Here is a 57,671-nt window from a genome sequence, read left to right as displayed (position 1 = left end):
CCTTGATCGAAGCCGGCACAAATTGCTGAAAAGACAGACGGGCCCCGGAGAATCAATATGGTTAAAACCGAGTTCGGCCCGGTGCTGCGCTCCGAGGAAGAGTGCTGCTGCCAAAGGTATGTCTGAGGCTTTAAGCTTATTGATCGCAGGGGCAGGATGCTCTTTGGCAAACTCCACGGAGGAGATCACCAACCAAGGGAGCTAAATCTAAAACATCAAGTCATCCATGCCGTTGTCCTTAGCCAGCTCCTGCTGCCGCATGGCCTCGGCCTGATCCCAGTCAGATTTCTCTCTAGGCGCACTCGGCAAACGTGCCCCTCCCCCCGTAATGGTGCCAAAAATACGAATCATATCCATGCGGTTCAAGGCCATGGACCAGCTAAACCCACTCAGAGTCTTTGACCAAGCAACACCCAAAGAGCCGCCTGGCACCTTCCCACCGTTGCTGAGGATATAACCATAAACATCCTGCATGCCACTATCGTCCAAGTCGTGACCGGCGTTTTTCGCTAGCTTGCCAATAAGTCCTCTAAATACTGGGTAGGCTTCCCAGGCCTCGGCCGTTTCCAACAGGCCATTCCCATCTGTGTCGAATCGGGTCATGATGGTTTCCACATAGTGGAGAATCACCGCCATGGTGCCAATTTCACCTGACTCCACCCAAGGGCAATAGTTCTTAGAGACTTCCTTATCTGTCACCCAATCACAATCGACAGGGCTCATTCCCTTTTCGCGCAACTCTTCCATCATCTTTACCAACAGAGGGATGCGTTTACGATTATTTTCCAGACACTCCATATACTTGCGCTTGGCTTCTTTACGGAAGCCCATAAAGTAGGGTGCCTCGCAGTGCTTAACCGGCGTGGTGCCATCTAGCAGTTTTTCCGTTTCCCGGTATTCGACTTCATCCTGGATCGGGCGAACGGCGATGTTTTCCAAAATTCCAAAGGCTTCGGCTTTGCCTTCAAGGCTCAAGCCGTCCCAAAAGGCCTTCATCTTGGGTAAATGGGCCATATAGCCGCTCAACTCAGCCACAGCTTTCTCTCTAAAGCAGCCGCGATCCACCTTCGGGCGACCAAAGACATCTATCGAACCCGTAGGACAGGTCTCCAGACCCAAAATATAGAGATCGTCGTTGAGGTTTCCACCGGAATAGACCAAACTCACCAACTCAAGTCCTTCTTCAAACACCAACAAATGGCGTTGGGGATCGCTCGCGTCCGGCTTTTGAATGCCGTTGCCAATAAACGTAAAGACATTGCCTTCCATAAAGGACCGATGACCAAGAACGGGAATATTTCTTGGGTCCATAAAGTGAAGGTCTCTTCCCAGATCCTTCATGTCTTTAAAGAAAAAATCCATTTCATCATCGGTTAAGCCCACCATATCAAGAGCCCGGGGCAGATCCTCGGCATATCCACGAACCAAAAGTCGAACCAAACCGCGCACAATGTTCATTACCGACAGATTGTAGAAGCCGTGGTAGACATCGTGTTCAACCAACTCCTCGCGAGGAGCCAGGAGGGCCTTGTTGGCACCCTGCCTAAAAAACGGCCTCACACTCGTGCGAATTCGGTCGAGCTCCTTAAGAACCATGGTGCCCGTCACCTGCTGCTGTGATTGAACCTTAAAGTCCAGTTGATGGCCACTACCCTTTTGTGCTCCCACCAGAGGAAAACCAAACACCTGATTGGAAAGATCCACCGTTTGGGGCCTCAAGGCCGGAGTGAATTTGCGATCAAGAAAAAATTGAATCTCCGACCAACGGTAAAACTCAACCGCGCCCTGAGCCAAGGCGTATTGGGTCAAACCCTTACTCTTACGTTTCTTTGGTTTGGTTTCCACATCACCGAGAATACGATCGAACAGAGGTCGCAGAGTTTGCGTCACACCAAATGCACTGAATTTTCCCGGCATCAGGTCCAAGGCTTTCATGCGATAGACCAATTGTTCCAGGTCATCATAGGTGAGGACCTTTTGATCCTGCCGATTCAAAGAAAGCTGGGCCAAATGAAGACCTCGGCCAATGTTGTCGACAAAGTCCTCCAGGCCTGATCCATAGAGCAGGCTGCCACCAGTGGATTGGTAGTTGTAGCGGAGGTAAACGACATACCAACCAAAGCCCGACTGCAGAAAGGAACCCCAGTCCTGAGGCTCGATGGTTGCCCGCTCACCACCTGATGCCAAATGCTTGAACTCACCAAACATATCTGCCCATTTTCTTGAACGCAAAACGGAATCGGACTCATCTCCATAAAGAAAGCGGGTCAGCTCCACCAAAAAACCTTGGGCATGCTGCAAAGGATAATTCTGTGCCTTTTCGCCCAAGTCACGGCCTACAAACTGGGCCACGCGCATAGCCGCTTCGCCGGCCTCACGTGCGTGTACCAACCTTTCCTTGTAATCAGTGAAGACCTTCATCCCCACATCAGGGTTGATCACTCTCATATAGGGCTGCATTTGCACTGAGGCACTTTTTAAGGTGTCAAGAACCCCATTGAGTTTTTTAAACTCATCGCGGGTGATCTTTTTTGTGTCCCCACCCAGCAAGGCCACCTTAAGATTCATCGCTTCAGTCATCAGCCCAGCACCAATGGTTCTTGGCTTTAAAAAATTGGTCTCAATAAACCTTTGCAGTTCCTCGGGGGTATAGGACTCGCGATCGGCGCCGCGAGTGTACTTTTGGAACTGCTCAAAAGAGGTTTTCAAACAGTCGTAAAAATCGCCGGTCTGTTTGGCCGAAAGCTCGGCTCCAAAGTATGCTTCCAAGTTCTCGCGAATGTGGGTCATGCAGTGAAAGCCACTGCCATCCAGCTTTACAGAACCCGTACCCTGTTTTTCATCACCCAGGTTCAGTCCACAACCCAACAGCGCCCCGAGACCCAGTGCTGCCAGAAGAGCCACAAGTGCTCTGCCTGATTTAAAACACATAAGTCATTCCCCCTACGATTCGGTCATTCTGATGATAGCGACTATAAGCACTGAGCTCATCAATCTTGCCATCAGGACCTGGATCAACCCCCAACACATCCACCCCAACATGCCAACTCAACCTCGGTGAGAATCCCCATTTGACGGTCGCTGAAAACCAACTGGCCTGATCGGGATAAGAGTAAATGTACTGCGCCGTCCATCCCAGCCGCCGACGAAGCGTGTTCCACAGCTGAGCATCCCAACGAAACCCCATCCCCTGCTGGAGAGGGAACCTCTGCATGGAGTTTTTCATTTCGTCGCCCACCAGGCCCGGTTCAGTCTCAGCCCGCTGTATCCTTTGCTCATCGGTCTTGATGTAATTCCAGGACAGCCGACTATTGGGTAGCCCCGGCAAGGGTAAGGCGTGGCCCAGATGGGCCCCATAGACGCGGGTCAAAAACAAGGGCGATTGGTCCCACTCTTTGGGCATTTCAGATTCAGCCGGCCTCTCCTCTGAAGCCGACAGCCAGACCCGTGCACGATCCCAGGATTGCCCAGCTTCCAGAGTATTAATCCGATGATGGACCACTTCTGTATGAATGACCGCCATGGTGTTACCCACAGTGGGTGTCAGCGCCAGGCTATGATAACCCTCAAGGCCCAACTGCAACTGATTCATGGGTTTATTGGTTGTTGACCACTGAAGCCAAAACCCGCTTTCAGGGCTTCCCTTACGCACGCGAAATGCCCAGGAACTTTGAAAGATCACGTCTTCCACCCGAGGCTTGTCGAGCTGGTAGTAAATCGCCGACGAGTTCTTAAAAACCTCAATTTGGTTTTGCGGAGGCAGGAACCAGCGGTTGCCAGATTCAAAATTGCCATCAGTCAGGGTGAACTGAGGCCCCTGATCAGGTAGAAACAAGGGCGAGGCAAATCCCACCACTTCCCAGTCGTTAATTTCAGAACGCAGAAACACGCCAATCAGGCCTTGCTCCTGAGGTCTCAGGTAGTCCCATTTAAACAAGGGCTGCCAAAGTCCTAATTTCCATTCCTGATCGGCAAAACTCCAATTGACCCGCCTTCGTCCCAAACCAAAATGAAATTCCTCCCGATTAGTGCTCCAGCCCACATAGGCTTCAGGCACGGTGATGTGAACTTCCCTTGAATCATCCAGGGCCTGCTGCCCCCACGCGTGGAAAAGAACTTCCTTGCCATCTGTATCTGCAATGATTTGGTAATTGAGGCCAAGAGTCGAATAGGTGCTGACATGATCAGGAGACGGGCCATCGGTCAAATAGCGGTCACCAAACAGACTGAGCGAAAAAGACTCTTTGCGAAAGTCTGTTTCACCAAGCCCTGAAAGGCTATAGTCAACCTGTGAGAAATCACTTTCTCCTAAAGCCAACTGCGCAAAGCAGACCAAGGCGACACACAGGCCGCGCCCCAATTGCTGTATGTTTAAACTCCCGATGCGCCTAAACCCCAAAAGGCACCTCGCTCCTTTTTAGTTGAGCTCTCCAGAACCCTTCCCTCCTCTGAACAGCCCAGTTCTACCTAATGTGCACAAAAGCACACAACCTAAGGAGCAAGAACTGTACTCATTTCAACAAGATGTGAAGAACTTGGACAGTCTGTAAGGATTACCCGCTCAATGGTTTCACATGGAATAAAACAGGTAACCAAGATGACACTTGGCCGACGGACAGTGGGGACGGCCGCAAAGGGCACCTCCCTCGGTAAACATTACCAAAACCAAAGCTTAAAAATCGTCCCTCTCTCTAGAGAAAATGACATTTTTGGGCGACTATAGAGACTTGGAAAGTTCAGACAATATCCGCACCAATCGCACCCGATCCGCCTGGAAAGACCATTCAGATTTCTTGGCTTTCCATTCCTGAAGCTCCTTCAGGCCATCAATATCCTGATTTGGTGGCCGACCGTTTTTCATCATGTAGGTAAACAGGGCTTCCCTGTCGCTACGATCAGCAAAGCCCAAAAGATTCATAAGCGGCAGATCAAAGGTGGGAAAGGCCACCAAGGCTTCTTCAACGTCAATATACCAAGGCTTGTCGTCCTGATTGTAGCGAGCAAAGAAAGTCTCAATGTACTGAAGCATAATGAATATCTCGCGAACATCAGAGGTCTTAATCGGATCGTCCGAATAGCCATCCTCACCGCGAGTGGCTGTCTCCAGGTATTCCTGAATGTTGTTCCACTGATCTCCACTTAAAGTGTCCACGTAGGCATTAAAGACAGGCAAATGATTAAGATACTTCGCTCGCCCTTGGGAAAAGGCCTCGCGAAAGCAAGCTGTAGTCACGCTTTCATCGGCTGCGTCAGCCACTTTGCAATCCTCGGGCAGGTCTTTCAATAAGAGTCCACCGGCCTCAATCCCACCAAGAACAAAAGTCAGGTACTCAATGCCTTCAGCCAAATCGACCAGTTCATTACCATTGGCCCTAGGCATAAAGAGGTCGGCCTCAATGTGGATACGTTCCGCAAGTCCAGTATCACCCTCTTTGAATATCCCTAAATCCACTCCTATATCGGAAATGTCTGAGGCCAAATAATCCAATTCATCAAGGGTCAATCCCGTCACACCTTGAATGCGTTCCTCCTCTTCGGCATAGCCCAGCACCAAAAGTCGAAGAAGTGTGCGCGACCAATTGAGCTGGGTCAGACTCTTCTGCGTCCACCGCATGTCCTTCGGTGTCTCAAACAACAGCCGACCTAAAGAATCATGGACCATCGGCCAAGGGGATTGAGTGACCACCTGGTTGATTTCCATAAGATGAGAATCTTCTCCCGGATCAGGGCTGCCCCCTTGAGCGATGGCATTAACAAATTCCTGGGCCCTTTTCCAACCACTCCACTGTTCCTTGATATAGCTAATGGTCTTAAAATCAATTCCCTCCACCTGCTCACCTGACATCCGATCATCGGGCGAACGCAGGATACGACTCAAAAAGGCCGGGAGTGAGGACTCAATGGAACTGCCGCGAATTCCCAGGGGCCAAAGCTTAGCCGCGTCCACTGCCGCGATGATGTCACTAAGGTCGGCATAGGTAATGGTCTTATTTGGCTTGCGATCCACGGCCTGATACAAAAACTGACTGGCCAACAAGACCGTTGCGTCCATCTGTTCAAGACCTAAACCCCGACTCCAGTCGTTGGGAGCCACCAAGTGGGAATAGCGCATAGCCATTTCACCCAATTGCCCCACCGTCACCATAAAGGCCGGCCAATCCTGAGGCTCTACCTTTTCCTTTGAACCACCAACCAAATGGAACTTCAGCTCACTCACAAGAGGAAGGTAGGTCAGGTAGTTCTTCAAACTTCGATCTTTGCCATGAGTCTTTATGACCTGGTCAAGCTCTTGAACCAGATTATCAACGGTCTCCCAATCCAAGCTTTGGTCCGTTTGACCAAAAATCTCACCCAACCTCTTGGCTGACTTTTGCATATGAGCAAAGGCCTGATTCATCATCTGCGGATTCTCCGTCCAGCCCTTGTGCGTGGTGAAATGCATATAACGCATCCACAGACCAAAACTCTCAGCGAAAATCGTACCTGTGCGCACCCATTGGCGAGGCTCAATTCGATCCGCGGGCGCACCCACAAGCTGGAACTTCACTCGGCTCAACCAGGACATCATATCCCGAAGTAGGGCAGAGCGTGAATGACCACTGCCATTGACCAATTTGCCAATTTCTCCCAATAGCCTTTCAAAGCGGACAAACTCATAGGCCTGACCTCGGGCCTCAATAATCTTGCCAAAACCGATGAGCACTCCCGAGACTGCCTCCAATGAAGTATTGAGCTCGTCGACTGTATAACCCCTTTGCCGGCGGTAAAATTCCCCCCGCACCACTTGAATGTGGGGATTCAGGTCAAGAGTCAGCTGGCGAAAGTCTTCAATGATTTTTTGCGTGAGCTGCAGCTCGTTGCGGGTGACAAACTCGCGGCTTCCCGAGAGAAACACCCGTTTGACTTCCATCAACTCTTCAAGAAGCACATCATTAATGCGAAGATCGCCCATAAAGAAGTTTTGCAGAAAGTTGCGCAATTCACCTGATGAGTAAATCCCAACCTGTCGCCCTTGGGTGAAACGCAAAAAGATGTCCAATGCCCTCTGCGTACAGTCCCAAAAACCGTTGATATCCGCAGTGCTGAGACGACCATCCATGTAGTCACCCACCACCTGGTCGGCATTATCCAAACACTGGGATTGGCTCATTTTCACCACTGGAGGCGTCTGATAAGGCTTATCTTCACCACTACAGGCAATAAGTAGGGGAGGAATGACAGTAAGAATCAATAAGCTGCGCACAACTTTAGAATACATAGCTCACCCCCAAAGACACCCGATCGTTGGATCGGTACTCACCCACAAATCCATCGGCAAACTCGGCCTGATCTTCGTCAAAAACTCCGATAAGATCGACCATACCGTAGATTTCCCACTGCGGCCCCCAACTCCAGCGAGCATCGGCCATAAAGGCACCACCCTGCTGGACAAAATCAAATAGAGCCCGTGCTCCCCATGAGAATTTGTTCTGGTTTAATAGCCAATATCCATTCTTAAGTCCCAACTCCACCGTCTCGTAAAACTGGTAGCGGCGTTCAAAGAGGGTTTCCCGGGCGGTAAACTCACCGGCGTCCGGCTGGTCCCCTCCACTGACACGGGAGTAGGACAGATAAGCATGGGTGCGCTCGTTGGGACCAGCTGACAAATCGTGACCAATGTAGGTGGTGACAATTCCGCTCCGACCCGTGTCCTGGTAGGTCCACTCTTTGGGGATGTCATCCTGTTCGGGCCGCTCGTAAGTAAAGCTCATCCATGTTGTTAAACCGCCCGATTCACTGTACCCACCCTCAACCGATGACAGGTGATGGTACTGAACGCGTGGATAAACGTTGACGCGAATGTCCTGTGACCCAACTTCAGTGTGTTGAAACAAAAACTGGCCACCCAAAAGAAGCTGACTCATGGGCTTATAGGCATAGCTGCCACGAACAAACCAGGAACCCCAGTTTTGTTCCAAACGCGCGGCAAAGCTCTCGTTTAGAACCACATCACTCTCAGCCGGATTGATCACCTTGTACTTCATCGGGGTGTTCACACCGAGGAACTCTAAACTAGATGAGGGGGGCCTAAAGTAGGGATTGGGGGAGTAAAAGTCGCCATTGATGATTTCGTGATCCGGACCAAATTCAGGCACAAACATGGGGGATGCAAACACCAGCAGCGACCCTTGCCGCCAATGATTTTCCAGAAAAAATCCAGTCAACCCATGACTGTCTTTACGGAGCTTGTCGTTCATGAATCGGCCCTGGTACAAACCGCGCTGGAGAAGCTCATCGGCTTCATTCCATTTGTACCACTTGCGGCCCATCCAAAATTCCCAGCCTTTGCCTTTCCAGCCAGCGTAGAGATTTTTGGGCATGAAGTAATTGGCCTCTTCTTCAACAGCCAAACGGTTCTTGAATTCAATAGCACCATCAAAGACACCGTGCCATTCATATTCCATGTCCAAGACGAGATCAGAAATTTGCGATTTGGTTCCACGCTTTTGAAAGAAAGCTGTGTCTTCACGAAAGTAACTGGTGGTACCAAACTTTAGGCCCACATTAAGGTGATCTTCGGCTTCGGGATGGCTCCATCCCTCACCTCGTGGCAAACGCACTTTGATCGCTTCACCACTTTGATCCTGGGCATTGGCCGATGACCAACCCAACACAACCGCAAGCAAAAGTCCCCACAAGCCCATGTGACTCACAAGCCTCATCGCGATCCTCCCGAATGCCCAAACACCAATGAACCTCTGATCGAAGCCGCCACGCCCATTCCATCCTGGAGAATACCCACCTAGGACCTGCGGCTTGAATTGGTGTGTCATGAAAACTGTTTACAGGCAAAAGGGCAAGAATTTTCTTTCGACTAAAGCCTTTACAGGGAGCTTCGCAAAATTTTTTAGATTCTTAAAACCCGTTCTGATTCCGCCACTTACGTATCTCACTGAATATCCAAGGGGCGTCATCTAAAGGTAAATCATGCCCAGCCCAAGGATGCCGGGCGATCTCCCAGCCATAGTGGCGATGGAGAGCCTCGGTGCAGTCCGGATGGACGAGACGATCTCCCTGCCCCACCATCAACAGGGTCGGCACACTTGGCATTTGTCGAGGCAGACGGAAACGGCTGGCTGCCAACAGTTGGCGGGCGACACTTCGGCGATTGACCGGCCGTTCCTGCCCCAGGCGGTACCATTGCTCTGCCGTTTGATCGTGAACTTCTCGACGGTTGGAAATCAAATCCACAATCTTTCGTTCTCGCAAGTGAGGGTCGCGCACAAAGGCACTGGATAAAAAGCGCGGGGCGGCTGAAAGCCGCAATCGACGATAAAATGGATTCAAGCCTGCGGCCGAAGTGTTCATGATCACGACAAAATGAAGTTCATGGGGGTGTCGCCGCATCCATTCCAGAGTCACCATTCCCCCAAGGGAGATGGACAAGAGATTAATTGGGCGCTCGCCGCCCGCGGCTTGGTGCACTTGATGGCGAACAAAATCCGTCATGGAAGCCAGACTGGTGGGAGGAGGTACGTCTCGGGCGTCGCCGGCTCCAGGAAGGTCCACACAAAGAACTTCCTCTCCGGGAAAACTGGCTTGAAACTCATCAACAAAATTTCCCCAATGACCCTTTTCCCGTCCCAGGCCGCGAAGAAAGACCCACAAGGCTGGTTTATCTTTTGTCATACCAAAGCTCCTTGGCCCGGGTTTCATATTCCTGTCGGCGGGACTGGCCTTCGAGCAGCCAGGAATCCGGCGAAATCAAACTGCGGTGAATAAAATCAAACAAAAGCATATGACGGCGAAGAATGCGCTTCACTCGGTGGGGTTTTAAAGGGTGATGAAAGCGCAAGGGATGAAGGATCTGTAGAGGACTCTTGCGCAGCCAGGCCCAACTCCCGAGCTCCAGGGTCCACGGCAGGAAAATCGACTCCTGAATCCGGTTGGATTCATGGTGCTCGGCAAACAAATAATCCCATAGGTCACCGTGAATGACGTAGTGAGTGGCGCTGGGTTCGATATCATAAACATGGTAAGGGTACGAGCGATCCAGCAAATCCCTAAAAGCCATCACCTCAGAGATCAAAGGAAACATCTCAAGATTCTTGGCCCAGGGAAACCAAAAACGGTCCCGGGATCCAAAACCGGAATGAACATCAAGAACAAAACTTAAATGTGAGGGAAATACTTTTTCGCGAACCACCTGACAGAGGACTTGAGCCTCTTTTTCCATGGTACCAGCCTCCCCACGGTAACAGGGAAGCTTGGGCGAAATGCGGTGGCCACTAAAAAACTGGGAGGAACTCCCCTCCCCCTCCACTGGGGCATTGCGCATCAGATCCACACCATTGGCGTTGGAGCGACGAAAGTGAAACATCCCAACTGGGTTCACTATGGGCATAAAGACAAAACGGGATTCCTCAAGACGTCTTTGTAAGGTTTTGTCCCACTGCAGTGACTGAAGCAGGTGGCGCAAATAGACCAAAACCACATGGGTGCCGATTCGTTCCAGGCCATGGACCCCGCCGAACAAAGCAAAGACTGAAGCCTTTGGATCTTTCGACCCCAATTCAACGGTCGTAAGTGGGAATCTTTTACCCCTGTGCTCCACCTCGTCAATTTGGTCCACACGTAGGAGATGCTGATACTCCTTGATCAGGCTTTCTAAATCTTCCATTTCTGGAAGGTGACCCTTACGCAGACTAAAAATACCAGCCATGAACACACACCCCGGTTCGAAGCCCCATTCATACCACCCCGTCTGGCCAGCCGCAATATGGAGGTTTTTTAGTAAAGACTTGGTCAGACCTCGACGGCCTGACGCGTGAAGTGTTGACCCTACCCACCTCTTGGGCAAACTCGTGCTTTAGCCATAAGCACCCAGAAAAAGGGGGATTTCATGCACCATTCTGATGATCGAATTCCGCTGAAGCCCGAGTGGGAGAAAAACGCTCACGTCAACCAGGCCAAATACAAGGACCTGTACCAGCAAAGTATTCAGGACCCCGAGGGATTCTGGGCCAAACAGGCTGAGCGGATTACCTGGACAAAAAAATGGGACAAGGTGAAAGACACGAGCTTCATAAAGCCCGTTCACGTCAAATGGTATGAGGGTGGAAAGCTCAATGCCAGCTACAACTGCATTGATCGCCACTTGGAAAAGCACGCCGACCGTGTGGCCTTTTACTGGGAGCCGGATAGTACCACTGAAGAAACCATCACCATCACCTACAGACAACTTCACGAAAAAGTTTGCCGTTTGGCCAATGTGCTTAAAGCCAATGGAGTCAAAAAGGGCGACCGGGTCACAATCTACATGCCCATGATCCCAGAGGCAGTGTATTCCATGCTGGCCTGTGCCCGCATCGGCGCCATTCATTCGGTGGTCTTTGGTGGCTTTTCACCCGACTCCCTAGCAACCCGCATTCAGGATTGTGACAGTGGGTTTTTGATTACCGCCGACGAAGGCTACCGCGGCGGCAAGACCGTACCTCTCAAGGTGAACGCAGATGAGGCGGCAAAGAAGTGTCCTGGCCTCAGGAAAATGCTGGTCGTGCAAAGAACCAAAGCCAAAGTGGACTGGGATGCCAGTCGCGACATTTGGTACCACGAGGCCGTCACTCAGGTGAGCGATCAATGCGAACCGGAAGTGATGGACGCGGAAGATCCACTTTACATACTTTACACTTCTGGCTCGACCGGAAAACCCAAGGGTGTCATGCACACCACGGGCGGCTATATGGTCTACACCGCTCTCACCCATGAAGTGGTCTTTGATTACAAGCCTGAAGATGTGTATTGGTGTGCGGCCGATGTGGGCTGGGTGACCGGCCATAGCTATATCGTCTATGGCCCCCTAGCCAACTGTGCCACTTCGGTTTTGTTTGAAGGGGTTCCCACCTGGCCCACGGCCTCGCGGATATGGGAAGTCATTGATGAATACAAAGTGAACATCCTTTACACGGCTCCCACTTTGATCCGCACCCTGATGCGCGAAGGGGAAGAATTCGTAAAGAAGACCTCGCGTAAAAGCCTGCGACTTCTAGGTTCCGTCGGCGAGCCAATTAACCCAGAAGCTTGGAAGTGGTATTTTGAAGTCGCCGGCGACAGTCGCTCGCCCATTGTTGATACCTGGTGGCAAACGGAAACAGGTGGCATCATGATCACTCCCCTTCCTGGAGTCACCGATCTGAAACCGGGCTCAGCCTCAATTCCCTTTTTCGGCGTTCAACCCTTGATTGTCGACGACTCGGGCAAGGAACTCATGGGGGCCTGCGAAGGCAACCTGTGCATCAAGGATTCCTGGCCGGGGCAAATGCGCACTGTCTATAAGAATCATCAGCGGTTTGAAGAGACTTACTTCAGCCAGTTCCCTGGCCTCTATATGGCGGGCGACGGCTGCCACCGGGACAAGGATGGCTACTACTGGATCATTGGTCGCGTCGACGATGTGATTAATGTTTCCGGTCATCGCATGGGCACAGCCGAGGTGGAAAGCTCCCTGGTGGCGCACAACAAAGTGGCTGAATCAGCGGTTGTCGGCTTTCCCCATGAGATCAAAGGCCAGGGTATTTATGCCTTTGTGACTTTGATGGCGGGGGTGGAGCCCACAGAGGAATTGCGCAAAGAACTCACTGATTGGGTACGCAAAGATATTGGCCCCATTGCCAAGCCGGACGTCATCCAGTTTGCACCTGCTCTACCTAAAACCCGCAGCGGCAAAATCATGCGGCGGATTTTGCGCAAGTTGGCTTGCAAGCAAGAAGACCAGATTGGTGACACTTCTACTCTTGCAGACCCCAGTGTGGTGACAGCACTTATTCAAGACCGAAATGGATTGAATTGATCAATCTATTCGGCGCTGAATTCACAAAAACTCGGCGCCAGTTCTTTTAATAGCGAAATGTGACGGTGATGGTCGGTAGGTACAGCTGGCCATAGGTGTCCTTCATGAACTTGTCCAGCTCCGCCACCAAAGCCTGTTCGATAGCCCCACCATTGAGCCAGGGGATATCCATGCTCGTAGATGATGAGATGGGGTGAAGAATCGCCAAACCAAAATCCCAATGGAACTTCTGCCTCCATGGCAAGGAGTAACCCATTCCCAGTTTCACCGCCGTGACTTCCCCTTCGACAGGAATTTGGTTGGTCCCACCAGCTCCGGGAAGGCTACGACCTAAAATGGCTTCAAGCAGTTGTTTGCCCGTGGATTGGCTCTGGCCGCGTAGGAATCCGGCCCCCATTTCCATAAACCATCGCTTTTTGGAGCCCACGTAAATGCGACCACCGAGCTCCAGATAGGTAGCCCCGGGCAGCAGATCCGTCACCAAATCACCAGTCTCCTTTCCGTAGGCTCCCATCCCCTGGGCCACTGAATTGGCACCACTGACAAACGTCTCGGGCACCACTCCACCTTGGAGGTAAAACATCAAGCGTGAACCAAGCTGCAGACCACCCTGAATCCCTAGAGCCATGGGGAATTCACTCACCGCCCCGACATAAAGGCTAAGCGGCTTTTTTTCAGGTGACGAGGCATTTGGGTCTTCCAGAGTCTCAACAAAAGACTCCTCTTCCACGACCTCCTTTGGCTTGGTTTTCCTTTTTGCCTTTTTGGTTCGAGGTTTCTTAGCTTGTGCGATTGATTCATATGTTTGAGCCTCGACTTCTACTGGATTTTGAAGACCTAGGCTACTTGCAAGGAGAAGAAAAGAGATTAAGAAACACCCTCTCAGGTCTTCCCTCCTGCTATGCTCTCTCCATCTCCACTCAAAAGTCCACCCAACTTAGGGTTTTCAGTCCTAATGGCCACAAACAGAAAGCCTGCAGCAAAAAGAATAAATCCCACACTCAGCCACTGCCCGCGAGTCAAACCCAACCATTGAAAACCAATATGGGCATCGGGCATTCGATATTGCTCGCCAATGATTCGTGCGATGGAATAGCCAAAGCCAAAAACACTGGCCACCACACCCGCCTTGCGGGGTTTAAGCCACACAACAGTCATCACCAGCCAAACGAGAAAGCCTTCGAGTAGTGACTGATAGAGCTGACTGGGATAGCGGGGATTCAATACCGTCTGCATGGCTTCAATGACTTGGGTCTGTCCATTCTGTGTGGCCCAAATCACCTTCTCAATGACTGAATTGATATTGTCATGGGCTATAGAGTCTAATCGATAGCGATTCACCCATTCGGTCCAATTCTCTGGGGTCAGTATGAGTTCCTCCCCTCGGGAATTTTTCACCGCCCCTAGAGAATCCAAAGCAGGGATCAAGCGCTTAAGTTCCTGCACCTGATAGTTGGCCCAGTAATAGAGCTCAGTGGGGAATTTGACTGCCCACTTGAAAGTCTCGGGTGCAATTCGCCCGTAGAGTTCACCGTTAATAAAATTGGCGATGCGACCAAAAGTAAAACCGATGGTACAACCATAAGCCGTCAAATCAATCAGATGAAGTTTGGAGTACCCCCCTCTGCGGGCAAACCACAGGCAAACCAAAAGGACACCGATTATACCACCATGACTGGCCATCCCCCCTTTGTGGACCTCCAATACCCCCCAGTAAGGGATTTGAGATGAAAACTGCCAAAACAAATCAGGCGAATAGAACAAACAGTATCCTAAACGGCCGCCGGCCAGGGTGCCAATCGCCACCCAGGTGATAAAATCTCCGGCCTTCTCCGCAGGCAGCTGAATGCGACCCCGTTTTGCTAGCCACACAAATATCAAATAGCTGCCCACAAAACCGGCAAGGTAGGCCAGTCCATACCAGCGAATTCCCATGGTCTCGGTAAATTGAATAGCAAAAGGGTCAAGTTGGTGAACGTAATGGGTCACTCGATGCACTCCCTAGGTGATTGCTGCACGCTATTTTAGGTTGAGCCTTTCCCTAGGATTCTATATCAATGAAGGATCAATTTTCACGGAGTTTGCAGAAGATATGACACAGAGTGCAGAACACCCGCCGATCATCCTTGCCAGTGCCTCTCCCTATCGCAAAAAGCAACTGGAGGCCTGGGGACTTCCTTTCACTGTGTTGCCCCCCGAAAGTGACGAGGCTACCCTCAAACGTGAATTGAAAGGACCTCCCAGAGAGATCTGCCAAAAGTTGGCTCAAGCCAAAGCCCACTCCATCGCCGTCAACAACCCCAAGGCCCTAGTTATTGGCTCAGACCAGATCGCTGTCACTCATGAAGGGGAAATTCTCAGCAAACCCGGAAACTCTGAGAATGCCGTTCACCAGCTGATGAAGATGTCGGGCCACACTCACTCTCTCCTCACCGGGCTGGCGGTGATTTACCAAGGACAGGGAATCTTGCAGGTGGAGCGAGTGGACATCACCTTCCGTGACTTAGTTGAAGATGAGATCCGCGCTTACGTAAAACAGGACGACCCTTGGGACTGTGCCGGAGCCTATAAGCTGGAAAGGTTTGGAATTTGCCTGGTACGAGAAATCAAGGGTCGAGACCCCTCTTCGATTCAAGGATTACCGATGATCGCATTGACTGAGGCCATTCGTGAACTGGTGGGCCATATGCCCTTTGAACTGAATCCAACTGTCCTTCAGTTGGCACCTGGAGCACCCCATGCCTGACACATCGTCCACGCTGTGGATTCCCAATCGTCCTCGTCGCAATCGTCGCAGTGACTCTCTGAGAAGAATGAATCAGGAAACCTGGCTAAGGCCTGACAACTTTGTATACCCTCTGTTTGTCATGGACGGCGAAAACAACAGTGAACCCATTGGCGCCATGCCGGGCCAGTTTCGCTGGACTCCGGATCTGCTCATTCGTCAGGCCCGGGAGGCTTTCGATTTGGGTGTTCCCGCGGTCGCTCTCTTTCCCAAAATTGAAGAAAGAAAAAAGGACTCCCTCGCCAAAGAGTCTGCTAATCGCGAAGGCCTGTTGCCACGAACGGTAACAGCACTTAAAGAGGCCCTGCCAGGGCTGACGGTCATTACCGACGTCGCCATGGACCCCTATTCCAGCGATGGGCACGATGGCATTGTCCAGGATGGTGAGATCCTCAACGATGAAACCCTTGAGGTCCTGGGCGAAATGGCCTTGGTGCAAGCCGAAGCGGGAGCTGATTTTGTTGCACCCTCAGATATGATGGATGGTCGAGTGGAGTACATTCGGGCTGTTCTTGACGAGTGTGGATTCACGGATGTGGGTATTATCAGCTACGCAGCTAAATATGCTTCATGCTTTTATGGCCCGTTTCGTGACGCCCTGGATTCAGCTCCCAAAGAGGGAGACAAGAAGACATATCAAATGAATCCGGCCAACCAGCTTGAAGCTTTGCGCGAGTTACGCATGGACCAGGAAGAGGGGGCCGACATGGTTATGGTCAAGCCTGCTCTCAGCTATTTGGATGTGATCAGCTTGGCAAAGGCCAACTGTGAAGTCCCAGTGGCAGCCTACAATGTCAGCGGCGAGTACTCCATGATTAAGGCAGCTGCTGAAAAGGGTTGGCTGGATGAAAGGGCCGCAGCACTCGAAAGTCTGTTGTCCATCAAACGGGCCGGTGCTGATGTGATCTTCACCTATTGGGCTCTGATGGCGGCTAAATGGCTCCAATAGAATCCTGACACCACCAATTCTGAATGCGAACTGGTCCAAGAGCTAGCCTTGCCTGCAATTTTCGCGGAATCCTTTTTTTGCACCGCCAATCGGGTAAACTATAAGGAGAAACCGGGATGAGGAGCAGGCCATGGGATTGGATTTCAAGTCAATTAAGATTGTTCGTTATCTTTTGAGCTTAAGTATGGCACTGACGCCCACCTGGGGAGCCATGGCGAAGAGCAAGGCCACTCAAGACGAGGTCTCCATTCTTCTTGCCCAGGCGACCATCATGTTCAAAAAACACAAAACCTATGAATCCCTGATTGACGAGGTCTTTGGTGGACCTGAAGTCAAAAAAGAAGACCTAAATTGGCTGAAGTCCCACTACAAGGAACTTCTCCCCAAGCCTGTGCCCGCCATGGCCGTCGACCAGTATAAGGTCACGCTGACGAGCCCTGACGGCAAGGAAACCTTGGTGGTTGAAATGGTGGACCCCTTTAAGGGCGTCTACAAGATTGGCGATTACGAGGCCCAAATTGATTTCGAAAACAAAGGTGTTAAGGGCAGCATCCAATACATGGAAAGGATCTTGCGCAAAATTGAGTCGCAAAAGAAATCCGCGGCCCATGAGATGATGAATCTTCTCATTCCTGAAGCCCATGGCTTGGGACTTTATTTGGCTGCATTTGCGGTCGGCGTGGCCGCTCTATTTTACTTTGTCGATAAAGGTGTCAATGGCGCCTATGATGACGTGAAAGATGCTTTTGGAGACCACGATGTCACCGAAGCGCAGATTCGCTGTAGCAATCCCGGAGGCCCTGCTCGCGAGGCTTGCCAGGCAGACGCGGTTCTTATCCCTCGCCCCTATGAGCTGATTTTGGTCCGCAACAAAAAAACCGAACGGTATTATCTTTGTCCAACATCCACTAGTGCCTCAGAAATGCGCGGAACCATGTACCGCTTTGCCGATGACGATGGTGATGGGAAGGGTGAAAAAATTCACTTCTCTGACTCGGCCAACATGACAGCGGATTCGGAACACCAACTGAGTGGTGATGAAATCAAGTCCATCAAGGCCGTCACTGCTGCTGTTGCTGCCTGTTGTGAGCGCAAAGGCCAGGACTGCGCCACCAAGCTCAATAGCAAATTCAAATTGCGCGGCGATACTCGCCAGAGATCCGACAACCTTTCAAAATCGGCGCAATAACAAAAAACGCCTGGTGACCTCACCAGGCGCGGAGGACAAGTAAACTGCTCAGAGTTTACGCTGTCATATAATTCCAAAATTAAGGCTGTTGTCCCGGATCTTGCCCAGGGTCTTGCCCAGGATCTTGTCCAGGATCTTGCCCCGGATCTTGCCCCGGGTCTTGCCCAGGATCTTGTCCCGGATCTTGTCCAGGATCTTGTCCCGGATCTTGTCCCGGGTCTTGCCCCGGATCTTGCCCCGGATCTTGTCCCGGGTCTTGCCCAGGATCTTGCCCAGGATCTTGCCCAGGGTCTTGTCCCGGGTCTTGTCCCGGGTCTTGCCCAGGATCTTGCCCAGGGTCTTGTCCCGGATCCTCAGGATCGACGGGTGCTTCAGGTTCGCCGAGGTCATCCTCTGTCACGCAGTAAAAAACAATACCATCTCTTTCCACATACCAAACCCGATCGGCGATGTGATCGAATTCACCATTGTAATCTCTTTCTGAGATACAAATCATCTCCACGTCCTCCGCCTGAGCCTGCGCTGTCGTCGTCGCCGACAGGGTCCAGACTAGAGTGGCCGCGGCCAAAACAAAAACCTTCTTCATGGATGCCTCCTTATAGATTGATGCCTTAAGTTGTCTTTATTCAAAGATAAACCTAGGGTGTCGATGGCTCACCCCAGTACCAAACACCCTTGATCTTCAATGGCGAAGTGGCTTCGTTAGCCTCTTCATGTCTATTATGAATGATCAGCGCATCCATATTGGTGATTGCAAAGTCTCTCTCTATCGGAGAATTTCGCACTCTCTCTCTGTTGCTCACGGCCGGAGAGGCATCGCGGATAAGGGGATACTGACTGGCCTCACCTCGTGCCCGGATGGCAAGAGAATTTGTGTACCCCGACCCGTCAAACTCAACGCGAAAACCTAAACCCTTGAGAGTCACAGGCAGTGGCAGAGTCACTTTGCTTCCCGCAGCCATGCTGTCAGAAAACTCCAGATTGAGAGGGACATACTTCCACTCTGCCTGGGGCAGAGATGCCAACCACCGCTCAAGATAGTCGGGATCGATATATGGGTTCTCTCGGCCGCAATTCTTTTGCGCCAAGGGTACCCAGAGAAAATCAGGGTGCTCTTCGGGATCGACCCATTCCCCAGACAGGATGTTGCCTCTTTCGTCCATCTGCAGACGGTAGGAGTAAGTGTTCTCGTACATTTTCGCCCGCTGTACATCCTCGTGCCGCCCACCGTATTCGTGCATCTGCAAACGCGTGACCACGTCATACCACCCAGGGCGATCGGCAATGGCCGTAAAGCTGGAGTGGTAGCCAGTGATCACGTTATTGTCCACACTCTCACCGACAACGTAGTCGGTGGCGATGGGTTTTTGTTGGTACTTCAGGTAGTAGCGCAACACCTTGTGAAACTTGTCAGGATAAATATCGGCAATGTCGCCACCACTACGATAGCGTTGACCATAGAATGCCCATTGCACACAAAAGCTGGCCTCAGCCCGAATACCGTCCACGTCCGAGGGCTGAATCACAGTTTCCGTCTCGGGGTCCCAAAGGCGCGTGGCCCATTTTTCATAAAGAACTGAGCTCGCCGCCCAACCATTGCAGTGTCCGCCCCAGTCGACATGTTCCAGCGAATGAACGCGCTTTTCCCAATCGACTGCCCCAGGATTTCGGCCCGTGCGTGCTTGCACAGCCCGGTCATATTTTCCCAAGGGCGAATGATCTCCCGCTGCGAGTGGTACATCTCGATGAGGCCACCAATAGGCATCGTAGGGGTGAAGGCGCTCAGGGAGCCTTTCCTCTTCAGTGAAATTCATCACACCTAAATTCCGACTTGTTTTAAGCCGAGTACGGCGAAAGGATTCGATGACCTGATTGATTTGCTTTTGGTGGTAGGCGCCAAATCCCATCATGGCGACAGCTCGTCCTGAACTTTGTGCTTCCAGTTCATCAAGAGGCACATTAAAAGGAGAAAATCCGGGGTCTTCAGTTTTTACCTGCTTTAGTTGGCCGCGAATGCGTACTCCTGAAGTAAATGTCGTCTCTTCGGAATGTGGACCTTGTTGAATCAGGAGAGCCAACTCTGGACGAATCTCAGGCTCATCATTATTAAATAGAAAGGTCTCACCTTCCCCCGACTCCAGGTAACACCACACCTGGCTATCAAAGAAGGATTCACTCTCGGCGATGGTGCGAACAAAGCTCTCTGAGATTCTTTGCGGATTCTCCTCCGACCTGAATTCGAAACACATTGGGGTCACTTCGTTCGCTCCGGCCATAGGGCTAGCCGACACTGCCATGATTGGAAGTAAAAGATACTGGATGAAAGACAAGGCCGAGGTGAATCGCTTCATGGTGCTCTCCGATTGTGATGACCACCACTTCGGAACACCTAGGTGACTCTCAAGTTTTTTTGTCAGCCATAACCGTATCTAATTGCGAATAAAAAAAATTGGTCAAAGGACGCGGATAAGAACAGGACATCCTGTAGAAGGTGTAAACGGAATTAGAAAACTTCCGTATCGGAGAGAAACAAAAAGCGGAATTTCTCAAGAAGAGAAATCCCGCTCTGTTGTTGAACAATAGGTTATAAGCCGCTTCCCGCGCTTATTTGGGCAGACCGTCGTTTTCGATTTCCAGTGCGGTCACTGTTTCACCGGCCTCATTGCGCTCCACACATTCGTTAAAAATCTTCATATTGCGGTGATAACACTTCGGCCATTTTCGAACAGTCGCCCGATCCGGCTCTTTCTGTTTACCTGCACACCCTACAACAGTCATCATCGACGCCGCCATTGCAACCAAAATCCATTTCATCAGAGATCCTCCTGAAGGCAATTAACCTAAAGCAAAATCATAGGTCCCTTTGCCCTTCGTCGCAATCAAAAGGTTTTCCCGGTACCGCGGTCCAGTGTATCAATTCGGATATCTGATATCTGATATCGGACATCTGATATCGGAACCAAAAAAACGCAGGAGACGGGCCATTTTCACCCTATTTTGCTCTATGCCCCTGATGAAAAGGGTGTAGATCCAAGCGTGATCCTGGCGGCCGGTCAAAATGGTTCGGATCCAAGGCAAACGACTTTGACCGAGCAGAATCGTACTAGTTGGTACGTTGGAGCGAGGGAAAAGTCGTTTAACGCCGGAGACGGGCCATTTTCACCCTATATGGATTAATGCCCCTGATGAAAAGGGTGTAGATCCAAGGCGGAGGGGCCTCATCGAACGGAGGCGTACTTACTGGTACGTTGGAGTGAGATGAGGGCCCGACAACGCAGGAGATGCGCCCTTTTCATCAGGGGCAAAAACAAACCGCGCTACTTCTTGTAGCGCGGTCCCCCCTATCGAACCCCCGCCGTACGGAGGTCCTGCGTCCTGTCTTCCCGTCAAGCCGCCTTTAGAATATGGTGCACAACAACATCCTCGTCCTCTTTTTCCTCGTGGAAATAGGGCAAGGCTTCAAGGAATACTTTGACCAAATTGGCATCGAATTGACTTCCACTATAGTCGATCAGCTCTTTGATGACTTTGTCTTCAGGGAGAGCTTCGCGATAAGGACGCTTATTTGTCATCGCATCGTAAGTGTCCACGACCGCAATGACCCTTGCTGGAAGAGGAATTCGGTCGCCCACCAAATTGAATGGATAGCCGGTGCCATCGATTTTTTCGTGGTGGTAGCGAATTCCTGGTAACAGAAATCTAAAAAATGGAATGTGACTCAAGGGCTCCAGAATCTCTGCACTCTTGATCGGATGAGCCTTCATCACTTCGACTTCATCCGCCGTGAGGCGACCGGGCTTGAGGAGAATGCTGTCAGGCACTCCCACTTTACCCACGTCATGAAACAAGCCAGAGAATTCAAGCACAGCTTGCTCGAAATCATTGAGTCCCATGGCTTTGGCTAGTTTACGAGATCCACGGCCGACACGGCAGCAATGGTAAAAAGTGAATGGATCTTTCTTCTTCACTGTTTGTAAAATCGAGTTGGCCACATCATTGGCCCAACTCGGGATATCATCCCAAGACATACTCCCACACCTCGTCGTAGACGTTCCGATAAATAGTAGAGAGTGATGCCTCTTTATTTCACAAACGTCCCGCGAAAAGAGCACCAATCAATAACCTATCGGCGACCCCCCGTAATCCTAGAGGGAGTGCCTAACAAAAGTCCTGTCTTATTGTGGGAAAATGAGGCGAATCAATAATTTAACCACTTTCTGCCAGTTCTTTTTTTGGCTGCATTTTGGCAACAGTCAGAGATTTTTGACCCATCTGATGATCACAAAAACTGCCCCGTCACACTGCGAGGGGATCGGGCCACCTCTTCCGGAGTCCCGGCAGCGACGATTTCGCCTCCACCCACTCCCCCTTCGGGGCCCAGGTCGACCAGGTAATCGCAGTTTCTAATCACGTCCATTTGGTGCTCGATGACCAGGACGGTGTTGCCCTGATCGACCAACTCCTGAAGAAGCTCAATGAGCTTTTTAACATCGTCAAAGTGGAGCCCAGTGGTGGGCTCATCAAGGATATATAGGGTTTTCCCAGTGCCCCGCTTGGAGAGTTCCTTGCTGAGCTTAACTCTTTGAGCCTCTCCCCCACTCAGAGTGGTCGAACTCTGCCCCAGGGTCATGTAATCCAGCCCCACGCGTTTCAGAGTCTCCAGCTTTCTTGCCACCGGTGGGTGGTGCTGAAAAAACTCGGCGGCCTCTTCCACGGACATCTGCAGAACGTCGGCGATGGACTTCTCGCGGAACTTCATGTTGAGAGTCTCGCGGGTGTAGCGATTCCCCAAACAGGCATCACAGGTCACATAGACATTGCTTAAAAAGTGCATCTCCACTTTAACCTGACCACCGCCGCCACAGACCTCACAACGACCGCCTTTGACGTTAAAGCTAAAATGTCCGGGCCGGTAGCCACGAATCTTGGCCTCAGGGAGCTCGGCAAACAACTGGCGCACCACCGGAAATAGTCCCACATAGGTAGCCGGAATGGATCTAGGTGTGCGACCAATGGGCTTTTGGTTGATTTCAATCACCTTGTCCAGATGTTCAATGCCCTTAATGTTCTTGTACGGCGAGGGTTCAGCCAGGCTGCCATAAAAATGCCTAGCCAATACTCGATACAAGGTATCCACGACGAGGGTGCTTTTGCCACTTCCCGAAACTCCCGTGATACCAATGAGACACCCCAGAGGAAGTTCCAATTTGTCACCGCGAAGATTGTTGCCCGTGGCCCCTTCAAGAATCAGTTTTTCCCCCGACCCTTTGCGACGGCTCGAAGGGACAGGAATTTTTTCTTTGCCGGAAAGATAGCGGCCGGTCAGGCTCTTCGCCTCACGACTCACCTCTTCGGGAGTTCCCTCAGCCATGAGCTCGCCGCCATGAAGGCCCGCACGTGGTCCAAGGTCGATCAAATGATCAGCGGCCCGAATTGTTTCTTCGTCATGCTCTACGAGGAGAACAGTATTGCCCCGTTCGCGCATTTCTTCGAGGATCTCAAGTAGCCGGCGATGATCCCGTGGGTGAAGGCCAATACTCGGTTCATCTAACACATATAAAACACCCACCAGAGCCGAACCGACCTGGGAAGCCAGGCGAATCCGTTGGGCCTCTCCACCAGACAAGGTCCTGGTCTTGCGATCCAAACTCAAATAACCGGTACCCACTCGTTCAAGATAATCAAGACGACCTAGAATCTGCCGCAAAATCTTTTCTGCAATCAAAGACTCCCGATCGGCCAGTTTCAAGTTGGAATGGAGGTATTCTTTGAGCTCAATCACTGGCAGGTTTGAAAGTTCAGCAATGTCTTTACCCGCAAGTTGCACGTTCAATGCCTCTTGATTTAGGCGTTTCCCATCACAGTCGGGACAGGTTTGTGCTTCAAAGGCCTCTTCGCTGGCTTCATCGTCGTCTCGATCCTCGACCTCGTCCTCATCCGCCAACACACCAAGGCCGTGACAAGTTTCACAGGCTCCCCGAGGATTATTAAAACTAAACAGGCGGGGCTCGATCTCAGGAAAGCTGTAGCCACAGACCGGACAAGCTCGATGAATGGAAAACATTCGCTTTTGTCCGCCCACGGGCTCAATGGCTACCATGCCATCGGCCATACTCAATGCAAGGTTCACGCTCTCTTTGAGACGCGGCAGGTACTTTTCATCGACAATCAAACGATCAATGAGCAAATCAATGTCATGGGATTTGCGCTTGGCCAATTTCTTTGCCTTAGCGAGCTCAATCCATTCGCCGTCGACGCGGGCACGAGTAAATCCTTTGCTTGCCCATTTGCGAAACTCAGCCAAAAACTCGCCCTTTTTCCCCTGAGCCACTGGAGCGAGGAGAAAAAACTTAGTGCCAGCTTTTTGTCTCATGATCTCGTCGACAATCTGCTGAGGCGACTGGCTGTCGACCGGCACCCGGTGTTCGGGGCAACGAGGCACTCCCACCCGAGCGTAGAGCAGCCGCAAATAGTCGTAGACCTCAGTCACCGTCCCAACGGTGGAGCGCGGATTGGGATTGATGGACTTTTGATCAATGGCAATCGCCGGGCTTAATCCAACTATGGCTTCCACGTCGGGCTTTTTCATCTGTTCAAGAAAGTTGCGTGAATAGGCCGACAAGCTTTCAACGTATCTACGCTGGCCCTCGGCATAGATGGTGTCGAATGCCAAAGAGGATTTGCCGCTGCCACTCAATCCGGTAATAACGGTGATTTTATTCCTGGGAATAAAGACGTTTATGCCCTTAAGATTGTGCTCAGAGGCACGGCGGACCCAAATCCCCTCTTCTGGCGGCAGGGAATGGGCGTCAATCCTTGGAGTGTCGATTTCCAAACAGGACCCTTCCTTATTGGCAATTGGAACAAAAACCGTAGAGTTCCAGCACGTGGTGAGTGAGCTTAAAACCGTGCTGATCAGCCACTTGCTTTTGCAGAGCCTCGATCTGCGAGTTCTCAAACTCAACGATCTTACCACACTTCTCGCAAGTCAAATGGTCATGATGACGACGCGGGGTTAACTCATAGCGGGCTGGGAGACCTCCCATACGCACCTCGGTAACGAAACTCTTCTCCGTCATTTTACGCAGAAAGCGATAGACAGTGGCGAAGCCAATTTCCGGGTGGTCATCTTGGATGGCCTCATAGACTTCCTGGGCCGTGACGTGAGCCCGCCCTTCGGTCAATGCACTTAAAATCGCCATTCGTTGGTGGGTGACCTTAAGGCCCATTTCGCGAATGATGCGTTTAAATGCGGCTTCATCAACTGGTTCTCGGCCAACGAGCTTTTCTGGCGGGTTTTGCTGTCCCCGAACTAGGGACGGAGAATCATCGGATTTCATAGGCTCTACTCCTACCTGGAGCGAGCTGAAGGGTCAAATGAAATTAAGAACGATTTTCAGTTGGTAGGTGGCCAACTCAGACTGGCCACCGCATTATGGGGATGAAGGCTTTCCTGGTGCTCCACCCGAACGTGAAAACCACGCAACCTGCGGTCGTCTTTAAAGGCAAAGAGGATCCTTCGGGCCGCATCCTCACAAAACAACAGATTGCGGCCATTGAGACGGGCAAACTCCTGTTCGTCTTCCCTGCGAACGGCGGTTTGCACCGGAGTGCCAAAAGCTGATTCGGCCCGGTCGACAAACTCGCTCCAATCAGTAATCAAAGCGCCGTCCAGGATGTTTAAACGAATCTCAGCCCGACTGCGCTGGGCATGAGGTGTCGCCACTGCCGTGCGCGAATCATCCAACCATTCGGTGATCTTTGATGAAGACCACTTTCCAGGTCCAAACTCTTTCAGCAAGGATTCAACCAAATCATGACGGGCCAGGGCCGCACTGGCGGGACAAGTGCTGGAATAAAGCACTTCAAAGCCAATCTCAAAGCGCACACCCATGGGTGTTTTTTCAAGTAACACTTTAAAGGGGTAGCGGCGCCATCCCCACTCCCCACTTTTGAGGGCCGGCCGCTTGCGCCACTTCTCAAACTTGAGTTCCAAGCGAGCGCTCTGACTGAGGTCCTGTTGGGATTGAATCATGTCATCAACAAGGGCGCGCAAGAACTTGAAGTTTAAGGCCTCACTGGCCAGGCGATCGCGCAGCAAAGTGTAGAGACGGGACATGTGGATGCCACGTTGGTTTTGTTGATCGAGACTCACAAAGGCTGCCACACGAGCCGGAATCTGCACCGGCCCTTTGTCAGGGTCTAAATCCAGAAGCGGAAGCTCCATCTCTTCCATCCCCACCCAATCAATCGTCGATGCTTGGGTGGAAACAGAAACCTCGGCCACATCCGGTAGTTTTCGTAGGGGTTGAAGTTCCCGGATCACCGGGTCTTCTCGATCAGACACGCCTCAATCTCCTCGCCCATGTAACTTCTGGGCCCCAATCTCATATCAAAGGTTGAGGGATTACGCCAGGCGTTTACCCAAGAATAGTTTTCACCAGGAGCCCAATAAATGGCTGATATCCAATTGAATTTCCAGAGGAATCCTCTATCCTTAGAGAGTCCAACCCGAGCCACCAGCAGCGAGAAAGGCCACCCCATGAAAAACAACATGAGTAAGATCCTTCTGCTTGGGGTTCTCGCCATCGCCATTGGCAGTTTCTTCTTTTTCGATCTCGGCCAGTATTTGAGCTTCGAGTATTTGAAGTCCCAACAAGCCGCCTTCCAGAACTACTACAACCAAAATCCAGCCCTGACGATTGCCATCTATTTTGTTGTCTATGTGCTGGTGACGGCCCTCTCTCTCCCTGGGGCTACCGTCATGACCCTGGCCGGTGGGATGATGTTTGGTGTCCTGGTGGGAACAATCACCGTGTCCTTTGCTTCTACACTTGGAGCCACCCTGGCCTTTTTGGTGGCTCGCTTTATGCTGCGAGATTATGTGCAAGCTAAGTTCGGCGAAAAGATCAAAGCCATTAATCAAGGTGTTGAACGCGAAGGCGCCTTCTACTTGTTTACCCTCAGACTCATCCCTGCTTTTCCGTTTTTTGTGATCAATTTGGTGATGGGCCTCACACCGATTCGTACCCTCCAGTATTTTGTGGTATCGCAAATCGGTATGCTCCCTGGAACCATCGTCTATGTGAATGCGGGCACCCAGTTGGGAAAACTGGATTCGTTAAAGGGGATACTGTCCCCTTCTCTTCTCCTGTCTTTCGCTCTCCTTGGTGTTTTCCCACTGGTGGTTAAAAAAGTGATGGCTCAGGTTCAAAAAAGGCGATCGGTATGAAGAGTTTCAAAAAACCCTCGCGCTTTGATTACAACATGGTCGTGATTGGTGCGGGAGCAGCAGGCCTGGTGTCTTCCTACTTGGCGGCAGCCCTCAAAGCCAAAGTGGCGCTGATTGAAAAACACAAGATGGGTGGCGACTGCCTGAACACCGGCTGTGTCCCCAGCAAAGCGCTCATTCGCTCTGCGAAAATGCTCTCTTACGCCAAACGAGCTCAAGACTTTGGCTTTCGCTCAACCACCATCGACTTTGACTTTGCCGAAGTGATGGAGCGGGTGCAAAAGGTGGTCAAAAAGATTGAGCCCCATGATTCAGTGGAGCGATACACGGGATTGGGGGTGGAGTGTATTCAGGGCGAGGCTAAGATCCTCAGCCCATGGGAAGTCGCCGTCAACGGCCGCACTCTCACCACCAAGGCAATTATTATTGCCACGGGGGCTCGCCCCTTTGTGCCGCCGATTCCGGGCCTGGAACAGATACCCTTTTTGACCTCCGACAGCCTGTGGAATATTCGTGAACTCCCAAAACGCATGGTGGTCCTGGGCGGAGGACCCATTGGCTGCGAGATCGCCCAATGCTTTCAGCGCTTCGGCTCCCAAGTCACTTTGGTGGAAATGGCGCCGCGAATAATGGCACGCGAAGACGAAGATGTTTCAGAGGCCGTGAGCAAAAAACTTTCTAGTGAAGGTATGAATCTTCTCACCAATCACAAGGCAAAAGCCTTTGAAATACGCGGTGGACAAAAGACCCTGATTGCCGAACATCAAGGCAAAGATGTGGCCATTGAATTTGATCAACTTCTTGTCGCCATTGGCCGCAAGGCCAATGTCACGGGTTTTGGCTTGGAAGACCTCGGGGTAACTATTAGCCCTCGGGGCACCGTGCAAGTGGATGAGTTTTTGTGTACCAACTACCCAAATATTTTTGTCTGTGGTGATGTGGCAGGTCCCTACCAGTTCACCCACACCGCCGCCCATCAAGCCTATTACGCCTGTGTGAATGCTCTCTTTCGTCCGTTTTTAAAGCTCATTCCTCCGCCCTTCAATAAAGGCTTTAAGGTGAATTACTCAGTCATTCCCTGGGCCACCTATACCGATCCGGAGGTGGCCACGGTTGGATTGACAGAAACTGCGGCCAAAGAGAAGGGCATTGCCTATGAACTCACCACTTACGGCATTGATGATCTGGACCGAGCCATTGCCGACGAAGAGGACCACGGCTTTGTGAAGGTGCTCACCAAACCGGGAACCGACACCATCTTGGGTGCCACCATTGTTGGCTACCACGCTAGCGATTTGATTAGTGAGTTCATTGCCGCCATGAAAAACGGCTTTGGCCTGAATTCAATCTTGGGGACCATACACATTTATCCAACAATGGCCGAGGCCAATAAATACCTGGCCGGAAACTGGAAGCGGGAACGCAAGCCCGAAGGCATACTCAACTGGCTCGCCCGCTTTCACGCCTGGCGCCGAGGTTAAAGGAGATTTTCATCATGTTGAAGCAACGCTTTTCGCCGCAAGCCAAATGGGTTCTTTTTTCTGGCTTCATCCTGGGTCTCATAACTCCTCTCTCCTTGGCCACAGCGGAGGACAACACAACCTCAGCCCAACAGGCCTCGGTCGCCGCTGGCTTTGATCACAGCTACAAGGTCTGGACAGAAATTCTACAGAACTTTGTAGTGGTCAAGGGGCCTGCTAGCCAGGTGAAATACCTAGAACTCAAAAAGGGCCGCAAGGTCCTAGACGATTTTCTTAGCCAGCTCTCGAATGTGACGGAGAGCGAATTTAAGGCATGGAAGAAAGAACAGCAGTTGGCCTTTTTGATTAATGCCTACAATGGTTTTACCCTTCAGCACATCGTCAACAACTATCCCGTCGCCTCGATTCGCAAGATTGGTGGTTTTTTTACCAACCCCTGGCGCGTTGAGTTTTTCGGACTCTTAGGGAAAAAGCGCCATTTGGACTGGATTGAACACGGGACCATTCGCAAAAACTACCAGGAACCACGGATTCATTTTGCTCTCAACTGCGCCTCGGTCGGCTGCCCGGCCTTGCGCCAAGAAGCCTTCACCGGAGACCAGCTCACTGACCAACTGGAAGAACAGGCCAAGCTGTTTTTACGTGATACAACGCGCAACAGGATTGATGAAAAAGAGGGCAAGGTTTTCCTCTCTAAGATCTTCGACACCGAACCCTGGTTTGCCGAGGACTTTACCAAAAAGGCCGGCTCTGTGGCCGCATTTGTGGCTCCCTACATGACGGACGATCCGGCGATGCAAGAGAAGATCAAGGGGGGAGAGTTAAAATTGGACTTCCTCAAATACGACTGGGGATTGAACGAAATCAAATAGCCCACATCCTGATTGTCCCCTTTTGCCCAATGGTGTAAACCATCCCCATGCTTTTTAAAGTACTGGGTGGCCGGGGGCGGCTGCTGTTTTATATCTGCCTTTCCTTTCTTGTGCCATTTAGCCTCATGCGCTTGGGTTTTTACTGGTTCTTCCGTTCAGGAGAGACCCCCTCCTCCGACTTGATGCATGCCTTTTACTTGGGGCTTAAGTTTGATACCCGTGTGGTTTTGGTCTTTTTGCTGGTGCCGGCTTTGGCCATGCTTTTGCCCGCCTTGAATCCCTTTCGTCGCAACAAAGTCATCCCCTTATGGACGGCTTGGTACAGCCTGTGTTTTTTTGCTTCCTTGTTTTTTTACGCCCTGGACTTTGCCTACTACAGTTATTTGGGTTTGCGCGTGAACGCCACGGTTCTGCACTTTTTGGAGAACCCCATCATCAGTGCCCAAATGGTGTGGCAAACATATCCGGTGATTCTCATTCTGCTTAGCCTGGCTCTGACCACGACTGTCTTCACCTGGTGGACCAAACGACTGATGGAGGCGGCCACCACGGGAAAAGGTCTGACGTCAACTCCTCGCACCGGGGCCTTGCCTGGGTGGCAGGCGTGGGTCAAGGGGTTTACGGTTGTTTTGCTCATGCTCGCCGGCCTTTACGGCAAAGTGTCCGCCTACCCTTTGCGCTGGAGCGAAGCCTACTTTTCCACCAATACCTTTGTGGCCTCTCTCGGCATGAATCCCATTCATTACTTCTTTGATACTCTCGATAACCGCGAAGAGCCCTTTAACAAAGACAAAGTCCGCCACCACTACCAACAGGTGGCCGATTATTTGGGCGTGGAAGACCGCAATGAAGAGACCCTCAATTTTGACCGTTGGCTAGAGCCTAAAGGCCTTTTGCCTCAAACCACCAATGTGGTGTTGATCGTCATGGAGTCCTTTGCTGCTCACAAAACGGGAGTCCTGGGACACCCTCTGGATCCGACGCCCAATTTCGACGTTGTGGCAAAAAAGGGTAAATTGTTTGATCGCTTTTTTGTTCCTTCTGAAGGGACTGCTCGTAGTATTTTTGGCGTACTCACAGGAATACCTGACGTGGGAGCCAGCCGGACTTCAAGCCGCAATCCATTGATTGTGGACCAACACACTCTGATCAATGCCTTTAAGGCTCACCAGAAGTTCTACTTTATTGGTGGCAGTGCCAACTGGGGAAACATCCGCGGCGTTATTGCCCACAATATCCCGGACATGAAAATCGTCGAAGAGGGGATGTTTGAATCTCCCAGGACCGACGTGTGGGGAATTTCAGACTATGATCTCTTTGTGGAAGCCAACAGGCAGTTGAGTGAACTCCCCAGCCATCAGCCTTTTTTCGCCGTCGTGCAGACGGCCGGCTTTCACCGTCCTTATACCATTCCTGAATCTCGCGGACACTTTAAGGAAACTCAACTCAATGATGGGGAAATCAAAAAATACGGTTTTGTTTCCAACGAAGAGTACAACTCCCTGCGCTTTTCTGATTACAGTTTGGGCCACTTTTTAGAATTAGCCTCCAAAGCCCCCTACTATCAAAACACTTTGTTTGTGATTATTGGCGATCATGGTCTCCCCGACTTGGAGGCTCAGCACTTATCGAAGGGCTTTCAGCATCACCACATCACCCGCTTTCAGGTCCCTTTGGTTTTCTACCACCCAGGTTGGAAATCAGAACCCGAAGTGATCCACAAGTTTGCCACCGAACCCGACGTGCTGGTCACCATTGCCAGCCTCACCGGTCACAAAACCCTGGTGCGCACCTTTGGCCGTGATCTCTGGGACACCCGCTTTGATGATCGGCGCTTTGCCTTTCACTACGTCTATTACCGCTCCCCTCCCCACATTGCTCTGATGGATGATGATTTCTATTTGGTCGCCGAACCTGGCAGAAGAGAAGGACTCTACGATTATAAGTCGGATACGCCAGCTGTGGATCAATCTGCCGCTCACCCAGAGCGCGCTCAAAAGATGATGGATCTCACCATGGGCCTTTACGAAACCGCCAAGTACTTGCTGTACCACAATCCCAATCCACTGAAGGCGACGGGAAAACCGGCGAAGGACTAGTTCTGGGTAATGGAAATCTCTTTGCCCTCACGCTCGATCATCGATAGCATACAACCATGGCAAACTCGATCTCTCGACTGAAGGTCTCTATACTCGGGGTAATCGGTCTTTTGTTTGGATTATCGGCCTTAGCGGTACCAGGAAAAATTCCCCTGGCTCTGACCTTTGATGATCTTCCCGCATCGGGACCCGAGGCTGCGGAGATCACCCGCGAGCAGGCCATGGATCTGATTCTTCAAGCTCTCAAGAAACACAAAGTGCCTCCGGTTTATGGATTTCTTACCGGCCAGTTGGCCGACAACATGGAGGGGCGAAAAAAACTTCTCGTTCGTTGGAAGGAGGCCGGGCACTTGATTGGCAATCATGGATTCTCTCATTTGGATCTTTCCAAAACCAACAGCGCCGACTACATTGCTGATATTGCCAAAAACGAACCCTTGCTCATCGATTACGCCTCCACCATTAAGGAACTGAAGGTTTTTCGTTACCCTTTTTTGATGGAGGGGGATTCCCATGATAAACGTTATGCCGTGCGCAGCTACTTGTCCCGCCGCCAATATCAGATCGCCCAGGTCAGTGTGGACTTTCAAGATTGGCATTTCTATGAAGCCTGGATGAAATGCCAAGGGCAAGAAGACAATCAAAGACAGCTGGAGGATGAGTTTATTCTATTCGCCAAACAGCGGCTAACCACCTATCATCAGGTCGGACAGTACATCTTTGGCGCCAATCGAGAACTTCCCCATATTCTTCTCCTTCATCTGACTCCCTTGACCGCAAAACTTCTGGATCGGCTTTTGAGCGAATTTACCAAGATGGGGGTCCGCTGGATTTCTGCCGACCAAGCCATCCGCCATCCCCTCTATCAGGAAGACACCGCCCTGGAGATGAAATCTGGAGGCATGGGTTTTCTCGACCAGGCCCTCCAGTCAAGAAAACTCAAATTCAAATGGCCCAAGAATCACATTCTCCCCAAAAACAAACTTCTCAGCCTTTGCCCGTGAGAATTCGCGTCTGATGGTTTTTGCCCGGATTGAATACCCATGATTCTACCTAACTGACCTAAATCAACTTATCCAGCAAATGACCCATCCATTTCCTTTGCTAGCCCTAAGCCGAGTTACCCGACCCGCCGAACCCATTGACTCCTTGCCGGTCTAAACACACCATATCTATATGACGACGGACAATTGAATCTTCGGCCTCTGAGTAGGAAAACTCACATCTGGAGACCGTCCTGTCCCGTCATTGGCTTGATGAGTACCTTATCAAATCCCCCTAGGATGGAACGGAACTCAATTGAAACCTAGAAGTGCATTGGAATTGCCATTATGGTTCACAGACTCCTGACTCAACCAACTACCTGGGCTGCCCTATTTTGGACATATGGGGATTACGTCGGCGTCTTCCATGTTGGCAAAAATGACTATGTTTTCCCGGAAAACCTTATTTTGTACACTGTAATGGTTGCGGCCTCTGCTTACATGCTGCCTGGTGCTAGTCGCGCCATCTCTCGGTCCGTCAAAGACCCTCTCGACTCCCGGAAGTTTCGACAATTATTTCTGACCTCACTTGGTCTGAAGATATTTGGCTTTTCCTGTCCAATTATGCTCTGCCTTTCATTCACATCAGAATCTCCATCGAGCCATTATTTCCAACTCTGCGGAGCCATCCTCATTGTGTGGTACGCTTACTTCCTCACTCGTCAGAAAAATTTCCACTCTGAATTTGGTAAAAGGCTAGCTCACTTTTTCATTTCCCATCTGACAGAGGAGAACAAAAAATGATCCCAAACGTGCAGATTCCATCTTGAGTTACTACATGACAAAGATGGCAAATATCAAAAACATAAGCGCTCCGTTTAAGGTATCTTTGTCATTCTTCAGCATCTGCCTCCTTGCAAACTCTTTCGGTGGACTCGCTGTCAGTGAATTCAAGCTTACCGACCTTCTCGCCGTACTTTTTCTGCTCACTTTCTTCCCAGTTCTATTTGTGTTGTTTGAGAACTCTCTTGAACCACAATACCGCTACATTTTTAAATCTGGCAGAGCTCTGTATATCGAGGCCCTGATGATCAAGGGCATTCCGACCTATGCTCTAGCACTCTTCCCATTGGGAATGAGTCTTAGTATCCCCTTTCACATCGAAGTGATTCTGGGAGGAACGATCATTGTCTTTCACTTCATGTACTATCTCGATCCGGCTAACATCAGAAATCGATTCCAAAAAACAGTGTCAAAAAAGATTTTCGATTACCTTAGAAGCAAGAAGAAAGATTAAAAAAGGTTGAACCTTCGCTTTTGCCAGTGATGCCGCCGGAACTCACAACATCGGGTCCAAACTAATTGCCTGCAGAGTGACCCACCCAATTCCTCCGCTGGCCCAAGGGCGAGGTGCCCGACCCGCCGAACCCGTTGACTCCTTGCCGATCTAAACACACCATATCTATATGAAGCTAAGAATCCTGGCTGACCGATTTCAAGAGAGGTTATCGAAGCTTTTTAGAAAGTCCCGGACGCCTTCTTCGATTGATGGCCTCATCGCCCTTTTTGTGATCGTACGACAATTTGGATACGTTGGACTTGTCCTACTCTATCTGAATATGAAATCATTCACCTATGGTGCTGCTGTCCCTTTGGGGGCCACGATTATCTGGCTGATCCTAATCGGGATCACATCCCTCCTCCTCAACAACTCCATCTGCCTTGTTTGCGGTCAACCGGCCAACCAGACTGGTCTCACCTGGCTACCTGTCTTCCAATGGCATAAATGCGGGAGCCCAAATGGGAGGTCCTAAGCACGGTCGGCCTTTTCAGGAAAATAGAGACATGGGGAGTGCAACGATCACCTTACTTGCAATTCTGTTTCCCTCCAGCGCCATTCTGATTGGACTCTATTTCGCATGGGGGATGCCTCTAATTTCAAATGGCGAGATTATGGTCGACTCCCTCGTATTCCTGTTTCCGATCGTAATTGGCTCCCTAGCGGCACCAGGATATCTCTACTACCTGATTAATCGTAATTCTCATAAACCTCAGAGCAGAATTCTTCACATTTGGATTGGAGCCAGCCTAATAGGTGGGATGATCGCAAGCCTAACCGGGGTTATTGGATTTTACACCGTCATCGGAATTCCATCCATTGTTGGCTCAATGTTTTGTTCGATATGGCTCGCCATTCACTTTTTCAAGCGTCGATGACCTGAGCAACAAAACTCAAAAGACAAACGTCATCCAATTGATCAATTTCGCAAAAATCTATTGACGGTTTTTCTGGCCTCTTAAAATGTCCAGAGTTCCCACCAATTTCGATTTTTCGATTTTCTTTTGCGAGAACGCTTTAAAGTCCGCAACGGCCCTATTGGTGCCTATTCCGGGCGATTTGATCTGTATTAGGCAAGCTCCTCAAAATCGCACTAAAAAACCTATGCTATAAGATCTCAAATCGTCACGAGGGGGACAGGATTTGAATCAGCAGCATGACTTTGAAAAGCAATTGCCACAAAAGATACGGGACATTCATCACAAGGCCCTGCAGGTTTCGGCCCGATACAAGGCGGCGGAAGTTGATCTGATGAACATATTAGATCAAGTGGATCTCTACAGAGTCTATCTACGCTATGGATTTAACTCTCTATTTCAATACGCTGTTCATGGCCTGGGGCTTGCGGATAATGTGGCCTACACTTTTATTAATGTTACTCGCAAATCCCGCGAGGTGCCGGAACTGAAAGAGGAGATCGAAAAAGGATCTTTGACGGTTTCAAAGGCGAGAAAGATCACGGCTGTCATCACCCATGAGAATAAGGACCATTGGATTGAGATGGCCAAGTCGTCCACTTCCTCAAAGGTTGAACGTGAGGTAGCCAAAGAAAACCCCCAAGAGGCGCGCAAAGGTCGAATGAGCTTTGTCCATCCACAGAATGAGATCCAAGAAAAGGTGGCCATTCGCCAGCAGCCCTCGGCCGTGCGAGTTCAACTTCAGGTGGGAATATCGGAGAAGCTCATGATGAAAATTCGCCGAGCCCAAGATTTGGTGGGTCAAAAGTCAAGAAACCCAGTCGGCCTTGAAGAAACCCTGGAATCCTTAGTCGACCTCTTTCTCGAAAGGCATGACCCAGTGGAAAAAGCCAAACGGCAAGCGATTCGAGGGAAACTCGCGGACCTGAGCCAAGACAACAGCCCCAAAAATCAAAACGATTCAAAGCAACATGGGAATGAGAACACAGGCGCCCAAACCCAAAGAGATTCGAAACCGAATGAGACCCAGGATGGGAATGGGAATGGGAATGGGAATGGGAAATCAAATCACGGCTCTATGACGCAGACATGTCCGCAACATGTCTTAAGACAAGTTCCCGAAATGGGCGCGTCAAAAAACAACTCGCGGACTGGCAATGGTCGGAGACCTCTCCCCGCCGCCACCAAACACCGAGTGATGCTGAGATTTTCGGGCCAATGTGGCCATGTCAACCACCAGGGCGAGCGGTGTCGGGAGACAAAGTTTTTGGAGATCCATCACCTCAAACCAATAGCCCTTGGCGGAGACAACAGTATTGAGAACCTCACCCTGCTCTGTTCCGGCCATCATCGGGCTCAGCATCTTTCTGGCTTACCGACTCTACCCTTGCCCAGCTAGGTGGCAAGGGCCAGTTTGTAGATTGAGGCTCCCAGATGATCCGCAAGGTCAATCAGTTCAAGGTCGTCAACGTCTTCAATTCTCAGTATCGCTTGGCACTCACGCAAGGAGCCCAAAGAGATAAAGTAAAACCGCCGTTTGTCTTTTGGGCTTGGCTTGCCACTCCCCTCGGCAAGATTCAGCGCCACCGACGAGGAGGCCCGGAGCATCTGATCCCGCAAATGAATCGGCAACTTCAACAGTTTCACCTTCTGGCAAAATTCCACCGCCAAATCCAATGATCTGAATTTGTATTCGTGTTTTCTCTGTGTCATTTTAAATTCCTTTGTAAAGTGTGTTGGCCATCACCCCAAGGTGGGCCAACCACTGCAACAAAGGAAAACGGATCACGGTCCGGATACGGACACCGCCACGGAAACGTTAACTGGTTACCGTTTACTGGTTACGGAAAAAAGGGCCCAACGAATGTAACAAAGGAGAAAACCACTAACGGTCCCGGAACCTGGCACGGCAACGTTTACGGGATTCAGATCACGGGTTACGGAGAATGGTCGACCAACCACTGCCACAAAGGAACAACTCCCGCGAGCGTTACCCGTAACCCGTTCACGGTACCGTGCCAGTCTACCGTCTCCGTCACTGTAAACGGACACAGTAACCGTCCCGGAAACGTTTACTGATCACGGACGACGGATTACGGAAAAAGGTCGACCAACCACTGCCACAAAGGAACAAATCCCGCGAGCGTTACCCGTAACCCGTTCACGGTACCGTGCCAGTCTACCGTTTCCGTCACCGTAACCGGACCGACACACGGAAACGGTCACGGAAACGTTTACTGATCACGGACGACGGATTACGGAAAAAGGTCGACCAACCACTGCCACAAAGGAACAACTCCCGCGAGCGTTACCCGTAACCCGTTCACGGTACCGTGCCAGTTTACCGTCTCCGTCACTATAAACGGCCACGTCCACGGAAACGGTCACGGAAACGTTTACTGATCACGGACGACGGATTACGGAAAAAGGTCGACCAACCACTGCCACAAAGGAACAACTCCCGCGAGCGTTACCCGTAACCCGTTCACGGTGCCGTGCCAGTCTACCGTTTCCGTCACCGTAACCGGACCGACACACGGAAACGGTCACGGAAACGTTTACGGGTAACGGACCACGGATTACGGAAAAAGGTCGACCAACCACTGCCACAAAGGAACAACTCCCGCGAGCGTTACCCGTAACCCGTTCACGGTACCGTGCCAGTCTACCGTCTCCGTCACTGTAAACGGCCACGTCCACGGAAGCGGTCACGGAAACTCTAACGGGTTACAGACCACGGATCACAGGAAATTTGGCCTCCCGCGTCCGCAAATAGGACCTGGAACCCAATTGGGGTTGAATCTGGGCGGCGGCCTCAATAGCATTGGGGTATGCTTGTCCTTCTGTTGGGTTACCGACAACAAATTGCACAGGTTTTAGAGTCTAAAGGGATTCCCTTTTGTATTTGGTCAGAGAAACCTTTAAAAAAACAAGTCCTCTGCCAGAAAATCATCATTGAGGACTATCCTCACCAAATTGAAGATGGCCTATCTCAATTGGCCGGCCTCCCGATTACCCATGTGATCGCCGGAACAGAGGCCACTGTCTATCTTGCTTCTCGCCTGCGGAAGGCACTGGGCGCACGCTCCAATCCCGACACCGCAATTATTCTTTGCCATGACAAAATTGAAATGAAGGAGTTCTTGCGCGACCGTAAAATTCCCATGACGGACTTCCTGCGCGGCAATGAGCTGAGAAACCCAAATGCCGTGATTTCCCGGCTAGGAAGTACTGTGGTGGTGAAGTCTCGCGTGGGCTCCGGAGGACGAGGCCTGGTGTGGGTGGATCAAGATCCGGAAAAACTCCGCCACCTGCTCACCGACGATGTGATCATTGAGTCTCCAATTAAGGGCACAGAAGGAAGTGTTGAATCCCTAATCCAGGATGGTCGAGTTCTCTTCACCAATATCACTCGCTACACGAAAGTGGGCACAGAAAATCGCGTACCTGGTGATTACCCGCAAGAGATCCAACGCGACATTCTTGAACTCAATCAAAGGGTATTGAGTGAAATCGGCATCCAATGGGGACTGACCCATCTAGAGTTTTACCACACTGAAGCCAATCAAATCCTCTTCGGCGAAGTGGCACTGAGGCCTCCAGGCGGATACATCATGCAAGCCATGGAGCTGGCCTATGATTATGACTTCTGGCGGGCTTTTGTAGAGATCGAGCTAGGACAATCGGTGACACCACCATCGGTGCAAGCGATGGCCTTCGCCGCATCAGTAATTTTTCATCCGGGAGAGAAAAGTAAAATCACCCGTATTGAGGGTAAGGCTGAAGCAAAGGCTCTCGCCAGCATGGTAAAGGTAAGGATTAAGGTAAAAGTTGGAGATTCAGTTAAAAACCGCACGAGTGTGGGCGAAGATGTGGGCTATGCCCTACTCAAACATGAAGATCCGGATCAGCTCACCAAGGACCTGGAAGCCCTCCATCAGACTCTTCACATCGACTGATTGCAACCCATTAGTCTAACAAGCCCGCCGGATACCGGTTCATAGAATGCCTATTGGAACCGTCCTGGCTATAACGCTTCAGAGGGATGTAATTGGGCCCGGGTAACCGACCGGCGCTTTCAATGCGAATGGAATCAGAGAAGTCATTTACAAAGGAAACAAACACCGATTGAGCCATATAGATAGCCAGAACAATCGAGAGAAGTTGAAAAAGCCTGACGACGACATCGGGGCTGGATTGAGTGGTTTGCATAATGGCCTCCTTTCTTTCAGTTTAGGAAAAAGGGGGCCAAAAACCGAGATTTCGTGCTTACAGAAAGAGCGCTAAGTTGTCAAAATCCCTCATTTTTTGACAGATTCCATGGGATTCTGTCAATCCTTAGCCTTCCCCCACATCTTGCGCGAAGACTTATAACCATAGATGGGCAAAAGGAAGTAAAAGCCGGAAATCACCCACTTGATGAGAATGCTGGCAATCAGCCACCCAATCAGGGCTCCGCCAATCACATCGCCTGGATAATGAACTCCCACATAAACCCGGCTATAAGCCACAAGGCTAACGACCAGCCAGGCCCAAATGTGAGCCGTTGGATGATACCAGGTAATGAGGCGGGCCAGGGCAAAGCCTGTGAGCGCGTGGTTTGAGGGAAAACTGAAGCTCTTTGGCCAATAGGGCACGCGCACGATGGGAGCCTGGAAGGCCTTGTTATCAGCCGCCTGCTGCGCCTGCACCGCCGCCAACTGGTGGGGCCTTAAGCGCCCAATACCAGGTTTTAACGTCCTGTAAGAAAGAGAATCACACAGGCCTGCGACCAAACCCAAAACTATCAATACTTTAATTGCATGGTTACGCTTAAACCACCACCAGGTGAGGATGACCACGGGCAGAACGCCCCACGTGAAAATCTTTTGATGATGAAGATTGGTGATGAATACGAAAAAAGAGGTCAACCATGGGTGGGAAAGCTCACTATTGATTAGGTGAAAGAGTTGGGCATCAATTTTTTGCAGCCACTCCATCACAGAACTCAAGCCCCACTCATTCCCAGATCAATAAAGTCCTGGGCCTGAAGTTCCCCACGATACAATCGGTTGAACCACTGCTCATCCTGTCGACCAGGCCCCAGGCATTCGCCCGAAACCAAAGCCGGCACACCGCCCATTTCGAGACCACCCTCTTCGGCAAGGTCAAAAAATAAAGTCTCCAGGAATTCATTGTCGTCGATATTTCTCTCCAGCAGCCCAAACAGTTCTGCGGTGGCCGCACGAGGAATCTTTCCCATCCTCTTGCGTTCGAAGGAACGCTCGATCCAAGGGATGGACGCCAGACCCAAAAACAAAGACTGAGCACAGAACAAGCGAAAACCTCGCTGTTGTACCGGCAAGGCCTTTATAAAATTCCAGGCGCCGAGGGCGTTTTGACTCAAGCTGGATTTGATTTCCGGCCGCGAGTGAACGAAAAATCGCCCCTCTCTCTCGTCGTCCATTTGATCTTTAAGAAGATTGATTTTTTGCAAAAACAAACCAAAGTGATGAGCTTCCAACACCAGTCTTTGCGCAACCTTTAGTTGAGGTTCAACCACGGTCACCAAGCGAGCCAGAGTTTCACCGACAACTCCGGCGACGAAAAAGCAATACTGATTCACCTCACGCAGATTGCGCAGTCTCAACTGCCCCCTTTGCCTACGTAAGCGAGAGTAGTACTGCATCCCTGCACTCATGCACTCCACCATGTCCTGGATCACACCACGAACTGTAAAAGGAACATCATGAAGATCTTTAAATATCAGAGCCGAGTCCATGAGAAGAAGTTTTTCCCCTTCAGGAATTTCCTCAGGAAATGCCTTTTGCCACTCCTTAAGGTTCTCTTCCTGAGGTGGCTTCTCCAGAAAGCCATCGAACTCGCCAAACTGGCGAAGCTGTTGACTCAGCTTTCTCCATGGAGCGTCCTCAACCGTATCCAAGATTCGGCAGATTAAATAAGTCAGGCTCACCCAGCCCCGAAGTGGAGCATCAAGCTTGGAGATACAATAGGCGAAACTGCGACTAACCCGGTCTAAGTGCTTTTGATAAAAATCAATTCTTAGCATGATTCTCTTAATGTGAAAGGCCTCACCCGGGGGGTCAATATGATTCGCCACCTACACCAAATAATGACGGCGATTGCCATGATGCAGAGTTTAATTTGGTGGATTTTTGGCCCTCGAGTCGACGAGTTGAACCTGAATGGCCGAAAGGCTGTCCAAGTGCACATCTCTCTGAGGAAAGGCAATAACCACGTTGTTCTGGCGAAAGAGTTCATCGATTCGATAGCGCATATCACTCTCCACCTTTTTCATTTGCATCAGACTCATAAAGCGCAGCCAGAAGAACACACGGAAATTGAGACTGTTATCACCAAATTCAAGAAAGAACACTCCTGGCTTGGGATCAGAAAGAGCCTCATTCACATCCACCACCGCTTGCAAAAGCAATTTCTCCACCAAACGAGTGTTTGATCCGTAGGCGACTCCCACGTCGACATTGGACCTAACAATGTCATCGGACAAGGTCCAATTGACGACATTGTTCTCCAAAAATGTGCTGTTGGGCACTAATATATGGGTATTGTTCATGGAGATAATCCGCGTACTGCGCGCACCAATATGTTCGACCTTCCCCGACAGGCCACCCACATCGACAAAATCCCCCACTCGCACCGGACGCTCAATCATCATGATCAAGCCACTGATAAAGTTGGACACAATCGTTTGCGAACCAAAACCGACCCCGATGGCAAGAGCACCTCCCAAGACCGTGAAGATCGTGATCGGCACGTTTAGCAATCGCAAGACAAAGAGGGTGAGGATCACCAGGAGAACATAAAAGATCACGGTCTCCAGGGTGTGCTTCAATGACTGGTCAATATCCAAACGGGAAAGGACCTTGGAACTCACCTGCCGACTGATATTGCGACAGACAAAATAGCCGATAAACAGAAGAATCACTCCGGTAGTGAGCTTACCCAGGGTGATGGGCTTATTGTCGACGACAAAGACCTGAAACCGCCATACGTCCGGAAGCCAACTAAAGATATCCGCCTGCCAACTGTATAAATGATCGGTGAAGTTCATGTCTTACTTTCTGTTAAAAAGTCCCTTAATCTTCTTGTCGATACTCTCTTTGACCTTCTTCTTTTCTGTGGCCACAGCTTTCTTAGTTTCATCCTTCACTTTCGACTCCACCTGGGCGACAGTCTTCTTTTTTTCAAAAGCTAAAGTCTTCGCCAACATCTTCTCAATCACGGGCCCCGCAACTGACAATGACGGCGAGGTCAAATCTCCGGAAATCTCCAGCGGCACGATGAGCCGCCCCAGCTCGTCTGAATTGGCGTCTTTGACGCTGCCCTTGACTGGAGGATTTGCCAGCGAGAGTTCGCCCTTCAACTCTCCAACTAAATCAAATCCCAATTCTCCCTCAGCTGACAAATCATTTTTTCGTGGCGTTTTAAGGCTGAGCTTTTTAATCTGAATTTTTTCATTCTGGGCTTTGTAGGCGATATCCAGTTCGGCGGCCATGACCTGCCGTCCCTGGGATTTGTCTTTCGCATCGGTAGCTTGCCCAGGCAGTTGTGACAAGGCTTGCTGAATTTTCTCTTCCCAATTCAGAGTCGATAGAGAAAAGCCACGGACCCCAAGTCTGCCTTCTGCTCTCAGTGAGTGCCACCATCCCTCGCCCTTCGGCCAAGGCAGATTCAAAGCGCTATCAACACTCGCCACACCTCTCACCAAGCCCTTCTTCTCAGGGCTCCACCAACTCACAGCGCGATTGAGATCAACTCCCTTAAACTCCATCTTCATCGGCACTAGAGGGAGAATTTGCCGCAGTGGCACCGTCAGCTCCGTGACCACTAAGGATCCCCCAAAAAGACTCGCCACCCGAGCACCGCCTTTGAGGCTCCCCTCGGAGAAAATCATATCGGCACTGACTTTCTTGAATGTCTCTCGCCCCAAACTTAATTGACCCACCTGAGCACCCAGTATCATTTTGCTTTGATTAAAGAGAGGCCAATCGGGCAAGATAGCCTTTGCTTCAACCTGACTTTCGATCCCATGGTCCGGGTTGGCCTCGCCATCAGCCATTGGGATATTGAGGTTGGGCAGGCGGGCCTGTAGATCGCCGGTCATTTTGATGGGGCTTTTTTCTAGTCCCAGCGCAAAATCATAAGTCCCGGTCAGACGAACCGAACCATCCACGCTGCCGCCCACTCCATAGGCTCCCAGTATGGGCATCACTCGCGCCGCCTGGCGGAGGTTCAATTCCTCAACTCCCAAGCTGAGATCAAAAATTGGCTTCTGCGGCTGTTTAAAAAATCCTTTGCCTCGAATTTCCCCTGCTGGATGGGTGAGGGCCAGGCTGTTGATCAAGACCTTATCGTCCAGCTTGCTGGCACTGGCCCTGAGAGCCAGAACTTGCCCTGGTTTTTTGCGGAACTTTTCGCCGATGACAATCCCTAGGCGCGTAAAGTCGGCGGCCACCGATCCTTTGGCCCGACTCAAATCCGTTCCCTTTGCCGAAATCTGCACGTCCGCGGTCACCTGTACAGGTCCCCCCGCATACATCTGGGTCTCTTTGTTGGCATACTTCACATTGGCCGAAACTCCGGAAAGCTTTAGAGGGGCCAAATCGATAGCCAAGCTCTCTGGAACGGACAGATCCCCATCTAGCCTGGCGTTGACTTCCAACTCGCCCTGCAAGCTTTGCTCCTTAAGAAACGGAAAGAAGGCCTCAAAGCCACCCAAATTTGTAGGCGGGATCTTGACCTGAAGTTTGGAGCGACCACCCGGTCCTTCTTGAATAAAACCGCGAACAAATGCCCTTAGCCGAGTGAATTCCAGATCCCCTTTGTCGATGCGCAATCCGGGTCCTTCCTGCTTGGCCACCACGTGGACACGTAGACGTTCATTAGATTTTTTGCGGAACCAGGGATCCAAAGTCATCTTTGCGCCACTCAAATCCACCACGGCAAAAAGATCATTGAACTTCCACTTGTCCCAGTAGACCGCATCAATCCGGGCATCAGCTCCCACTCCCCCCACGAGTTCCAGATTTTCCTTCTTCCATTCCGTATCGCCACGAAAGCCTTGCACCAATGCTTGAACCGCAACATAAGGGCTCGACTGAGGTTTTTGAGCAAAGTGAATTTTGCCAGAAAAGGCTCCCGCCCACACGCCCGGCGGAAGAAACTGGGGAGGCACCTTCAGCTGCCCCAAATCAGGGACTTGAAAACGCACCAGCCAGTTGTGCTGAAGAGGTTTTAGGTCCGTCGATCCTGCGGCGGCGGCAATCAAACCACCAAAATCCACATTAATCCTTTTGGCCTCAATCCTTTCCGGAGAGGTGAATATCTCCTCCGAGCTGATTTGCACCGGAATGGATGTGGTTAACAGTCTTGTCTTGAGCCCTGCCATCAAACTGAGGTTGAGCGACATCGGGCTACGATTGTGAAACAAACTATCTTGTCTTAACAATAGTCCAATATTTTTAAACTGCAGACGTGTTGCCTTTTCCTCTTCCTCAATTTTGTCAGCAAAAACAAATTCCACCTGTCCCCTCTGGATCTGCGTATCCATAGAGGTGTCAAAGCTAAGGGGAAAAAAGAACCCACCCCCACTCTTTTCGTCGGAAGACTCACCAATCTGCTCTTTTCCCGGCAACAGCGTCATGCGAAAAAAGGGGTCCAAAAGGGTTAACCGGGTGCGAAATTGAAAAGATGGAAAGTCGGCCAAGGGATTGCCAAAGTGGACATCGATATCGACTTCAGGGAACATGATCTGCAATGTCCCATCAGTTCTGATCACCTGAATCTGCCGGGCCTTGAGGCTCAAGGGAACTACCGACCTCAGAGTAAGATCACCGACAACCACATCGCCCTTGAAAGCCTCGGAGCCCTTTTGCTCGATCCAACTTTTGAATTTTGGCTCAAGTAGCGAAGGCGCAAGAGCCCAGGCGACCGCTAAGGCGACAATAAAGCCCAACAATAGAAGAAGAAAGAACCGCCGAATTTGTCTCTGCCAGGGCGAGTTCTTTTTTGATCTGGTCATAGTATAGATTGTAGGAAACCCCAGGGCTGCGGTCACCCCACAGCATCAGCCTTGCGACCTAAGTCTTAGGGATCAAAGGGGTGGTAGACCTTGCGCAAAAGATTCTGCCAGTGTTGGGCATCTGATCCCTTTATTGGCCAGGAGAAAAACCGGGACTTTTGAAAGTCGGTCACCCGGGCATCATAGTCTTCTGTCGAAGCTGGCAACCAGACCGAAGTACCCACAAAAGATGCTCGGGAGCGGTCCTTAAAAGTATAGGACTCCCCCATCGCCCTATTGAGCACCGAGTAGTTAAGTGCTTGATCCACTTCAATCAAGCGCTTAAGAACTCTCTTTGCCTGAGGGGTGTTAAACCCGTGGCGCATCTCTTCCTGCTTAATCATTCTCTGCATCAGGTGAGCCCAAAGCCCCACATCTTTCATGCCCCCAGCAAAACTCGGGGTTTTACCAATGACATATTGGATTTCCAGGGCCCGCTCAGGCTCTTCGTCAATCAAAGCTAAAAGGTCCCGTCCCAAATGACGGAGTTCAGGTAAAAGATAGTTGCGCATTTCAGCGGTGGAGACTGAGGCCATGGTCAAGGTGTCTTTGCCCTTTTGGTCCATTCGCCACTGAAAACCACCTGAGCTAAATGAGGCGCGAACGATTTCAGGGATGGCGTAGCCCAAAAGCAAGGCTTCATCCACCTCAAACGAGTCAATTAGGCGCTGACAGGCCTCGCCCGCCATTCCATCGCGCTGACAGATGGGACTGAGTTTGGCTTTGGCCACCAGCTCCCGCACTTTGCCGAAGATTTGCTTGCGAAAACCAGCAAAGCTCCCTCGATTTAGCTCGTACATTAAGCGACGATAAGGAAGACCAAAGAAGTTTTGAATTTGCGCCGACCCCACCACAAAACGGGCCACTCCTTCCATTTCATAGGCCACTTCCAGTTGCTGCATCAGACAGGCGTCAGACACATAGAGATCGAATGGCTTGCCTTCTAAAGGGCCATCAACCACATCTTGAAGAACTTGGCGTAAGCTGGGAATGTCCAAATAGCTTCCGGAGGAATCATCAAAGGCCAGGCCGCCGTACTTGCCTTGAAAACCGCGCACCAATTCAAGATCGGGAGTTTGACTGCCCATGGGCCCCAGCGGAACAAGTCCACCTGGTCTTGGTTCTGCGACCGGACCTCCCGGCTGCTTCAACTCCAAACCTTTAAGAAACGGATTCCACAGATCATCATTGGGCGACTGGGCTGGCAATTTGGGCTCAACAGCCGTCCATCCCTGTCCATGTCCCCAGATCATCACCATGTAGTGCTTGGAAGGATATTGGCTAACGGCCCAGTTGAGGAATTCCCTCAGCCTTTCCGTATGGTCTGCACGGTCCTCGGGAACAATGGCCACCAGGGGCGACCGCACCTCTTTTGCCTGCCAGGAACGAATGACGGGCATACCAATATCGGTGCGATATTCCCGCGGGGCCTGAAACATATGAAAGCGCCTGGCCCCCTCTTTGTCCGCCGTATCCACCTCAACGATCAAATCCGTCTTTAGAGTCGAAGCCGCGTAATTGCCACTGACAAAATCGGCCTCCATCTCATAGAGATCGGCCAGTGCATAGGGAGACAGATCGTTGTCCGCGGCCATATAAACAAGCACTGTCCAATCCTTGTAACAGTTCTGCCGGTTCGTTCTTTTGAGCCAACTGGAATAGCCCTCATTGCCCTTTTCTGTCCGCTTCTCATCCGCGGGAAAAGGGTATTGAGCACCATTGTAACTGGCATCTTCCTCTCCAGGCGCCTGCTCATCGAGAAGATAATTATATTTGTGCTGGTTTTTAGGGATTAGACGAGACCAGGCCTCCCGGCAAGATTGCTGCGGAAGGCCTGCTGAGACGGGAAGCGAGAGACCAAGACCAAAAAGAAGTAAGAATATCTTTAATGGTCTGCTCGTCATCTCTCGCTCCTCAAAACGATTGAGAATTAGTTTTTATTCGCCTTCTCAATCAACACGTCAATTATCTTAGCCAAAGGCTTCTGGTTCTTGGCTGCATCTTTTGCAGCTGAACGCCAAGACGAAGGCATGGCGCCTGATCCGTTCCAGCTGCCTACTGCGCTGCGATCAAAATCAGTGTAGTAGCGCTTGTTGTCGGATACTGACTTAGGCACGTGCCACAAGAAATCGGGGTGGTTGTTATTGTACCACTCACCACCAACAATCTCACCAGCCTCATTGAGCTCAACATCATAGAGGTAAGTGACTTTCCTGGTCGCATCTAGATCTGGATTGTCATACTCACGCGCCCGGGGGTAAGTCTCAACTACATATTCAACTTCCATGGCCACACCAACAACGTAGTAAGGAAGCTTGTCCATGTTGCGCTGGTAGTAGTTCCAGTCGATTTCATTACCAGCCTTTTTGAAGCGCCAGTTCCAGAATTTATCGTTGTCCTTATTAAACTTCTTGTCGCCCGAGGCCCAGCGAAGACCACTTTGTACAGAGCCTTCGAAAATCTGACGAGAAACCTTCTTCCACTCAGTAGCAGTCGACTGACGGCCAGAGATTGGATCAAAGTAGATATAACGGTAGCTGTGAACGGGCTGATTCCACACTTCATAGTCATATGTGGCATCCATGACAAAGCTGTTCTTGGCTTTACCGATTTGATTCACAACAGACAAGTGCCATGCACCAGGGTTAGTGTCGAAACACTTCTGGTCAATGATACGACCAGTTTCTGAATCGGTCTTGGGCTCCTTGGTGTTACAACGACCACCGATAAAACGGGATGGAGTGCTCTGCTGAGCAAAAAGATAAGAAGATAGAGCCTTGATATCAGCAGGATAGAACTTCACCTGAGTCTTGCCATCGGCACCAGTCATGGTAACGGCCGAGGTCGGACGCTTCATAACGTAAGCCGCAGGTGCCCAACCATGACAAATTCCCATCCAAGTCTCAACCTTGTCATTCATACGCTGGTAATACTGACCATCCAGCCAGTTACCAGGAGTCAAGATCCCGTGAGGAACCTTATTGCCTTCCCACTTCAGATTGCGAGCTCCCGCCCGACGCAATTGATACTTAAGGGTCTCTTTCCAAAAGCCTTCTGTATCTTCCATTTCGGACTTTTTGCCGACCAGGATGTCATATTTTTCAGAGGGAGAAAGGGACTGGGAGAAGCGGTCCAGACTGTTAGAAGAGAAATTGGACCAAAGAGAGGTGAGAGTCAAATTACCCGTAACTTCACGGAAATAAGTCCGCCAATCGCTGCCGTCAGGATAGTCGTTGGAGGCATAGCGCGCACCTAAAACACCGCGATAAATTCCCCAATAATCATCTGACCAGGGAGTCTCATCCAGCTCAGAACTCATGAGGCCAGCTTTTTCGATGGCATCAAGGGATTTCAACATAGATGAAGGGTCATCAACTAGGCTCGCGGGATCATCGTCTGGCTCAAACTGAGCACGACCCGTCAAAGGCTGCCCTTTTTGCAGGTTCTCAATACACTCTTTGTCGTCGCCACAGAAAACTTTCAGACGCCACTCATCTTTTCCATCAACAAACTGGTTTGGAGCGGAGCCCTGAACATACTGCTGAGTGAACTTCTCAGACTGCTGTTCACCCGTCTTGCCGTCTTGTTTCAGGAAATTCTTTTGCATAAAAGTCTTAGGGTCTTGGCTGAACTCTTGAAGTAAATCAGCCACGCTGTCCACAAACTGCTGAGACGCAGGGACATTGTTGGCGGGTTGTTTGTCGGCTGCCTGAGCCACATTGGCAAAACCACCAACACTCATCGCGGCTGTCAGGATCAGTGACAGGCTACGGGATTGTCTGGATTTCATTTTGGACTCCTCCATTGGTTTTTCCTCATTTTCTTTCGACCATAGAAAGACTCGAGGGAGAGATTCTTGGTTTTTTGGTTACCCATACGAAGGCCGCTCATACCAAAAATTGTCACTGGACGCCATGCGACATGTAACTGTTTCATGTAAATAAGTTGGGCTTGAAAATTTTTTTTCTTAAGCCCTGATGAGGGTCGTCTGCAAATTTCCGGAAAACGAGCATTAAGTCTCAGAGATTGCGCACTTTTTTTCGATCGGGACTGCCCCGATTTATGAGGACCTGATATAAAGGGAACTCCCTTATGGGAATGAGTAGAACCCCACCTTTCAAAGGTTATCGACGAGAAGGGATTGTTCGGCTTTGGAAAAGTTCAGCTACATGGCTCGCACCAACATGGAGTACATCGAAAACCTCTTTCACCTCTACCAAACAGCACCAGAACAAGTGGATCCTAAGTGGCAGCAGTTTTTTGAAGGTGTTGAGTTTGCGCAGAAATTAAATGGCTCAGGAGTCGAAGTCAGTTTTCCGGAAAAAGAGCTGGGCGTTTACAATTTAATTCAAATCTATCGCGACTATGGCCACCTGAAGGCCACACTGGACCCTTTGGGACTCCAAGAACCCTACCTAGACCCTTTTGATTTGAGGCGCTTTGGTCTTGCCGAGGCCGATTTGGATCAGAGCTTTCATGTGGGCGCAGCCTTTGGTCATACGGGACGGACCTTGCGGCAGATATTAGACCGCATGGAAGATGTTTACTGCGGCACCATCTCGGCCCAGCTTGCTGAGTGCCCCCCTCTGGTGCGCCAGTGGTTCCGCAGGGAGTTTGAAGAAATACCCCTGCCGATCTATTCGGCTGAAGAGAAGAAGGCTATCTATTGCCAACTCGCGCGCACAGAAACTCTGGAAAAGTTCATTCACACTAGGTACGTGGGCACCAAGCGTTTTTCCATCGAAGGGGGCGATGCCCTCATTCCCATGCTTGAGGCTTTGGTTACCAAAGGGACGGCACTTGAGGTGGAGGAAATCGTCATCGGCATGGCTCACCGGGGACGCATCAATGTCCTTGCCAACTTCATGGACAAAGCCATCGAAGTCATCTTTTCAGAATTTGAGGGGACTGCTTACGAAGATCTCACCTATGATGGAGATGTTAAGTACCACCTAGGTTATTCGGCTGACAAAGAGACCCCCCATGGCCCTTGCCATATCTCACTCGCTTTTAACCCCAGCCACCTAGAAGCCGTGGACCCGGTCGTTTGTGGAATGGCCCGCGCCAAGCAAAGAAGGCGTAAAGACACACTCGAAAGAAAAAAAGTGGTCCCCGTATTGGTTCATGGTGATGCGGCATTTGCCGGCCAGGGTGTTGTTGGTGAGACATTTCAGTTATCTCAGCTGGATGGCTATAAAGTGGGTGGCACCATTCATGTGATCCTCAACAACCAGGTGGGATTTACCACCGATCCGATCCACTCCCGCTCCACTCGTTATTCGTCGGATATTTCCAAAACGGTCAAAGCACCGGTGATTTTGGTCAATGGCGATGACGTGGAGGCCTGCGTGCGCGCCATGGATATGGCCATTCGCTTTCGCCAGGAGTTCAAACAGGACGTGGTCATTGATCTGGTCTGCTACCGGCGCTTTGGTCACAACGAAGGGGATGAACCAAGCTTCACCCAACCAGTGATGTACCAGAAGATCAAACGCCACCCCACTCCCTGCACGCTCTACAGGGAAAAGGTCACTCAGAGCGGAGCGGTCAGCAGCGAATTCGCCGATGGCTTCTACCAGGAGAAGTTGGACAATTTGCAGATCATCCTCGACGAAGTCCGGGCCAACCCACCGACAGCCAAACCTCTGGCTTTCGGTAATTTGTGGAAAGGCCTCCGCCGGGGAAAGGCTGAGGACTTTGAGACAGCCACTCCCACCGGTGCTAAGCGCGCAGACCTGGAGCGTGTCGCCCAGGTGCTGACAGGCGAACCAACCGTTCCCTTCCATCTATTTTCCAAAATCAAACGTTTGGTCGATGGACGCAAAAAAATGGTCACAGAAAATCAACTCGACTGGGCCATGTGCGAACTTCTGGCCTATGGCTCTCTGTGTTTAGAAGGAATTCCCGTGCGCGTTTCCGGTCAGGACTGCAAACGGGGAACATTCACTCACCGTCAGGCCGTCTATTTTGATGAGCAATCGGGACAAGAGTATAACCCCTTGAGCACCTTGAGCCCTGACGAAGGGGAGTTTTGCATTTATAACTCACCTCTATCGGAAATGGCGGTCCTGGGATTTGAATACGGAAACTCAGTGGGTGATCCCACTTATCTAACGGTATGGGAAGCCCAGTTTGGGGATTTTGCCAATGGCGCACAGATTATTATCGACCAGTTTCTTGCAAGTGGTGAGGAGAAGTGGCTGCGCAGTTGTGGACTTACCTTACTTTTGCCTCACGGCTATGAGGGCCAGGGACCTGAGCATTCCAGCGCACGACTAGAGCGATTCCTGACTCTTTGCGCTCAAACCAACATGCAGGTGTGTAACATCACCACTCCAGCCAACTTCTTTCATGTTTTGCGTCGCCAGATGAAGCGTGACTTCCGCAAACCACTTGTCGTGATGTCACCAAAGTCACTCTTACGCCACCCTAAAGTGATTTCCCGCATGGAAGATCTGGAACAAGGACACTTCCAGGAGGTTCTGGATGACGGTTCGGTGACCAATCTGACCGACGTTGAAAAAGTGATTCTGTGTTCAGGCAAGCTCTACTATGACCTTGAAAAGGCCCGCGAAGAGAACCCTGCATTAGGAAAGAATACGGCCATTATCCGCCTGGAACAGCTCTATCCTTTCCCGGCCATCCAGCTGGTCCCCTATTTGAATGGATACATCAATTTGAAGCGAGTCATATGGGCCCAGGAAGAGCCGAAGAACATGGGCGCCTGGCACACCACTTCACCTCGCCTGCGTGAGCTGCTCGACCAACTAGGCCTAAGTAAGATCGCACTCGAGTACGTAGGACGGACCGAAAGGGCCAGCCCAGCAACCGGATCACCAAAGGCTCACCAAAAAGAGCAGAGCGAAATCATACAAAAATGCTTTAGTTAGTTTGGATTTTGAGTTGAACTGTGAGAGATCAAGGGAGAAGCACCTGTGAAAGTCGAAATTAAAGTTCCCGCCGTAGGCGAGTCCATCACCGAAGCCACTATTGCAGAATGGATGAAGAAAAGCGGCGAAGCCGTCAAAAGGGACGACGTCCTTTTGGTGTTGGAGACAGACAAAGCCAGCGTGGAAGTCGTCGCTGAAAAGGATGGGGTCTTAGAAATTACCGTTAAGGAAGGAGAAACTGTGCAAGTCGGCGCCACCGTCGGCCTGATCGACACCGCAGGTGCCGCCACTGCCGTGGACGGTCCTCCTCCTGCACCTCCGGCCGAACCCCCACCGCCTCCTCCTGGGCTTGGACAAGAGGCTCGCCATGCCGGGGTGGAATTCCCGCCGCCTCCTACAGGTGCCCCAAGTTCTGGCGGTAACGGCAAGAGTGCTCACGCGGCCCCTGCTGACACACCATTGAGCCCGGGAGTGCGGCGCATGGTTGCTGAACACCAACTCGACCCCAATCAACTCGGTCAGGGATCAGGGAAAGATGGGCGCCTCACCAAAGAGGACGTCACTCTGGCTCTCAATCGAGGTTCAACCACGACCTCCCAAACGCCTTCAGCTCCAGCCACAGCCTCGGCTGAACCTCAGCCAAGCAAGCCAACAGCGCCTCCTCCATCGAACCCCACTCCCGTCCCTCCCCTCCCTCAACCGCGCAGCGGAGGCGGCGGCGATGTGCGCCGGATCGCCATGAGTAAGCTGAGACAAACCATTGCCCGTCGCTTGGTGGAAGCCCAACAGACGGCTGCCATCCTGACAACATTTAATGAAATCGACATGTCGGCGGTGATGGATCTCCGGGCCCGCTACAAGGATTCATTTAAAGAAAAATACGGCGTCAGCCTGGGCTTTATGGGCTTTTTTGTAAAGGCCGCCGTTGAAGCCCTGAAGGCATTCCCTCAAGTGAACGCGGAAATTGATGGCACGGATATTCTCTTTAAAGATTACATCAACATGGGGATTGCCGTGAGTACCGAGAAGGGACTTTTGGTTCCGGTGATTCGCGATGCGGATCAGCTATCGGTAGCCGAAATTGAGTTGGCCATTCGCCATTACGCCATAAAGGCTCGGGATGGCAAAATCACCTTGGATGACTTAGCGGAAGGAACTTTTACCATTTCCAATGGCGGCGTGTTCGGTTCTCTCATGTCTACGCCCATTCTGAATCCCCCACAAAGTGGGATTCTGGGCTTGCACAAGATTGAGGAAAGACCCATCGCCGTCGAGGGGCAAGTGGTGATTCGACCCATGATGTATGTGGCTTTATCCTATGACCATCGCATCGTCGACGGCCGGGAAAGCGTGAGTTTTTTGGTAAAAATCAAAGAGGGCTTGGAAGACCCTTCTCGATTGTTGCTTGAAATTTGATAATGTAACTGGCGACGGTTTTTTTCAACTGAGGGAAAACATCCATGGCTGATACTTTTGATTTAGTCATTATTGGAGCGGGTCCTGGCGGCTACACGGGCGCTATTCGCGCGGCACAACTTGGACTTAAGACAGCGGTCGTGGAAATGGCGCCGACGCTTGGAGGCACCTGCCTCAACGTAGGCTGCATCCCCTCCAAAGCCCTTCTTGATTCCAGTGAACACTTTCACGCAGCAAGGGCGGAACTGGGCGAGCACGGAGTCAAGGTGGGATCGGTGGTGCTTGATCTCCCCACCATGATGCAAAGAAAAGACAAAATCGTCAGCGATCTCACCGGCGGTATTGCCTACTTATTTAAAAAGAACAAGATCATTCATTTTCAGGGCAAAGGACGCCTCGTTGATGGCAACACCGTGGAAGTGATTGATGGTAAATCCACTGTGCCCGTCAAAGCCAAGAATGTCATGCTCGCCACTGGCAGTGTTCCCAACGAACTTCCCTTTATGCCCTTTGATGGAGAGCGCATTGTCTCTTCCACTGATGCCTTGCGCTTTGGACTGGTGCCCAAGCACCTGGTCGTGGTCGGAGGCGGTGTGATCGGACTTGAACTGGGGTCTGTATGGAAGAGGCTCGGGGCGGAGGTGACAATCATTGAGTTCACCAGCAAAATCTGCGGGGGCATGGACTCAAAGATGAGCAAACGCCTTCAGCAAATCCTCGCCAAACAAGGCATGAACTTTATTATGGAGGCCAAAGTCATTGGTGCCGACGTGACGCCAGAGGGAGCGACCGTTCACTATGAGTCTCTTAAAGATGGCAGCGCCCATGACCTTGTTGCGGATAAGGTGTTGGTGGCCACTGGACGACGCCCCTTTGCCGATGGCCTGGGCTTAGCCGAGGCGGGAGTCAACCGGGACCCTCAAGGGCGAGTGGAAGTAAATCAGCACTTCCAAACCAGTGTTCCTTCAGTTTACGCCATTGGTGATCTGATCCGCGGCCCCATGCTTGCCCACAAGGCGGAAGAAGAAGGTGTCGCCGTCGCCGAGATCGTCGCCGGCAAACCAGGACATGTGAACTACGACACCGTCCCCGGAGTGATTTACACCTGGCCTGAATTTGCCAGCGTGGGTAAAACTGAAGATGAACTGACGGATGCTGGTGTGGAGTACAAGGTGGGAAGTTTCCCCTTTTCCGCCAATGGCCGAGCCAAGGCCCTGGCGTCCACTGACGGCATGGTAAAGATTCTCGCCGACACCAAAACGGACAAAGTTTTGGGTGTTCACATCTTGGGCCCCCGGGCCAGCGACATGATTGCGGAAGCCGTGGTCGCCATGGAGTTTAGTGCTTCAAGTGAGGACATTGCCCGCAGCTTTCACGCCCACCCCACTTTGGCTGAGGTGATGCGTGAAGCAGCTTTGGCTGTCGATGGTCGCGCCCGACAAATGTAATATTACTGATAGTGCATCTGCTTCACTTCAAGAAGTTGGCCGCGCAGATAGAGCTTTTCCTGAAGGTCAAATCCGCGAGAGCGACTGAGCTGCATTTTCACTTCCCGGCGATAATCACGACGAGGTGGATTGCTCCAGGAGTATTCAAAAATTACCACTCCCGAATTAGCGGCCACGAGATCTACCCGGCGATTGGGCATATCTCCACCCAAATAGAGGCCATCACGACGAACAAAATAGGCTTGATTGTAGGTAAATGTCACACGATCTTCGATACGCTCCAATTCCTCTTCCCACATCCATCGAGCATCCCGACGCCAGTGGCGATCAAAGCGCATGCGACTTCTTAAAGTCTTGCTTTCTTCACGACCTGATCCAAACCCCGTGGTCACCAATCCGCGACCATTCCATCTGCCTTCAAGAGAATCAAAAAGTCTCTCCAGACCATTGAGATCAATCACACCCAACTCGAACTCAGGTGCATCATTGTCATTGGCCACGGCCACTGGTGCCGACACCGGCCCCAACCAAAAAAACAATCCAGCTAATGCAAACCCCAGACGAAAGAACGGCCGTAACATAATAACATCCTCCCCAGCTAACCTGACCTCTACCACACTCCCATTATGGTTCCAGGTTCTTTTTCTGTTGTACGGTGAGTCGAAGGTAACCATTCATGCATGGCTACCTTCGACTCACCGTACAACAGAAAAAGAACCTGGAACCTAAAGCACCTCATCCCCAACATGAATGCCCCCCAGGCCCTCGGGGACCAAATGCTGGCCAAAGAGAATACCCTTTTCCCCTCTTCGATATTTGGCCAAGGTGGCCAAAGGCTCAGGACTCTTTTCGCCCGTGGCCTGATCAACGGTGGTCACCACACAGCGAACACAAAGCTTGGGCGCTTTAAAGGTGACATCGCCCACTTTCACCTGCTGCCAAGAATCCTCGCCATGGGGCTCGTCAACCCCTTTCACCACCACGTTGGGGCGAAAGCGATTCATGGGAACCGGATTCTCCAAACGCCTATTGAGTTCGGCCAAAGATTCCTCCGAAATCACTAAGAGCTGAAGGCTATCAGCAAACTGAATCTCTCCCGATCCGTATTTTTCTTTGATCAGACGCGAATGGCCTGGAGCCATTTCAACCAAGCGCACGGGAGTTCCCAAAAACAAGCTGAGAGCTTGGGATATTTTTGTATCAGTTTCCACCACCTGAACTTCACAGTCCCATACCTGAGCTGAAATCACCGGCCGATCCCCTCTAGCTCCACTCCTGGCATCAGAATATCCTTGGCTACTTGCCCCTAAGACAAAATCCCCTTGCCCAGGAATACTAAGAGTAAAATCGCCTGCAGAATTGAACTCCAGCGCCAGCAGACACATTTGACTGTGCTGCCTTTGGCTGGTGAACCGCCCATTTTCATCGATGATCATCCAGTGTCGATCCCACTTCGGCCCACGAGGGGTCAACTCAAGTTCTGAAACCGAAACACCACCACAACCTTTTATGGGATAGATCCACAGCTCCGTGACATGGACGGAGGACATCACTTGTCGATTCCAATGGCCAAACGCAAACGGCGCAGGTTCTCACGAGCAACTTCGCGAGCCTCCTGCCCCCCTTTGGTCAGCAAGTCATCGATCTCAGCCCGATTGGCCATCAGCTCTTCGTAGCGCTGACGAGGCCGACTTAAGACTTCATTCATAGCTTCAAAAAGACTTTGCTTGGCTTCTCCCCAGGAGATTCCTTTCAGATAGCGAGCACGAAAATCCTCGATCTGGTCTACATTGGCAAATTCCTTATAGAGATCAAAGATCAGGGAATTATTAGGATCTTTAGGCGCTTCTGGTGGAGTGCTGTCGGTTTTGATCTTCATCACCAGTTTGCGCAGCTTCTTTTCCTCAGCGAACATGGGGATATAGTTGTCGTAACTCTTGGACATCTTGCGACCATCCAGACCCGGCACCAGCTTCGAATCTTTCTGCACCACGAACTCAGGCACCACCAGCACTTCACCGTAGGTGCGGTTGATTTTCTGAGCAATGTCCCGGGCAATCTCCACATGTTGAATCTGATCTTCACCCACAGGCACCAGGTTGGTGCCAAACATGAGAATGTCGGCAGCCATCAAAATTGGATAGGTGAAGAGACCCATATTCACCAAGGCATCGGGATCATTTTTCCCTGCCTCTTCCGCCTCGGCCACTCGCGCCTTATAGGCATGGGCGCGATTCATCAAACCCTTGGGTGAAAAACACGACAAAATCCAACTCAACTCAAATATTTCTGGCACATCGGCCTGCCGATAAAACACCGTCTTTGTGGGGTCAAGACCACAGGCCAACCAGGATGCGGCCACTTCATAGATCATCTCATTCAATTTCTTGGCATCATGAACGCCAGTGAGGGAATGATAGTCGGCAATGAAAAAATAGGACTTCATCTCCTCGGTGTTGGCCAAAGCCAAACCGGGCCGCATGGCTCCCAGAAAATTACCAATATGGGGCTGACCCGTTGGTTTAACACCGGTGAGAACAACTTTTTTCTGGCTCATGGAGACTCCTCAGAAGAACTGTTCATAGCATAGAGCCAGGCTTAGGAGCAACCTCACAAAGCCTTACCAGTTAAACTGCAGTCCCAACGATGGAGGGCTTTCGGCCTTGGGGAGATACACTCCCACAGACCAGGCGGGTTTTGCCACTTCTGCCTCTAGGTGATCCAGGTACCCATTTGAGGCTTGCCCCGTGTGAGTGATCAAATCCACGGATTGCCAAATCCGCATGCCTATGAAGCCAAGAATGCTGAGCAAGGGAAGGACTCCCTGACACTCTCGGTGCACCTGAGTCTGCACGGCCGTACCGCCCACTTTGGTTTCAGCCTGTTTAGTATCGCACTGAGAGGCCGAAAGGATCAGGCCACCAACAGCGGCTCCTTCTCCCGCGGTGAAGATCCAACCCTTGTCCCAATAGCGCCCCTGAATGGCGTGACCGGCACCAAAACCAACGATCATACCTGTCACCGTGCCCCCCACGGACTTCCACATGCTGGGCGAGAGTTCCTCTTGGGAAAGACTCACCGCTGGAGCCTGGGATTCCAGTTGGTAAATCTCTTCTGTCATCTCAGCACGCTTTTCACTCAGCTGGGACCGGCGCCCCTGC

At 51.1% G+C, this 57,671-nt stretch carries 40 protein-coding genes and 1 pseudogene (1 of these 41 cut by a window edge); 14 read left to right on the top strand and 27 right to left on the bottom strand.

Annotated elements, in window-relative coordinates; genetic code table 11:
- Window positions 1–207: 207 nt before the first annotated feature.
- The 6 genes from H6624_03455 to H6624_03430 all read right to left on the bottom strand — a co-directional run bounded on the left by H6624_03455 (window position 208) and on the right by H6624_03430 (window position 10,702).
- A complete protein-coding gene (locus tag H6624_03455; GenBank protein ID MCB9083371.1) occupies window positions 208–2,931 on the bottom strand; it encodes a hypothetical protein in 2,724 nt (907 codons plus the stop codon).
- On the bottom strand, window positions 2,921–4,399 hold the full coding sequence (locus tag H6624_03450; GenBank protein MCB9083370.1) for a hypothetical protein: 1,479 nt from the start codon (window positions 4,397–4,399) through the stop codon (window positions 2,921–2,923). Before H6624_03450 ends, H6624_03455 begins: the two co-directional genes overlap by 11 nt.
- Window positions 4,400–4,717: 318 nt before the next feature.
- Complete coding sequence (locus H6624_03445) at window positions 4,718–7,258, bottom strand: hypothetical protein (GenBank protein ID MCB9083369.1); 2,541 nt, start codon at window positions 7,256–7,258, stop codon at window positions 4,718–4,720.
- Window positions 7,248–8,702 carry a hypothetical protein gene (locus H6624_03440; protein MCB9083368.1) on the bottom strand — a complete coding sequence of 485 codons (1,455 nt, stop codon included), beginning with the start codon at window positions 8,700–8,702 and terminating at the stop codon, window positions 7,248–7,250. The genes H6624_03445 and H6624_03440 overlap by 11 nt, the downstream gene beginning before the upstream one ends.
- A 193-nt stretch (window positions 8,703–8,895) precedes the next feature.
- Entirely contained in the window at window positions 8,896–9,669 is a 774-nt protein-coding gene (locus H6624_03435; protein MCB9083367.1) for an alpha/beta hydrolase, read from the bottom strand.
- Complete coding sequence (locus H6624_03430) at window positions 9,656–10,702, bottom strand: DUF2817 domain-containing protein (GenBank protein ID MCB9083366.1); 1,047 nt, start codon at window positions 10,700–10,702, stop codon at window positions 9,656–9,658. Before H6624_03430 ends, H6624_03435 begins: the two co-directional genes overlap by 14 nt.
- A 180-nt stretch (window positions 10,703–10,882) precedes the next feature.
- On the opposite strand from H6624_03430, the gene acs reads away from it, so the two are divergent.
- Complete coding sequence (acs, locus tag H6624_03425; protein ID MCB9083365.1) at window positions 10,883–12,829, top strand: acetate--CoA ligase; 1,947 nt, start codon at window positions 10,883–10,885, stop codon at window positions 12,827–12,829.
- Window positions 12,830–12,875: 46 nt separating this feature from the next.
- Here the strand turns inward: acs and H6624_03420 are convergent, their stop codons facing one another.
- Together H6624_03420 and lgt are read right to left on the bottom strand one after the other, a co-directional pair.
- The gene (locus H6624_03420) at window positions 12,876–13,559 is read right to left on the bottom strand and encodes a hypothetical protein (GenBank protein ID MCB9083364.1); all 684 of its coding nucleotides are present in this window, start codon (window positions 13,557–13,559) and stop codon (window positions 12,876–12,878) included.
- Between the two features lie 152 nt (window positions 13,560–13,711).
- Entirely contained in the window at window positions 13,712–14,818 is a 1,107-nt protein-coding gene (gene lgt, locus H6624_03415) for a prolipoprotein diacylglyceryl transferase (protein ID MCB9083363.1), read from the bottom strand.
- Between the two features lie 103 nt (window positions 14,819–14,921).
- On the opposite strand from lgt, the gene maf reads away from it, so the two are divergent.
- The 3 genes from maf (at window position 14,922) to H6624_03400 (ending at window position 17,752) form a co-directional block, all read left to right on the top strand.
- Window positions 14,922–15,575, top strand: coding sequence for a septum formation protein Maf (gene maf, locus H6624_03410; GenBank protein MCB9083362.1), 654 nt, complete (start codon window positions 14,922–14,924; stop codon window positions 15,573–15,575).
- Window positions 15,568–16,563, top strand: coding sequence for a porphobilinogen synthase (gene hemB / locus H6624_03405; protein MCB9083361.1), 996 nt, complete (start codon window positions 15,568–15,570; stop codon window positions 16,561–16,563). Before maf ends, hemB begins: the two co-directional genes overlap by 8 nt.
- Window positions 16,564–16,693: 130 nt before the next feature.
- The gene (locus H6624_03400) at window positions 16,694–17,752 is read left to right on the top strand and encodes a hypothetical protein (protein MCB9083360.1); all 1,059 of its coding nucleotides are present in this window, start codon (window positions 16,694–16,696) and stop codon (window positions 17,750–17,752) included.
- A 63-nt stretch (window positions 17,753–17,815) separates the two neighbouring features.
- Here the strand turns inward: H6624_03400 and H6624_03395 are convergent, their stop codons facing one another.
- The 7 genes from H6624_03395 to H6624_03365 form a co-directional block, all read right to left on the bottom strand.
- A complete protein-coding gene (locus tag H6624_03395) occupies window positions 17,816–18,142 on the bottom strand; it encodes a hypothetical protein (protein ID MCB9083359.1) in 327 nt (108 codons plus the stop codon).
- Window positions 18,143–18,390: 248 nt separating this feature from the next.
- Window positions 18,391–20,103, bottom strand: a complete 1,713-nt coding sequence (locus H6624_03390) for a hypothetical protein (protein MCB9083358.1) — start codon at window positions 20,101–20,103, stop codon at window positions 18,391–18,393.
- Between the two features lie 253 nt (window positions 20,104–20,356).
- On the bottom strand, window positions 20,357–20,566 hold the full coding sequence (locus H6624_03385; GenBank protein MCB9083357.1) for a hypothetical protein: 210 nt from the start codon (window positions 20,564–20,566) through the stop codon (window positions 20,357–20,359).
- Between the two features lie 572 nt (window positions 20,567–21,138).
- Window positions 21,139–21,780 (bottom strand): HD-GYP domain-containing protein, encoded by a 642-nt coding sequence (locus tag H6624_03380; GenBank protein ID MCB9083356.1) that lies wholly within the window; start codon window positions 21,778–21,780, stop codon window positions 21,139–21,141.
- Between the two features lie 251 nt (window positions 21,781–22,031).
- Entirely contained in the window at window positions 22,032–24,551 is a 2,520-nt protein-coding gene (uvrA, locus tag H6624_03375; protein ID MCB9083355.1) for an excinuclease ABC subunit UvrA, read from the bottom strand.
- Window positions 24,552–24,600: 49 nt separating this feature from the next.
- Window positions 24,601–25,092 carry a transcriptional repressor gene (locus H6624_03370; GenBank protein MCB9083354.1) on the bottom strand — a complete coding sequence of 164 codons (492 nt, stop codon included), beginning with the start codon at window positions 25,090–25,092 and terminating at the stop codon, window positions 24,601–24,603.
- 56 nt (window positions 25,093–25,148) lie between these two features.
- Window positions 25,149–26,099 (bottom strand): GTP cyclohydrolase I FolE2, encoded by a 951-nt coding sequence (locus tag H6624_03365; protein MCB9083353.1) that lies wholly within the window; start codon window positions 26,097–26,099, stop codon window positions 25,149–25,151.
- Window positions 26,100–26,294: 195 nt separating this feature from the next.
- Here H6624_03365 and lpdA (H6624_03360) point away from each other — a divergent pair.
- The 6 genes and pseudogenes from lpdA (H6624_03360) to H6624_03335 all read left to right on the top strand — a co-directional run bounded on the left by lpdA (H6624_03360) (window position 26,295) and on the right by H6624_03335 (window position 36,074).
- Window positions 26,295–28,465: pseudogene (gene lpdA / locus H6624_03360) on the top strand (dihydrolipoyl dehydrogenase).
- Between the two features lie 14 nt (window positions 28,466–28,479).
- Window positions 28,480–29,337: a DUF547 domain-containing protein gene (locus tag H6624_03355; GenBank protein ID MCB9083352.1), complete on the top strand. Its 858-nt coding sequence runs from the start codon at window positions 28,480–28,482 to the stop codon at window positions 29,335–29,337.
- A 47-nt stretch (window positions 29,338–29,384) separates the two neighbouring features.
- On the top strand, window positions 29,385–31,436 hold the full coding sequence (locus tag H6624_03350) for a sulfatase-like hydrolase/transferase (GenBank protein MCB9083351.1): 2,052 nt from the start codon (window positions 29,385–29,387) through the stop codon (window positions 31,434–31,436).
- Between the two features lie 56 nt (window positions 31,437–31,492).
- A complete protein-coding gene (locus H6624_03345; GenBank protein ID MCB9083350.1) occupies window positions 31,493–32,440 on the top strand; it encodes a polysaccharide deacetylase family protein in 948 nt (315 codons plus the stop codon).
- 817 nt (window positions 32,441–33,257) lie between these two features.
- Window positions 33,258–33,716 carry a hypothetical protein gene (locus H6624_03340; GenBank protein ID MCB9083349.1) on the top strand — a complete coding sequence of 153 codons (459 nt, stop codon included), beginning with the start codon at window positions 33,258–33,260 and terminating at the stop codon, window positions 33,714–33,716.
- 1,185 nt (window positions 33,717–34,901) lie between these two features.
- Window positions 34,902–36,074, top strand: a complete 1,173-nt coding sequence (locus tag H6624_03335; GenBank protein ID MCB9083348.1) for an HNH endonuclease — start codon at window positions 34,902–34,904, stop codon at window positions 36,072–36,074.
- Here H6624_03335 and H6624_03330 read toward each other — a convergent pair.
- Window positions 36,071–36,388: a four helix bundle protein gene (locus tag H6624_03330; protein ID MCB9083347.1), complete on the bottom strand. Its 318-nt coding sequence runs from the start codon at window positions 36,386–36,388 to the stop codon at window positions 36,071–36,073. The two genes, H6624_03335 and H6624_03330, sit on opposite strands and share 4 nt — an antisense overlap.
- Window positions 36,389–37,506: 1,118 nt before the next feature.
- Between H6624_03330 and H6624_03325 the strand changes: the two genes are divergently transcribed.
- Window positions 37,507–38,634, top strand: coding sequence for an ATP-grasp domain-containing protein (locus H6624_03325; GenBank protein ID MCB9083346.1), 1,128 nt, complete (start codon window positions 37,507–37,509; stop codon window positions 38,632–38,634).
- A gap of 10 nt (window positions 38,635–38,644) precedes the next feature.
- Here H6624_03325 and H6624_03320 read toward each other — a convergent pair whose 3' ends face one another.
- From H6624_03320 to H6624_03290, 7 genes are all read right to left on the bottom strand, one after another.
- Window positions 38,645–38,887: a hypothetical protein gene (locus tag H6624_03320; protein ID MCB9083345.1), complete on the bottom strand. Its 243-nt coding sequence runs from the start codon at window positions 38,885–38,887 to the stop codon at window positions 38,645–38,647.
- A gap of 119 nt (window positions 38,888–39,006) precedes the next feature.
- Window positions 39,007–39,666, bottom strand: a complete 660-nt coding sequence (locus H6624_03315; protein MCB9083344.1) for a phosphatase PAP2 family protein — start codon at window positions 39,664–39,666, stop codon at window positions 39,007–39,009.
- Window positions 39,663–40,775 carry a squalene/phytoene synthase family protein gene (locus H6624_03310; protein MCB9083343.1) on the bottom strand — a complete coding sequence of 371 codons (1,113 nt, stop codon included), beginning with the start codon at window positions 40,773–40,775 and terminating at the stop codon, window positions 39,663–39,665. The genes H6624_03315 and H6624_03310 overlap by 4 nt, the downstream gene beginning before the upstream one ends.
- A gap of 39 nt (window positions 40,776–40,814) precedes the next feature.
- Complete coding sequence (locus tag H6624_03305) at window positions 40,815–41,747, bottom strand: mechanosensitive ion channel (protein MCB9083342.1); 933 nt, start codon at window positions 41,745–41,747, stop codon at window positions 40,815–40,817.
- A 3-nt stretch (window positions 41,748–41,750) separates the two neighbouring features.
- Window positions 41,751–44,717 (bottom strand): hypothetical protein, encoded by a 2,967-nt coding sequence (locus H6624_03300; protein MCB9083341.1) that lies wholly within the window; start codon window positions 44,715–44,717, stop codon window positions 41,751–41,753.
- Window positions 44,718–44,782: 65 nt separating this feature from the next.
- Window positions 44,783–46,660 (bottom strand): hypothetical protein, encoded by a 1,878-nt coding sequence (locus H6624_03295; protein MCB9083340.1) that lies wholly within the window; start codon window positions 46,658–46,660, stop codon window positions 44,783–44,785.
- A gap of 26 nt (window positions 46,661–46,686) precedes the next feature.
- Window positions 46,687–48,546 (bottom strand): hypothetical protein, encoded by a 1,860-nt coding sequence (locus H6624_03290; protein MCB9083339.1) that lies wholly within the window; start codon window positions 48,544–48,546, stop codon window positions 46,687–46,689.
- Window positions 48,547–48,907: 361 nt separating this feature from the next.
- Here H6624_03290 and H6624_03285 point away from each other — a divergent pair, with 361 nt between their 5' ends.
- Genes H6624_03285 through lpdA (H6624_03275) form a run of 3 tightly spaced genes read left to right on the top strand, consistent with a single transcriptional unit; the run spans window position 48,908 to window position 54,510 of the window.
- Complete coding sequence (locus H6624_03285) at window positions 48,908–51,646, top strand: 2-oxoglutarate dehydrogenase E1 component (protein MCB9083338.1); 2,739 nt, start codon at window positions 48,908–48,910, stop codon at window positions 51,644–51,646.
- Between the two features lie 45 nt (window positions 51,647–51,691).
- Window positions 51,692–53,062 (top strand): 2-oxoglutarate dehydrogenase complex dihydrolipoyllysine-residue succinyltransferase, encoded by a 1,371-nt coding sequence (gene odhB, locus H6624_03280; protein MCB9083337.1) that lies wholly within the window; start codon window positions 51,692–51,694, stop codon window positions 53,060–53,062.
- A gap of 44 nt (window positions 53,063–53,106) precedes the next feature.
- A complete protein-coding gene (gene lpdA / locus H6624_03275; GenBank protein MCB9083336.1) occupies window positions 53,107–54,510 on the top strand; it encodes a dihydrolipoyl dehydrogenase in 1,404 nt (467 codons plus the stop codon).
- A gap of 2 nt (window positions 54,511–54,512) precedes the next feature.
- Here the strand turns inward: lpdA (H6624_03275) and H6624_03270 are convergent, their stop codons facing one another.
- The 4 genes from H6624_03270 to H6624_03255 all read right to left on the bottom strand — a co-directional run.
- Complete coding sequence (locus tag H6624_03270) at window positions 54,513–55,091, bottom strand: hypothetical protein (protein MCB9083335.1); 579 nt, start codon at window positions 55,089–55,091, stop codon at window positions 54,513–54,515.
- Window positions 55,092–55,235: 144 nt separating this feature from the next.
- Complete coding sequence (locus H6624_03265; GenBank protein MCB9083334.1) at window positions 55,236–56,063, bottom strand: MOSC domain-containing protein; 828 nt, start codon at window positions 56,061–56,063, stop codon at window positions 55,236–55,238.
- Window positions 56,060–57,067: a tryptophan--tRNA ligase gene (locus H6624_03260; protein MCB9083333.1), complete on the bottom strand. Its 1,008-nt coding sequence runs from the start codon at window positions 57,065–57,067 to the stop codon at window positions 56,060–56,062. Before H6624_03260 ends, H6624_03265 begins: the two co-directional genes overlap by 4 nt.
- Before the next feature lie 63 nt (window positions 57,068–57,130).
- Window positions 57,131–57,671, bottom strand: the 3' portion of a protein-coding gene (locus tag H6624_03255) for a DUF2799 domain-containing protein (protein MCB9083332.1). 479 nt of this gene lie beyond the right edge of the window; 541 of the gene's 1,020 nt are visible here — the last part of the coding sequence; its start codon lies beyond the right edge, outside the window; its stop codon occupies window positions 57,131–57,133.

The sequence above is a fragment of the Pseudobdellovibrionaceae bacterium genome (genome assembly GCA_020635075.1).
Lineage (GTDB): Bacteria > Bdellovibrionota > Bdellovibrionia > Bdellovibrionales > UBA1609 > JADZEO01.
The sequence above is the reverse complement of the archived record's forward strand: the minus strand, read 5'-3'. Positions and strand labels throughout refer to the sequence as shown.

Bases quoted from the DNA above. Each gene is read 5' to 3' on its own strand.
- H6624_03455 (MCB9083371.1), bottom strand. From the start codon at position 2,931: ATGTGTTTTAAATCAGGCAGAGCACTTGTGGCTCTTCTGGCAGCACTG.
- H6624_03445 (MCB9083369.1), bottom strand. From the start codon at position 7,258: ATGTATTCTAAAGTTGTGCGCAGCTTATTGATTCTTACTGTCATTCCT.
- H6624_03440 (MCB9083368.1), bottom strand. From the start codon at position 8,702: ATGAGGCTTGTGAGTCACATGGGCTTGTGGGGACTTTTGCTTGCGGTT.
- H6624_03435 (MCB9083367.1), bottom strand. From the start codon at position 9,669: ATGACAAAAGATAAACCAGCCTTGTGGGTCTTTCTTCGCGGCCTGGGA.
- H6624_03430 (MCB9083366.1), bottom strand. From the start codon at position 10,702: ATGGCTGGTATTTTTAGTCTGCGTAAGGGTCACCTTCCAGAAATGGAA.
- acs (MCB9083365.1), top strand. From the start codon at position 10,883: ATGCACCATTCTGATGATCGAATTCCGCTGAAGCCCGAGTGGGAGAAA.
- maf (MCB9083362.1), top strand. From the start codon at position 14,922: ATGACACAGAGTGCAGAACACCCGCCGATCATCCTTGCCAGTGCCTCT.
- hemB (MCB9083361.1), top strand. From the start codon at position 15,568: ATGCCTGACACATCGTCCACGCTGTGGATTCCCAATCGTCCTCGTCGC.
- H6624_03400 (MCB9083360.1), top strand. From the start codon at position 16,694: ATGGGATTGGATTTCAAGTCAATTAAGATTGTTCGTTATCTTTTGAGC.
- H6624_03395 (MCB9083359.1), bottom strand. From the start codon at position 18,142: ATGACCTCGGCGAACCTGAAGCACCCGTCGATCCTGAGGATCCGGGAC.
- H6624_03390 (MCB9083358.1), bottom strand. From the start codon at position 20,103: ATGAAGCGATTCACCTCGGCCTTGTCTTTCATCCAGTATCTTTTACTT.
- H6624_03385 (MCB9083357.1), bottom strand. From the start codon at position 20,566: ATGAAATGGATTTTGGTTGCAATGGCGGCGTCGATGATGACTGTTGTA.
- H6624_03380 (MCB9083356.1), bottom strand. From the start codon at position 21,780: ATGTCTTGGGATGATATCCCGAGTTGGGCCAATGATGTGGCCAACTCG.
- H6624_03370 (MCB9083354.1), bottom strand. From the start codon at position 25,092: ATGAAATCCGATGATTCTCCGTCCCTAGTTCGGGGACAGCAAAACCCG.
- H6624_03355 (MCB9083352.1), top strand. From the start codon at position 28,480: ATGTTGAAGCAACGCTTTTCGCCGCAAGCCAAATGGGTTCTTTTTTCT.
- H6624_03350 (MCB9083351.1), top strand. From the start codon at position 29,385: ATGCTTTTTAAAGTACTGGGTGGCCGGGGGCGGCTGCTGTTTTATATC.
- H6624_03345 (MCB9083350.1), top strand. From the start codon at position 31,493: ATGGCAAACTCGATCTCTCGACTGAAGGTCTCTATACTCGGGGTAATC.
- H6624_03340 (MCB9083349.1), top strand. From the start codon at position 33,258: ATGACAAAGATGGCAAATATCAAAAACATAAGCGCTCCGTTTAAGGTA.
- H6624_03330 (MCB9083347.1), bottom strand. From the start codon at position 36,388: ATGACACAGAGAAAACACGAATACAAATTCAGATCATTGGATTTGGCG.
- H6624_03325 (MCB9083346.1), top strand. From the start codon at position 37,507: ATGCTTGTCCTTCTGTTGGGTTACCGACAACAAATTGCACAGGTTTTA.
- H6624_03320 (MCB9083345.1), bottom strand. From the start codon at position 38,887: ATGCAAACCACTCAATCCAGCCCCGATGTCGTCGTCAGGCTTTTTCAA.
- H6624_03305 (MCB9083342.1), bottom strand. From the start codon at position 41,747: ATGAACTTCACCGATCATTTATACAGTTGGCAGGCGGATATCTTTAGT.
- H6624_03300 (MCB9083341.1), bottom strand. From the start codon at position 44,717: ATGACCAGATCAAAAAAGAACTCGCCCTGGCAGAGACAAATTCGGCGG.
- H6624_03295 (MCB9083340.1), bottom strand. From the start codon at position 46,660: ATGACGAGCAGACCATTAAAGATATTCTTACTTCTTTTTGGTCTTGGT.
- H6624_03290 (MCB9083339.1), bottom strand. From the start codon at position 48,546: ATGAAATCCAGACAATCCCGTAGCCTGTCACTGATCCTGACAGCCGCG.
- lpdA (MCB9083336.1), top strand. From the start codon at position 53,107: ATGGCTGATACTTTTGATTTAGTCATTATTGGAGCGGGTCCTGGCGGC.
- H6624_03270 (MCB9083335.1), bottom strand. From the start codon at position 55,091: ATGTTACGGCCGTTCTTTCGTCTGGGGTTTGCATTAGCTGGATTGTTT.
- H6624_03260 (MCB9083333.1), bottom strand. From the start codon at position 57,067: ATGAGCCAGAAAAAAGTTGTTCTCACCGGTGTTAAACCAACGGGTCAG.